Raw genomic sequence first — 57671 nt, 5'->3', positions numbered from 1 at the left:
AGACCTGGTTATCACTGTCTTCACGGGACCATTCCACAAGCTGACTGTAAATGTGTGCTTTCTTGTTTGTATGTAACCGTCCCAAAATAAACTGCAAACTCATATCAACACGCCTTTCTCTATCCTGATGGGTCTTTTTAATGGCAGATCGTCCGATTCATAAAAGCATAAAAGAAGAAAGGAAAGAAAGCATCTCGGCTTTCGATCCTTTCGATCCGTTATTAAGCTTATTCAGCTGCCAGACGTGCGATTTCAACAAGGACATCTGTCGCTCTTTCCATACTTTCAACAGCCACAAATTCGTAACGGCCATGGAAGTTTTCTCCACCGGCAAAAATATTCGGCGTCGGCAGACCCATAAATGAGATTTTAGAGCCGTCCGTCCCGCCTCTGATCGGTTTGACGTCGGGTTCGATATCCAGGTTCCTCATGGCTTTATCAGCCAGTTCGACGGGTCGCATGTCTTTTTCGATGACTTCACGCATATTGTAGTAAGAATCTTTCATGATCACTTTGACACGTTCTTCTTCAAACGGCGCATTCAAGCGGATCGCGATATCACGCATCAGCTGTTTGCGTTTGATGAACAATTCTCTGTCGTGATCACGGATGATATAGTTCATTGACGCCCCCTCCACTGTTCCTGTTATTCCCAGGAGATGGAAGAAACCTTCTCTGTCTTCTGTTTCTTCAGGGACATCCTGACTAGGCAAAGCTTCGTCGAAAGCAATAGCCAGTTTCAGTGCGTTGACCATCTTTCCTTTAGCTGTACCGGGGTGGACGTTCTTCCCTTGGATCAGGACATTGGCACCAGCGGCATTGAAGCTTTCGTACTCCAGCTCGCCGACCGGTCCGCCGTCGATCGTATAAGCAAAATCTGCGGCAAAGTGATCCACGTCAAATTTGTCTGCGCCGACACCGATCTCTTCGTCCGGCCCAAAGGCGATACGGATCTTGCCGTGCTTGATGTCCGGGTTATTGATCAGATGTTCCATGGCGGCAAAAATTTCCACGATACCTGACTTGTCGTCGGATCCAAGCAGCGTCGTTCCATCCGTGGTGATCAGTGTCTGACCAATGTAGTTGTTCATATTCGGAAAGTCCTTCGGTGACAGTTTCACGCCCATTTTTTTATTCAGGACGATCTCTCCGCCGTCGTAGTTCTCATGGATCTGAGGATTCACGTTCTCAGCATTGAAGTCGGCCGTATCCATATGGGCGATGTAGCCGATGACCGGGACATCATTGTCCGTGTTTGACGGCAGTGTGGCTGTTACAAACCCGTTTTCATCATTGTACTCGACTTCTTCCATACCGATCTCTTGTAAATCTTTCATCAGTTTCTTGGCAAATTCGACCTGTGACTGAGTTGAGGGAACCGTTGTTGATGAGCTGTCTGACTGTGTTTCGATTTTGACATATTCTAAAAAACGCTCGACTAAGTTCTTGTACATTTTATCCCGCCTCTATTTGATATAAGTAAATACGTCTTTCTGTGTTTCTGCTTTCAGTATTTCTATGTCCCACTGGTTTTCCTTTTTGCACTGATTCAGGTACTCATAAAGTTTCGGTACAGCGATGGCTTCCATGTAATGGCCGGCATCGATAAAGTCCAGACCGTCCCTCAGCATGTCCTGTGCACCATGATAGGAAATATCTCCCGTCACATAAAGTGTCGCCCCTTTGTTGAGCGCTTCTTTATAGTATTTTTCACCGGATCCTCCAAGGACCGCTATTTGGGTGTGTTTTCTGTCTGCATCCACCGATCCGTATCTCACGCCGTCAACGTCAAACTGCTCGTTCACTTTCTCAGCAAGGTCCGATGCGGAAAGAGGTTCATTCAGATCACCCACACGACCAAAGCCAAAGGGCTCCGACTGATACTCGAGCGTAAATATATCGTACACCGGTTCTTCGTAAGGATGAGCGGCTTTCAATGCCGCGATACTTTTCATGACATCAGCGTCTTTGATCATCATTTCTATGCGCTCTTCATGGATGCGTTCTTCTTTACCGATCTCGCCTTCTGTCGGGTCTGCGCCCTCCTGCGGCGTAAAACGGCCATAACCACTCAGCGTATAGGAAACGTCTGTGTACGCGCCGATTTTACCGGCTCCGACTGCATGGAGAGCTTTGCGGACGTTATCTGACGCGTAATCCGGAACATATACAGCCAGCTTCTTGAAACCGCGCTGCACACTCACCGACATGACGCGACGGCCCGTTTCTCTGATACCTAAGCTGTCCGCCAGCCAGTCGTTCATCCCGCCGGCTGCCGCATCCAGATTGGTATGGGCAGAATAGACGGCAATATCGGATTTGATCAAGTCGATGTACTGTTTTCTTCGTTCATCTTCCTGATTCAGTGTTTTCTGGGAAGTGAAAATAGCCGGATGATGGGTCACGATCAGATCAGCCTGTTTCTGCTTCGCCTCTTCGATCGTATCTTTATCCACGTCCAGAGCGATGAGCACACGTTTGACGCTCTGCTTTGTGCTTCCAAAGGATAAACCGATGGGGTCCCAGCTTTCAGCCAAGTCAGGTGGTGCTAAGCGATCGATTTCCGCGATGACATCTGAAACACTCACGTTACTCACTTGATCATCTCCTCGATTAAATTCAGCTTTTTATTCAGTTCTTCTAGTTTTTCTTCATCTTTTTGTTCAGCTTTTTCCATCTGCCCAATGACATAAGCCGTTTTTTTAGCTTCACTTTCCCATTTAGCTATGAAGACGGGCGATTTTTCCTGACGAAGGAATGGTCCGAACAACAAGTCTTTCTCGTTATAAGCCGTTTTTTCATCTGCCGGTTTCGCTTTAATGATCTCATAGCGCTTACCGTTTTCCTCTAAAATCGTTTCAGCTGTGATGGCATAAGACTCTCTCATCAGATACTCGCGGACTGTTTGTTCGTTCACATTCGGCTGAAGGATCAGCGTTTCCTGTCCCGTTCGTTTGCGCAGCTGCTTGCCTTCTTCAAGGATACGCACGATCAATGGTCCACCGACACCTGCGATCGTGATGGTGGTGATATTGTCAAAGTCATTTAAGACTTGGAGCCCATCGCCTAAACGTACACTCACGGTTTCTTCCAGGTTCAAACTGGACACTTCATTTACGGCATTCAAAAAAGGTCCTTCGACGACTTCACCTGCAACAGCACAGTCGATCTGTTTGTTCTGTGCCAGATAACACGGCAAGTAGGCGTGATCGGAACCGATATCGGCAAGTCTTGCCCCTTTGTCAACGCAGTCGGCTACGATTTGGAGCCGTTTGGATAAATTTACTGAATTCATAGGTCACCTCTTATATTCTACTCTCTTTATTTTACCAGTTTTTCTATAGAATTGAAAAGAGAGACGTATCTTTTTACAGTAAAGTTGTTTAAGTAAAAAAGTCTATTGCCTGTTTCTCTCATCAGGCAATAGACTCCAAACACTAGTTAGTGACTATTATTTTTTGTAGGCATCCATATCGTCATCTTCTCGTGAGAAGTCACGTCCATCGGTCAGCGGATCATTGATGTCTCCACTCGTATTGTGATCTGTTTTAGTCACATCACGTTTACCGCCACTTGGATTGACTTTCGTGTCAGGCTCTGTGTCTCTGACACCTTTGTAATTATCCAGATTATTTTTCTTTTTAGTCGTATCACTCGTATTCATGTTAGTGGTCTCGTTATCAAGATCATTGTCTCTCACTGAATCTTCAGTCGTCGTCACAGGTGTGGTTTCAGGTGTGCCATGGTCAAACTCTTTATCGCTGTCTCCGACATTTCTGGCAGCGTTGTATCTGTTCAAGTCCTCACCGTTGTAGCCGTCCAGCACAATGACGACTTTGCCATTCTTTATATCGTCTCTGTATGGATAAAGCAGATCGTCTTCCTGATTATAGGCTTCATTTCTTTTCCGTACATCGTGATCATAAGTGTCTGATGAAAACGCATCTTTGATCTGTTCCCATAAGGACTGATCATCTTTATTCGTTTCTCTGGTTTCCCTTGTTGGGGCCGTATCTGCTTCGATGTTAACTGCCTCATAATCACTCTGGGTTTGGGTCACGTCTTCATTTGCATAAAGAATAATATTTTCTTTCTGATAACCTGCATCTTTCAGCTTGTGGACAACATCCAAAGCCTCGTCACGTGTATCATATGTTCCGACAACTGTTTTATTTCTCTCTTGCATAACGATTCCTCCTATTGTGAATTTAAGTAAGGCCATCTCTTTTCCCACTTGACTTCATTATAAATCACGACTAATTATAATTCTAGAAATAGCACTCATAACAACGTTCAAAAAGGCTGACCCGTTAATATAGAGCAAAAAAAGTCTATTACCTGCTGATCTAAACAGCAGGTAATAGACAAGGGGGATCTAGTATTTATCTTTTGTAGCGGTCTCTGGTTTCATCAGCGCGATTGAATTCTCTGTTCTCTGTTGTTATATCTTTGTTCAGATCGGTCGACCGCCCTGTGTCGGAAGGCATGGCTGACGTGTTGCCCGGGTCATCGATATCGCCTGTATTAGAAGGCATGGCAGATGTGTTCCCGGCGTCGGCAGCTCTTTCTGTCGGCTGACCGCGATAGTTTTCGACCGCCACAACAAAATTCCCATTGGCAATGTCATCTCTGTACGGATAAAGGAAATTGTTATCCTGGTTATACGTGTCTCGTTTTTTCTCGGTTTCGTGATCGTAGGTCTCTGTCACAAACGCATCTTTGATCCTGTCCCATGTGGACTGGTCTTTTTCATCTTTATACTTTTTCGTTTCTGCGGTGTCATCCGGATCGACCACCACGTCATGGGCTTCGTAATGCGTCAGGGCATTAGACTGTTCTTCATTGGAATACAGGATGATATCGTTTTTTGGATAACCTTCATTTTTCAGTTTGCTGACAACATCCAGCGCTTCATCTTGAGTGGGATAGCTGCCTACCACTGTTTTGTTCGAATTTACCATCAATATGACCTCCTGTGAAATTTAGATTGTGCTTTGTGTCTCTATACTCATTATAGGAAGTTTATACATAAATTAACAGTTATACGCCTTTACCCTGCCGGAAATTTAGTCATAATAAGTCGCTGAGGTCCGTCCTTTCTGTTTGAAGTTGTTCTTAAGAATGTGTCTCATTCGTTTAGAGCCGATTCGTTCTCCGCACCATTCACTTGCCACCGCCGTTGTCAGTGTCTTGTCAGGAAACAAAACTTTTAAGTCACCGATATTCTTCAGACAGATTTTTTCTATCGTCGTTTTTGTCAGACACTGACGGCACTGACTGCTTCTTTGGGTCAACTTTATGTCCGGGCTCCCGCATGCCACACAGAACACGTTTTTCTTTAGTGAAGGAAAATCATAAGCCGGTAATTCTTTTTCATAAGCAGCTTCTGTCGTGTGCATTTTCATTAACTTCTCCGCCAGCAAGTGATGTTCTTTTGATATATGGGTCATCTTTTTGCTGATCTCTGATAGGTGATTTATCAGTTGTCCTGAATAGATAAACGCATCGTTTATGTCTGCGTTATAAAGAAAGAAGGATGGGTTCACAAATACCGCTTGTCCCATAAGGTTTATTTCCACATTAAGCGTATGGAATAACTGTTTCAATTTGATCAATGAGCGATCGAGCTGTGCCAGGGGGTTCAACACCTCCTGACCACTCAAAGTAAGTAATCGGCCTGACTGGATCTTATAGTTGCCTTTATAATTCTTCACTTCATATATCCTTACCCCTTCGGCAGTGATCATTAACGTATCGATCTGAATCGTTGTCCCGTTTATGACTAGAAGTAAGTCGTTAAGAACAATACACTCTCCATTAATTTGTGTTTTAACTAGTGCATCAAAAGACCTTTCCCCCTCCAGCCCCTTTTCAAGATTATACAGATAGCGCTTCTGGTCGATCGGCAGATCCATGCGTTTATCCAAGAGCTGCAGATGATGCAGCAGCTTTGACTTCTCGCGTTCTTTTAATATGTCCATTATATTCTCCTCCTTGTTTATATATATTTACCAAAGAGAAAAAAACTGATGAAATTTGTCGAATTTTTTTAAGAAGCGCAATAAGCATACGGATTTTTACGTTAGGATCGTCCATTTACAGTCTACTGAGTGAACGTTGTTGGGTCGGTTTGACTAATTGAAAAAGTTTTCGACCAGTCAAGTTTATTCCCCTCTAAGTTGGCTCTATATCCCTGTTGTTGTGCCCTTTCAACGCCTGAAAACGAGTGAGCGGGCAGTACCGGGACGATATAGTGACCAGTCAAGGCCTATTCATTTTTCGGTTGTCAATCGAATGGTGTTCTGTTTACCACCGAAATTACAATATCTGCTGACTGGGCACTATTGGCCTCATATAAGTCAACCCCAGTCTCTATAAAATCATGAGCAGATACAAGTGACCCCTTATAGTGACAAGTCTGCTAAAAAACAGTGTCGGGTAGGTAGAAGTTATTTTCTTTAAGCCATCTGATTATCCCTTCTAAGCTGAGTAGGCAGAAATTCACTCGCTATTTTCAAAAACGGTTGAGATAAGTACCTATCAGGTCCTGATCAGGCGCTCCACCTGATCATTCATCTTTGCTTCAAGCTTTCATGAGGGACATACGCGCTTCAAGGCGCGTATGGTCATATCAGATCTATGCAAGGCTGACGAAACGGGACGTTCAGCCCGTTTCAACAGACACAAAAAGACCGCATGATTTATGTAGATCACATAAACCACTCGGTCTTCTTTAAAGTATTGAGTTAAACGCTGACTAAAAGAAGCTTATTCTTCGTCAGAGTCGTCTTCGTCTTCACCGATAACTTCTGGTTCAGGCATTTCGTCGTCAGCAGTTGGTTCAGGCTCTTCTTCGATTTGAGGAGCTGAAACAGATACCACTGTTGAGTCTGTGTCTGAAAGCAATTCGATGCTGTCGTCGATTTCGATATCAGAAACGTGTTTCGTGTCGCCGATTTCCATTTCTGAAACGTCAACAGTAAATTCTGAAGGAGCTTCAGCAGGAGCAAGGCTTACTTCTAATTCAGAGATAGATTGTGATACGATACCTTCTGAAATGGCTTCTTCACCAGTAATATAAACTGGGATCGTCATGTTGACTTTCTGACCTTTAGTAAAGGCTAATAAGTCAACGTGATAGATTTCAGGTTTCAACGCAGCGTTGGTTTTTTCTTTAACGAATACGTGGTATGTGTCTCCGTCTACTTCAACGTCGAATACACCGTTTGATCCTACTTCACGTAGAGTCATTTCAAAGTCTTTTCTGTCTAATAAAACAGATACAGTGTCTACTTCTCTTCCGTAGATCGCTGCTGGGATCTTACCTTCTTCTCTTGCTCTTCTTGAAGCAGATGTTCCTGTTTCAGTACGTTTTGTCGCTGTTAATTTCATAAAATTTTCACCTTCCACGATTTTATTTTAAGTAAATAGCATATTTCATTAACTGAACAAGCCAGAAATTAGTATACCAAAATTGTGAACAGATTGCAAAGAAAAGCGACAAGAACTTTTACTTTACAGTCGATTTTCCGCTTTTCCTGCTTCTCTGTCGGCACATTTCTACTCTAAAAAGTCTTTCAATTGTTTAGAACGACTTGGGTGACGCAGTTTTCTCAGAGCTTTCGCTTCGATCTGACGGATACGCTCACGAGTAACGCCAAAGACCTTGCCCACATCTTCCAGTGTACGCTGACGGCCGTCGTCCAGACCGAATCTCAGGCGCAGGACATTTTCTTCACGGTCAGTCAAGGTGTCTAGAACGTCTTCCAGTTCATTCTTCAAGAGTTCGTAGGCCGCATTGTCTGCCGGACTTGTGGCGCCATCGTCTTCAATGAAGTCGCCCAAGTGTGAATCATCTTCTTCACCGATCGGCGTTTCAAGTGAGACAGGTTCCTGAGAGATCTTCAGGATATCTCTGACTTTTTCAGTCGGCAGGTCCATTTCTGCACCGATTTCTTCAGGTGTTGGTTCACGACCCAAGTCCTGAAGCAGTTGTCGCTGGATACGGACAAGCTTGTTGATCGTTTCGACCATATGCACTGGGATACGGATCGTACGGGCCTGGTCGGCGATCGCACGGGTAATGGCCTGTCTGATCCACCATGTCGCATAAGTGGAGAACTTGAAACCTTTCTCATAGTCGAATTTCTCAACGGCCTTCATCAGTCCCATGTTACCTTCCTGGATCAGGTCCAGAAAGCTCATTCCACGACCGACATAACGTTTGGCAATAGATACGACCAGACGCAAGTTGGCTTCTGCCAGTTCCTGTTTCGCCAAGGTGTCACCTGCTTCGATACGCTTAGCCAGAGAGACTTCTTCGTCCGCTGACAACAGATCGACGCGCCCGATTTCTTTCAGGTACATGCGGACAGGGTCATTGATTTTCACACCAGGAGGAGCGATCATTTCTTCTTTTTTCGCCTTTTCAGCTTCTTTTGCTTGTTTCTCGAGTTGTTTGGTTAACGGATTTCCCTCTTCGTCCACAACACCGATACCTTCATCTTCCAGTTTCTGAACCAGATCATCCATCTTTTCTTTTTCCAGTCCGAAAGGTTCCGCTAGTTCATCTGTGATCTTGACGTAGGAAACGGTCTGCTCTTTCTTCTTCTTCAGGTCTTTGATGAAACGGACGACCGCAAGTTCGTATTTCTCTTCAGGCTTTTTCTTGTTGTTCTTCGTTGTTTTTGCCATAAAATGACATGCCTCCTGATTTAGTCTATTTATTTTTTAATTGACGGTATAAGTTGATGATCTCGATACTTAAGGATTGCTGTCTTTGCTTGTCTCCACTGCGCTGGGCATCGACCAGTTCTTCCCGCTTGTTTTTGATGCGGTCTTCAAGTGGCTGACGGTTACAGATCAGATTCAGGTAATCTTCGATCTCACCCGGCGCGATGTCTTCAGATAAAGACAGCCACATGATTTCAGACGCCCTGCTCTTCAGTTTTTCATCCGGCAGAAAGTCGATAAAAGACTGCACATTCGGATGGTCATGCGAATGATAAAATTCCTCGTAGAGAATAAATAAGAGCTGATTTGATTCGATCGAGAATGCGAGTTCTTTATCCAGAGCATTCAGTTTCGGCCAGACGTCATTATTGGTGAACAAGCGATGCAGCAAGGCGTTCTCAGCTTTCATGACTGCTGTCTGCTTCGGTTTGTTCTGACGGAGCACAACAGTCGGATGCTCAGGAACAGGTGTCTTTGTCTGTTGCCTCTCACTGCGTTTTTTCTGCTGTTTGCGCCGCTCTTTCTGGTTTTCGACGATATGTCCGTGCATCTGCTCTTTCAAAGAGTCAGTGGACAATTCGAAGGTTTCGGCCAGCTGATTGAGATACATTTCCCGTTCAACAGCCGATGTGACCCGTGTCAGTTCATTTAAAACCGTATCGATATATTTCAACCGGTCACTTTCATTATTTAAGTTGACTTCTTTTTTGTGGTATTTCATCAGAAAGCTCATCAGTGTATCCCGGCCATGTGCCAGGAAATCCTTGAAGGCTTCTGCTCCTCTTTTCTGGATAAAATCATCAGGATCCATTTTTTCCGGGAAAGCTGCGATCTCGATAGAGAAATGCGTTTCATTGGCGATGAAATCAGTCGCTCGTTTGATTGCTTCAAGCCCTGCCGAATCACCGTCATAGGCGATCACGACATGATCCGTTACTTTATCGAGCGTGCGGACCTGTTCTTCTGTCAGGCTCGTCCCCATCGTTGCCAGACCGTTCCTCACACCTGCCTGCCAGGCTGAAATGACATCCATAAATCCTTCAAAAAGGAGGACTTCCCCTTCACGACGGATGACCGGCCGAGCTTTGTCATAGTTGAACAGGACGCGGCGCTTGTTGAACAATTCCGTTTCCGGACTGTTCATATACTTGGCCGTCCGCATCTGTCCGTCTTCATTATCCATAAAGGCACGTCCCGAAAAGGCAACGGTATGTCCTTTGGCATCTTTGATCGGGAAAAGGATACGGTTAGTGAAACGATCATAAAATTTATCATCGTCTCTATCTGAAAACAGGCCTGATTTCTTCAGGATCTCTGTTTCACTTAAGTCTTCGTTTTCCAGATACATCTTTAAAGATTCTCTCTGAGGGGGAGAAAATCCGATCTTGAACGTGTCAATACTTTCTTCAGTCATGCCTCGGTCCAGCAGATACTGGTAAGCCGCTTCTCCGGCTTTTGTATTCACAAGAACATGATGATAGAAGTGTTCCGCTTTTTCATAGACCGAAAGCAGTTTCCCTCTGGTCGAATCCGCATTCGGCCGGTTCTGTGCGGCCTGATCGAACAGTGTCTGGTCGACAGGAATATCCGCCAGGTCGGCAGTTTTTCCGACCGCTTCGACAAAGGAAATACCTTCGATCTCCTGAAGGAAACTGAAGACGTTCCCGCCTCTGCCGCAGCTGAAGCAATGGTAGATCTGTTTCTTTTCACTGACTGAAAAGGATGGTGTCTTATCATCATGGAAAGGACAGGATGCAAAGTGATTCTGTCCTGACTTTCTTAACTGAAGATATTGAGAAATGACTTGAACAATGTCTGTCTGTTCTCGAATAGAATTAATTGTTTCATCAGGTATTCTACTCATTCTTCATCCCCCTTCGTGGCCTGTTGCATTATAGGGGTCAAAGAATAGCATACTGACCCTATAATAATCAATCTTTAGTATACCAAAATATCTTTGTTATGTAAATCATTCGACTCGAAGGGTATGTGTAAAGTTAATCTCGGAAATTTATTCTAGAAATTTGAAACGCTGTTTTTATTTTTTCTCTTTCTCAATCGTTTTATCGCTCTTTGAGCTCCCAAAACGATTGAGAAAGAGGGTTCTAACTGAACATTTTTTGTAACTGTCCTATAGAACTTGATGAAGAGCTGTAATTAGCTATACTTCCAATTTTCACACCGATTGATGGTTTTGTCTTGCTTTTCTTCAAAGCTGCTCGTACAGCGCCTTTGAACTCCGGTCGGAGTTCCGTTAATAGTTCGGGAATCTTTTCGGTTAGCGCTCGGAGAAACGTTCCATTCTTTCGTGCAGAAATGATCGCTGCGACATTTCCAGCACCTTTAGCTGAAAACCCTCGGCCTTGCCGTTTCATGCGATAACTATAAGGGCGATGATTACTCTCACATACACCTAGTCCTCTGTTTACAGGTAAGTTTCTCATTTTTAACGGTTTAAGACTGTCCCAATTTCTATACAGGTAGGCTTTTAATCTCGTAAGTGCTTCTTTATATTCCGTAGCTTTTTCATCGTTGCCTTTGATACGACTCTCAGTCGTCGCTATAATCGCTTCAACCAGATCCAGATTGTATGTACGCACAGCTTTCCTCATTTTCTCTTCCATGTTTTTATCAAAATACATCCGTTGTTTGATTTTTTCATTGACATGATAGGCATCTCTAAAATGCTCATGACGCTGGCATTTTCCGATAATCTGATAGAATTTATCTTCATCGTAACCACTACCTCCATCACTGTTAGAGATGACAATCGTTTCCCGTAAGTCATAGATTGATTCCAACCATAGACTTGCGCGTTTAAATGCTTCTGAACTCGATATAGTGCTCTCGAACATTCTTGAATTAATTAAAACGGGCCTTTTCTGTTTTCCTTTATACTCAACACCTTCATGGAACTGAACACGGTGAATTTCAGGACGTTTCTTTTCTTTACCTTTAGCGAGCATTAAACCATCACCTTCGATAAACAGTACTGGCGTCTTAGTCTTGTTCTTTTGAGCCGTTTCGTCTTGAAGAGGGGCCGTATCCGTCCATTCTTGAATAGTTGTACCGATTTTTTGAGTCATCTTATGTATAGTCGTATGGCTCAATGAAAACGGCGTAAGCAGATCAATCGCTTCTTCGGCTTTGCGATAAGTTCCATCAGAAGCTATTTGGGCTGCTTTCATTTCGACAAGAGGAGAATGGCGTTTACGTGGCTCTAGGCCGATAGCTTGATCAAAAGGAATGACACTTTTTTCGCCTTCTTTTCGCATGCGATGTCTTGCAATCTCTACAGGACCAACGGTCATGTGAAGTGTACGCTTAGGTACACTATCAATTTCATATCCCAGCTCTTTATATTTCGGAAGCAGTTCTAAATCAATCTGTTTAAAGGCTGCGCTAAGCAATTGTTGATTCACTTGTTGTAAAAGTCTTTCCAGGGCTAATTCTCCTTCTAAAAATGTGGATGAATCCTTTATCGTTTCGATGATTTCTGTTATAATTTCATTCATAAGAAGACCTCTTTCTCTAGCGTTGTCGTTATCTCTAGATTAAGGGTCTTCTTTCTTTTTGTCTAGGTCGAGTTTTCCCTCTTCCGACATTTATTTTACACATAGACTCGAAGGTTGCAGGTGATCGGAGTGCACCATATCAAACTGATTTAACACGTGATTACTGAGTTAGTTCAGTTGAGAAATCAGATAAATCGTCTTTGAGACTACTTCCTCAGAAAATGTGTGACGAACTGGTCACTAAACATTCTTTGCGACCACTTCCTGAGAAAAAACTTGTTGAACTAGTCACTAAAACTTCTTTGAGACTACTTCTTGAACAAATGACCGATAAACTAGTCACTAAAGTCTCTTTGCGACCACTTCCTGAACGAATGACCGATAAACTAGTCACTAAAGTCTTTTTGAGACTACTTCCTAAGGAAACACTCAACGAACTGGTCACTAAGTCCTCTTTAGCACCACTTCCTAGACAAATGCGCAACGAACTTGTCGTTAAACCCTATTTAACCAACACCTCAACAAAGGAAAAAGGCTGGAAAATTTTCCAGCCTTTCCGATCAAAAATATTTTATCAAGCGGTGACTTTCCTTGCGATCTGATTCATGCGCTTACCTAAACTCTTCCAGATGATCTGGGTGATAAAGAAATCGACCATGCTGTGGACGAGTGTCCCTACCCCGACCAGCAGAAAGACGACATAGAAAAAGCCTTGGTCATAGTCGCCGCCTGAAAGGATACCGAGGAAAAACAGTGAAACGACAAAAACTTCAGCCAGAGCATGGACCAGTCCTATCCAGAAGGAAAAAATCTGACTCTTCAGTGGTGACGAGAGCACGTCTTCCTTTCTGTTCTGCAGATAAAACGCACCGATGAGCGCAAAAACCACGTGGCTCAGCGCACGGAGGGTAATGACGATCGGCAGACCGGCAAGTAAGAAGCCCGCAGCTGATCCCAGCGAGACCAGCACAGCGATTTTTGGCGAAAGGAACATGGCGAAAAAGATCGCGACATGACTCGCCAAAGTGAATGACATGGGTGGAATGACGACCCTTACCGGCATGACCATCGGAATCATGATCGCGATGGCCGTAAGCAAAGCTGTGATCGTCAGTTTTAATGTATTGGTCCTTTTGATAAAAAACATCTCCTTGTCTTATGTATATATAGGTGTCTTTACACCTATTAAGTATACGGAGGTTCAAGGAGATGTCAATAGTTTATTCGTAGAGAAAGCCTTTTTCTTTCATTTTGCCGATCAGTTTATCGCGTGTCGCTTCGTCTTTGGCCCGGATCGTATGCGTATGGATACCGTGCGTCAGTTTCGAAAGCAGGGACGTATCCGTTTCATCCAGCTTATCGAGGAACTCATCGGCTTCCAGTCGGCTGGAGATATTCAGGTCGCCCCGGATCATCCCATAAAACGGATGCTCCACGATCACATCCAGGACCTCACAGCCGGTATCCACGATCGTATAGAGTTCTTCTTTCGTTTCTTCACGGGTATGCATGCAGACCAGCTGCGTCGTTACCCCGGGAGCCGCTGCCTTTCTCATCATATACCCTTTAGGTGTAGAATAAATGTCCTGCCCGGCCGCGCGGATGAGAGCGATATCTCCGACGATGACCTGACGGCTGACATCGAACTGTTCTGCCAGTGCACGCGCGACGATCGGATCGGCACTGTTTTTTAAAAGGACAAGAATCTCTTCGCGTCTTTGTTCTGCTTCCATAGTGATCCTCCTAATCAAAATATCTTAAGAAAACTGAGCATCGTACAAGGCTTTATAAGCACCGTCATGGGCGATCAGTTCATCGTGACTTCCCTGTTCTACGATGCCTTTGTCAGCAACGACGACGATGCGGTCGGCATTTTTGATCGTCGCCAGTCTATGGGCAATGATCAGTGTCGTTCTACCTCTGGACAAGCTGTCTAAGGCTTCCTGGATCGCCTGCTCCGTTTCTGTATCCAAAGCTGAGGTCGCTTCATCTAAAATCAGTATCGGCGGGTTTTTCAAAAAGATACGGGCGATCGACAGGCGCTGCTTCTGACCGCCTGACAACTTCACTCCGCGTTCCCCGATGATCGTATCCAGTCCTCTCGGCAGCTGGTTTACGACGTCTTCTAAATTAGCCATTTTAACGGCTTCGGCGACTTCTGCTTCCGTTGCATCCAGTTTACCATACAAAATATTTTCTCTGATCGTTCCCGGGAACAGGAAGACATCCTGCTGGACCACGCCGATCTGTTCTCTTAAGGACTGCAGTTTGATCTCTTTGATCGAATAGCCGTCAATGGTGATCTGGCCGCTGTCGATGTCATAGAAACGAGGCAGCAGGTTACAGATGGTCGTCTTTCCGGCCCCGCTTGGACCCACGAAAGCGATCGTTTCACCGGCTTTTATGGATAAGTTAATATCTTCCAGTACGACCTGATTTTCTTCATAGCTGAACTGGACGTCTTTGTATTCGATATCCCCGTCAAGCTTATTGACCTCATAAGCGTATTCTGTATCCTTGACTTCAGGACTGCGCCCCATCTCTTCCAGGAGACGACGGAAACCGGCGATCCCTTTCGGATAACTTTCGATCATGTGATTCACTTTTTCGATCGGTCGCACGAATACATTCGCAAAGAGGATAAAGGCCACAAGATCCCCGTAGCCGATTTCGCCTTGTATAGTAAAGTAAGCGCCGAAGAACAGGGTGAACAGACTGATCAGTCGGATGAAAAAGTAGTTGTAGGAATGACTGACCGCCATCGTTTTATAAAACAGATATTTCGACTTCTTGTAAGCCTGGTTCAAACGATCGAAACGTCCCTGTTCGAATGCTTCATTGGAAAAAGCCTGAACGACGCGGATCCCACCGACAGAGGCTTCGATGCCGGCCGAGAAGTTTGCCAGATCATCATAGATCTGCGTATTGACCTGGGTCATGCGCTTGTTGAAAAATCCTAAAGCTACCGCTATAAAAGGCACCAGGAAGAAGGTCATTAAAGCCAGCTGGACATGCACATTCAGCATCAGGCCAAACGCCCCCAGTAGTGTAAAGATCGTAATGAACACATCTTCCGGTCCGTGATGTGCCACTTCGGCGATCTCGAACAAGTCGGATGTCAGCCGGGTAATGAGTGTCCCTGTTTCCCGGTCATCAAAATAAGAAAACGACTGCTTCTGGAGATGATCGTATAAGTCCTGACGCATGTCTGTTTCGATGTTCGTCCCCAGCTTATGCCCGTAATATGTAACCACATAATGGAGGGTCGTATTGACCATATACACCAAGAGCAGTCCTATGGATACCCAAATGATCAGAGGCCAGTCACCACTCGGCAGGATACGGTCCACGACCTGCTGGACCATGATCGGAAAGGCAAGTTCCAGCACAGCCACGATGGTCGCGGCGGAAAAGTCCAGTGTGAACAGTTTCCTGTAAGGCTGGTAATAGGAAAAGAATTTTTTTAGCATGAGATGAGGCTCCTTCATTTTATTTCCATTTAACCTTTATTATGAACCTCTCTTGACTTATGTCACGAGTCTCGGCTGTATTATAAACGAAAGAAGACAGAAAAACTGCCTTCTTTGTCTGCTTATTTGATAACGAGTGTGCTGAACTGGGCAAAGGGTCTTGCCAGTCTATCGATACGGTCCAGTAGAGCCAGACGATTGGCTTTGACTGCTTCGTCGTCTGCCATGACCATGTTTTCTTCGAAGAAAGCATCAATCAGTGGGTGAAGCAGAACGAACTGCTTCCACGTCTCACCGGCACTGATATCTTTTTCATTCAGCATCTGTATACCCGTCACCGCATCATAAAGTGCGCGCTCGGAGTCTGATTCAAACCGTTCAGCATCCACAGCTACATTCGGATCTGCTTTTTCAGCCAGATTGGCGACACGGGTCAGCGACTCGACCACCGGTTTGAACTGGTCGGTCTGCTTCTCTGCTTTCAGGACTTTAGCCTGATCGATCAAAGCCACGATGTTATCGTGTGACGCGTTCAGAACAGCTTCTCTCACATCATAGTCCTTATCCATACCGGCATATTTTGTGAGCCACACATCCAGACGGTCCTGAATGAACTGGCTGACATTTCCTTTGTTCTGTTCATATAAAGCTTTGGTTTCAATGTTCTGAACATCGTGAATGATCCCATCGATCCACTCGCTGATAGACAGCGGCAGGTCGAAGGCTTCGATCATGCGAACGATCCCCATTGCCTGTCTTCTTAAGGCGAACGGATCATTGGAACCGGTCGGGATCAATCCGATGGCGAAGAAGGACATCAGTGAATCCATCTTGTCCGCCAGTGAGATGATAGCCCCGACCTTGCTTTCAGGCAATGCCCCTTCCATGCTGTCCGGCAGGTACTGTTCAGCCAGTGCTTGAGAAACAGCGTCTGATTCCTTGCGTTCGCGGGCAAAGATTCCGGCGATCTGTCCTTGAAGTGATGTGAATTCTGTAACGGTCTGCGTGACCAGATCAAATTTACAGATGCGTGCGGCGCGTTTCACGTCTGTTTCTTTTTCCACTTTCAAATCGAAATAGGGAACAAGACTTTCAGCGATCCTTTCGATGCGTTCCTGTTTTTCGTATAGTGAACCGATTTTTTCGTGGAACGATACATGCTTCAGCTTTTCAACAAAATAGTCGATCGCGTGCTTGCTGTCTTCTTCATAGAAGAAAGCCGCATCAGCCAGTCGGGCACTCAAAACTTTTTCATTCCCTTTGCGTACAAAGTCGAGCCCTTGATCATTCCCGTTTCTCACGGCGATGAAGTACGGAAGGAACGAACCTTCTTCGCCTGCCTCACGGACAGGGAAGTAACGCTGGTGATCGGCCATAGCCGTTTCCAGTACGATCTCAGGGACTTTCAGGTAGTCTTCGTCAAAGGAACCGGAAAAGACGGTCGGATATTCCACTAAGTCAGTCACTTCATCAACTAAGGACACGTTATCAGTCGGATCCTGCCAGTTGTTTTCCTGACACAAGTCTCTGATCTGCGTGACGATAGCCTTTCTGCGTTCATCCCGGTCGACCAGGACGGATTCCTGTTTCAATGCTTCTTCATAGTCTTTTGCATGGTCCAGTGTCACTGAACTGCCTAAGAATCGGTGGCCTCTAGTTTCTCTGCCTGAAGCAACATCAAAGAGCTTCATGTCGACGACGTCTGCGTCCAAGAGAGCGACCAGCCAGTGGACCGGACGGATGAAACGGTGAGACGAATTTCCCCACTTCATCGATACCGGGAAAGTCATGGATGGCAGTCGGTCGGCGAGGGTTTTCAGAACCTCTTCTGCCGACTGGCCTTTGATTTCTTTCTCGATAAAGACATACTCTTCGCCTTTTACTTCTTTGAAGACAATATCGTCGACCGACGCTTTCTGACCTTTTGAAAAGCCGATGGCCGCTTTTGACCAGTTGCCTTCATCGTCCACGGCGATACGCTTGGCCGGTCCTTTGACTGTCTCCGTGCGGTCTTCCTGTTTTTCTTCCAGTTCACTGACACTGACGGCTAGACGTCTGGGTGTACTGTAGACATCGATCGTGCCATGTTTCAGGCCATTTTCTTTCAAGTGTGTGCTTACTATGTTTTTTAACTGACCGGCCGCCTTTGAGACGACTTTCGCCGGCATCTCTTCCAGTCCGATTTCAAGTAAAAATGTGTGTGTCATTATTTTTCCTCCTTAACGCCGTACTTTTCGACCCATTTGGCTGTCTCACTGTCTTTGATCAGCGGGAAGGAAAGTTTTGCGCGTTCTTCTAAAAAGGCTTTGGCGATCAGACGCGCCATATGACGGATGCGTTTCAGATAATCCGGACGATCCGTGGCAGACACAGCCCCTCTGGCATCCAAAAGATTAAAGGCATGGCTGCATTTCAATACATAGTCATAAGCCGGATGGACCAGGTTGTTGTCGATCTGCTTCAACGCTTCCTTTTCAAAAGATGAAAACTGGCTGAACAAAAAGGCCGTGTCGCTGTGGTCGAAAGAATACGCTGAGTGTTCATATTCAGGGTGCTTGAAGATCTCACCGTATTTCACGCCCGGTGCCCATTCGATATCATAGACACTGTTGACGTCCTGGATATAAGAAGCCAGACGTTCCAGTCCGTATGTCAGTTCGCTCGTCACGGAATCCACTTCAAGACCACCGACCTGCTGGAAGTAAGTGAACTGGGTGACTTCCATGCCGTCCAGCCAAACTTCCCAGCCCAGACCGGCACAGCCTAAAGACGGATTCTCCCAGTTATCTTCAACAAAGCGGATATCGTGTTTCAGAGGATCGATCCCCAGTGCTTTCAGACTTTCGATGTACAACTCCTGGATATTTTTTGGTGAAGGTTTCATCACGACCTGGAACTGATGATGCTGATAAAGACGGTTCGGGTTCTCACCGTAACGTCCGTCAGCTGGTCGGCGGCTCGGTTCAACGTAGGCAGCGTTCCATGGCTCAGGTCCGATGGCACGCAAAAACGTATAAGGGCTCATCGTTCCGGCCCCTTTTTCTGTGTCGTAGGCCTGCATCAGCATGCACCCTTGTTTGGACCAGAATTGCTGCAGCGTTAAAATGATATCTTGAAACGTTTTCTTTTCTTCCATTTTTCTCTCTCCTTTTAATAAAACAACAAAAAAAGACTCGTCTCTATACTGATACGCGTGTTCAGTATAGGGACGAGTCTTCTCGCGGTTCCACCCTACTTCTAGCTTCAGATTATGAAGCCAGCACTTTTAAATGGACACTCCGGATGCCTTTCAAAACAGTGATGTCCGTGGCTCCCACTCGCCCACAGTCGCTTAAACGATCCGCTGTTCCTACTCTTTCCTTCATTGTGTCTTCTGTTTTATTTACTTTTTCTTCTATAGTCTATCTTAACTGAATGACATGATTTGTCAATCTTAAACTTTCATACGTATGTGTAAAGTTATTCTCGGAAATTTATTCTAGAAATCTGAAACACTATTTATTTTTTCTCTTCGAACCATGTTTTTAGTATCTTTTAAAAGCTTAAAATCTCTCTCTAACTAAACAATTTCTGTAATTGCCCCATTGGGCTTGAAGAGGAGCCATAATTAGCTACTCTGCCAATTTTCACACCTATTGATGGTCTGGATTTACTTTTCTTCAAGGCTGCTCTTACAGCCCCTTGGAACTCCGGCTGGAGTTCCGCTAAAAGCTCAGGTGTTTTATCTGTTAAGGCTTTGAGAAACGTTCCGTTCTTACGTGCTGAAATAATCGCCGCTATATTCCCTGCACCCTTAGCTGAGAAACCGCGACCTTGTCGCTTCATGCGATAACTATATGGCCGATGGTTACTCTCGCATACGCCAATCCCTTTATTTATGGTCAGATCTCTCATTTTTAATGGTTTTAGACTAGCCCAATTTCTCTCTAGATAAGCTTTTAGTTTTGAAAGTTCTTCTTTATATTCATTGGCTTTTTCATCATTTCTTTTAATACGGCTTTCAGTTGTAGCTACAATCGTTTCAACCAGATTAAAGTCGTATGTACGCACTGCGTGCCTCATTTTCTTTTCCATTATTTTATCGAAATACATACGCTTTTTGATCTTTTCGTTCACATGATAAGCATCTCTGAAATGTTCATGTCGTTGACATTTTCCAATAATCTGATGAAATTTGTCTTTATCGTAACCACTTCCTCCATCGCTATTTGAAATAACAATCGTTTGACGGATATCATAAATATTTTCTAGCCATAGACTTGCACGTCTAAAAGCTTCTTTACTTGATACAGTACTCTCAAACATTTTTGAATTAATTAAGACAGGTCTTTTTTGTTTCCCTTTATACTCGACACCTTCATGAAATTGCACGCGATGAATCTCAGGGCGTTTTTTCTCTTTCCCTTTAGTAAGCATTAAACCGTCACCTTCGATAAATAAAACAGGTATTCTTTTCTTCTCCTTTAGAGGCCTCTCATCCTGAAGTGGGGCTGTTTCTGTCCATTCCTGAATCGTTTCTCCAACTTTTTGGGTAATGGTATGGATAGTTGTATGACTCAGTGAAAATGATGTAAGGAGATTAATAGCTTCTTCTGCTTTACGATAGGTCCCATCTGAGGCTATCTTTGCAGCTTTCATCTCGACAAGAGGAGACTGACGAATTCTTGGTTTTAAGCCGACGGCTTTATCAAATGGAATCACACTTTTTTCACCTTTTTTGCGCATACGGTGGCGTGCAAATTCAAGAGTTCCGAATGTGAATTGAAGCGTACGGTTGGGCACACTGTCAATCTCATATCCTTGTTCTTTATAATCATGAAGTAGTTCTAGATCAATTTGTTTAAAAGCAGTACTAAGCAATTCTTGAATGATACGCTGAAAAACCGTTTCTAAAGCTAATTCAGTTTCTAAAAGGGTAGAAGAACCCTTTATAGTGTTGATGATTTCTGATATAATTTCATTCATAAGAAGACCTCTTTCTCTAGCGTTGTCGTTATCTCTAGATTAAGGGTCTTCTTTCTTTTTGTCTAGGTCGACCTTTTTCACTTCCGACATTAATTTTACACATAGCTTTCATACCAGCTGAGTCGCCTTATCAGTCCGTTGCATCTTCCTGCGGCTTCATCAGATTTTCCCATTCTTTCATGCTGTCGATGAACTTCCGGCTCTTGAGCCGAATGCCGACCAGTTCGTCATAAAGCTGATCGATCACAGCCCGGATCTCTTTCTTCGTCTCGTCTTTGACTGAGATGGAATTGATCTTGTCAAAGGAGATCACAGAAAACAGCCGGATAAAGTGGATCGCCTTGGGACTGGCATGATAACGCCGTTCGTCTTCGTAGTAATGTTTCGGGCACAGCAGCCCATGATGCAGGCTTGAATAGTCGAAAGCCCCTTCTGTCACGCCGCAGATCACACAGCCGCGCAGTTCAGGCATGACCCCGAAGTATCTCAGAAAACGCATTTCAAAGATATTCATGATCACTTCAGCATCCAGACCTTCATCTATCGCCTCCAGCCCCAAAACGAGCTGGGCGAATAATCCCGGATCCATCTGTCTGTCTTCCAGAGCCGCATCAGCCAGCTGCAGGACATAGGTACCGTAGGCGTTCTTGAAGATGTCCTGCTGAATGGCAGAAAAAGGTGACACGAGTTTGGAATCCCGGAGGAAACTCAAACCCGTGTCTCGGATATCAGCGATATATGTCGCCTGAGTAAACGGCTGGATGGCCGGCTTCAGTTTATTGTTCGGGTTTTTCGTTCCGCGGACAAAAAACATCAGCTTTCCGTATTCCCGTGTAAACAGCTTGACCAGAAAGTCCCGCTCGCGGTGCTTTCTGACTGATAAAACGATGCCATGCACTTCTTCTAGCTGAGACACTCAGTCACCTTCTCACTTTCCCGTTAACCTTAATATTCTTCTTTATTGTAGCCGAAATCTTTCAGATTGGTCTGCTTGTCGCGCCAGTCGCTCTGTACTTTGACGAACAGTTCCAGATAGATCTTGTCTCCTAAAAGTTTTTCGATATCCCGGCGGGCATTGATGCCGATATCTTTGATCATTTTGCCTTGCTTACCGATAATGATCCCTTTTTGCGATTTACGCTCCACATTGATCACGGCTCTGACTTCCACTTTATCATCGGCATTGCGCTGCATGCTCTCGATGACCACAGCGATCGAATGGGGCACTTCTTCACGGGTACGTTCCAGTACTTTCTCACGGATCAGTTCAGACACGATAAAATACTCGGGGTGATCTGTCACCTGGTCTTCTGGATAGAACTGCGGGCCTTCAGGGAGATATTTGCGGATCGTATCCACTAAATGGTCGACATTGTTGCCTTCCATGGCTGAGATCGGCACGATTTCTGCAAATTCCATCTGTTTGTTGTAGTCTTCGATGATCGGAAGCAGTTCATCCGGGTGGACCTGATCGATTTTGTTCAGGACAAGAAACACCGGACTCTCCACATACTTCAGTTTATCAATGATGTAGTTATCACCGGCGCCGCGTTTTTCGGCCACATTGACCAGAAACAGAACAACATCCACTTCGTTGAATGTGCTGAGCGCTGTTTCGACCATGAAGTCGCCCAGACGATGTTTCGGTTTATGGATCCCCGGGGTATCGATAAAGACGATCTGTTCATCATCTGTCGTGTAAATACCCTGGATCTTATTGCGGGTCGTCTGTGCCTTGTCGCTCATAATGGCAATCTTCTGTCCGACAAGTCGGTTGAGCAAGGTCGATTTCCCTACATTGGGCCGGCCGACGATGGAGACGAATCCTGACTTATAAGCTGTTGTTTCTCTACTCAAACCATATCCTCCGCCTGAAAGGCGCCCGGCAGTAATTCTGCTACGGTCGTTTCTTTGATTTTGCCATCTTCGTTGGTCAGTAAAACTTTCATATCCGGTTCGAAGAATTCGACCATGACCTGGCGGCAGGCGCCACATGGAGAGATCGGTTCGTCCGTTCCACCTGTGATGACGAAATAATCAAAGTCCTTTTCACCTTCTGAAACAGCTTTGAAAATCGCTGTACGCTCTGCACAGTTCGATAAGCTGTATGATGCATTTTCAATATTACAGCCGGTATAGGTCTTGCCTTCCTTTGTCAGCAGAGCAGCTCCAACTGGAAAATGTGAATAAGGGACATAGGCTCGTTTCAGCATGCCGTCAGCTTGTTGCACTAAATCTTTTTTCTTTTGTTCATCCATTTATATCGCCTCTTTTTAGTAGTATTTTTTATATAAAAATTTGCAGTAACTTAGGTAATAGAATAATAACGCCGATCAGAGCGGCAAAGCTGGCCGTGACCAAAACGACAGCTGCTGCCATATCTTTAACTTTTTTGGCTATCGGATGGTATTCTTCCGTAACCAGATCGACCACGTTCTCAATGACTGTATTGATCAGTTCCATGACGAAAACGAGGTAGCTGACAAGGATCAGCCAGAGCCATTCATCGCGTGACAAATCAAGGAACAAAGACACGACCAGGACAATGACACCAGTCAGCACATGGGTACGCATATTGCGCTCTTCACGAAAGGCGGTCTTTACGCCCCAATACGCATAGCGGAAAGAGTCTCGATATCTTCTGTTTTTATATACCTCTTTCCTATCTTTTGAGTCCATACTCTCTTAAAATCTCCTCTTGTAGTGAAAACATCTCTTTCTCGTCCGCTTCAGTCATATGATCGTATCCATTAAGGTGCAGGAAGCCGTGAACGAGCAGAAAACCCAGTTCTCTATCCACGGAATGTCCATATTCTTCAGCTTGTTCGACGGCTTTATCGTAGGAAAGAAAAATGTCTCCCAAGTCTCTGGGTATGTCGCCTTCTTCGTTATCAAGCATCATGAAAATGTCTTCGTCATCTTCCAGAGCGAAACTGATGACATCCGTTACAGCATCTTTGCCCCGGTATTCTCGGTTGATGTCTCTTATCTTCTGATCATCGACCACGGTGATCGAAATTTCTGCATTCTCAGGAATGGCAAGTTTAGCTGCAGCAAACTGCAGCAGGTCCTCCATCCAGGTCATCTTTTTATCTGTAATATGGGTTGTTTCATCGTATATTACTATATCCATTAGTCTTCCCTGTCCGTTTCATTTACATACGCATTGATCACTTTAGCTACAAGCGGATGTCTGACCACATCTTCTGCTTCAAAGTGAACATGTGCGATACCATTGACATTGCTCAGTACACGTTCTGCATGGATCAGTCCGCTGCTCACCCGTTTAGGCAGGTCGATCTGGGTGATATCCCCGTTGATGACCATTTTAGAACCGAATCCCAGACGCGTTAAAAACATCTTCATCTGCTGGGTCGTGGTGTTCTGTGCTTCATCAAGAATGATAAAAGCATCGTCCAGTGTTCGTCCACGCATGTAGGCTAAAGGTGCGATCTCGATGGTCTCCCGCTCGATCAGCCGATTGGTATGTTCGGTTCCGAAAATCGTGTACAAAGCATCGTACAAAGGACGCAGATAGGGATCCACCTTTTCTTTCAAGTCCCCAGGCAGGAAGCCCAGATTCTCGCCGGCTTCGACGGCAGGCCGGGTCAAAATGATGCGTTTCACATCGCCTCTGCGCATCGCCGCGACCGCCATGGCCACAGCCACGAAGGTTTTACCCGTTCCGGCAGGGCCGATACCGAAGACGATATCATGATTTTTGATGGCCTCGATATAATCACGCTGACCGACATTGCGGGCACGCAGGATCTTCCCGTCTTTATCCCGTGTGATTTCTTCTTCGTACATGCGGACGAATTTGCCAAGTTTGTTCTGCTTCGCCATTCTGATCGCAGACACGATATCCGCTTTTTTTATTGTGATGCCTTTCTCTTCCAGGACTAACAGCTGCTGGAAAAGAGAGTCGATCAGATCGATGGTTTCACTGTCACCTTCGATCTCAAGATTGGTCCCGCGGCTGTTGATGACCACGTCCATTTCTTCTTCGATCAAGTTTAAATAACTGTTTTGAGGACCAAATAGCGCAAAAACGCGCTGCGAATCTTCTAAGTGAATCTGTCGCTTCTCATTTGATTCAGTCAAGCAGTTAACATCTCCTTCTTTGATAAGACTGACGCTATCATCAGCACTCATTCGATAGTCGTTTAAGTATATAAATAATAGCATAAATAGCTAAAAAACTCTATAAAGTTGCAGAAAATCACATGTTTACCTTCGTCGGACTCACCAGTCCATAAAAAGAACGCTGTTTAGAAAGTTCTAAACAGCGTTCTTTTATGATCAAAGGTTTATTTATTAAGTTCTTCTTTTACGATCGAGCTTACTAATGATCCATCAGCTTTGCCTTTTACTTTCGGCATCAACGCACCCATCACTTTACCCATGTCCTGCATGGATGACGCCTGCGTTTGAGCGATCGTTTCCTGAACAATGGTACGAACCTCATCTTCACTGAGTTGTTCCGGAAGATAATTATCGACAACGGAGAGCTCTTTTTCCAGTTTAAGGACCAGATCGTCACGACCGGCGGCCTTAAATTCATTCAAAGACTCCAGACGCTGTTTCTTCTCACGAGCAAGGATCGTTAATTCTTCTTCCTCGGAAAGTTCCTCACCTTTGTTGATTTGTTCAGTTTGAAGCGCAGATTTCAGCATACGAACAGTTGATAAGGTTTCTTTATCTTTCTGCTTCATAGCCGTTTTCATATCCTGATTCAGTTGATCAAGTTTACTCATCTCGTCCACCTTCTATCATGTCGAAACACATCGTAAAGCGAGAAATTACTTGCGTTTACGTGCTTCGATAGATTTCTTTTTACGTTTAACACTTGGTTTATCGTAGTACTCGCGTTTACGGGCTTCTTTCATAGTGCCGGATTTAGAAACGGAACGTTTAAAACGACGTAGAGCATCCTCAAGATCTTCACCTTTTTTGAGTTCTGTTTTAGTCAACGTTCTTCCCCTCCCCTCGTACATTCAGGGAGTTCCATTTTGCAAGAAATAAAATAGTCACAATTGGTCTTCCCTATCACTAAATGATGTAATTGCAGGGTATACGTAAAGTATAATACAATTCACTGTTTATTATATACAATAAAAGAGAGAGCGTCAACCTCATCATCAAATAAATCCTGACAAAATTATAAACACTCTCTCTTTTTTTAATTAGTCGACTGCAGCTGCAGGCAATTACTGCATTTTCCAAAAAGTTCAAACCGGTGTGAATCGACTTCATACCCGGGCAGCTGATCCTGAAACAGATCAAGCGGACAGTCCAGTTCTTTCGTCTTGCCGCAGACTGTACAGATAAAGTGATGATGATGCCCATGCACATCACAGGTGGCCCGGAAAAGTTTTTCTCCATTCAATTCGGTTTCTTCCACTACCTTCAATTCGACAAATGTATGCAGATTTCTGTAAATCGTATCAGGACTGATGCCCGGAAACATTTTTTTTAGCTTGTCCTGGACTTCTTTGGCGGACATATATTTATTAGAGTTATAGAGTAATTCGAGGATCCGCTGTCTTTTACCAGTCGTCTTGTACCCATTGCGCTTCAGCGTTTTAACAGCTTGTTCAAAAGCAGACACACTATCGCTTCCCTTATATAGTTTGTTATTCTTAAACTAGTATATCGCAAAAGTTGAAAAATTCAAGTTTCAAATTTGTTCTCATTCTAAACGACTTCCTATATACTAAAGGTATCACTTAATTTGAGAAAGGAGATTTCATTATGTCTCAACATTCATCTTTAACCATCATGGTCCTGTCGGATTCGGTCGGAGGGACAGCAAGTAATGTCGTGCATGCCGCTCTGGCTCAGTTTCCGGATGTCGACTATGAATTGAAGAATTTTCCCTTTATCCGGGAAGAAGATCAGCTGACCGTTGTCCTTGAGAAAGCGAAACGATTCAATGCTGTCGTCCTTCATACCTTTGTCGATCCGATCCTTGTCGAGACGATCGAGACCTTCTGTACCGAACATGATATCAAATGCATCGACGTCCTCAATCCACTACTGAGTGAAGTCACCGCCCGGACGAATACGATGCCCCAGCATAAACCGGGGGCCAAGCATAAACTGGACGATAAATATTTCAACCGGATCAGTGCCCTGGAGTTTGCCGTCCAGTATGATGACGGGAAAGATCCGCGTGGCTTCCTGGAAGCAGACATCGTTATTTTAGGCATTTCCCGCACATCCAAGACTCCTTTAAGCATCTATATGGCCAATCAGGGGTATAAAGTCGCAAACCTACCGCTGATGCCTGAATCACGCCTGCCTGATGAAATCTGGTCAGTGGACCCAAATCGAATGGTCGGCTTGACGAACGAGGAAGAAATGCTGTCGAATATCAGGCGCGAACGCATGATATCTTACGGCATGGATCCTGAAACGCCTTATTCCAGTAAAGAACGTATCCGCAAGGAGATCAAATACGCTGAAGAACTGTATAAAAAATTGAACTGCCAGATCATCAACGTATCCAGCAAGTCCATCGAAGAAACATCTGCCATTATTATTGATTCATTGAATAATCATTAAACGGCTTTTCTTATACGAATAGATGCGCCCAGGTCCTGCTCCTGTTCTGACCTGAACAGAGAGCGGGATCTGGGCGCATTTCAGCTTATTGAACATGTTTGATCAAACGCGTTTAATATCCTTTCTAAAAGCAAATGAACCAGAGATCAGTCAGGATACATCTGGTTTTTGAGTCGTCTCCATGCCGATCATTTTTTTAGTCATGATCGCATCGACCGCTACCCTGTCTGTTCCAGGTCTCTTTTTCAGCAGCTCCATGATGATCCGTGCGCCGTGATCCATTCCGTGTGCTCCTGTGATCAGCAGGATATCGCCCGGTTCGACCTGTGTGAGGCTGGCTGCGAGCGCATCATGCAGTTCTTCATGAAAATCTACTGCGATGCCTCTGGATTCCATGACATCCGTGAACGCCGCTGTTTCTTCTTTTTTAACCGTGTCCAGTTCCCCGACAAGTGAGCGACTGGCTGTCAGGGTCACGTTTTTGATATTCAAAGAAGGAAACCAGTCGGCCATTTTAGCTGCATTTTCCCGATTGACTTCAGCCCCTCTACTCCCGCGGACCGCATGCACAAAATGGATCGCCTTGTAATTCAAGTTTTTCAGCGCTTTTAAACTCGCCTCGATGTTGTCTTCGTTCAGGAGCAGATCGTCAATGACGGTAAATTCTTTATCGTAAAGGATCTGAAAGCGCCGTTCGACCCCTATAAAGCCTTCTATCCCCGATTTGACTATGTTTAACGGGATATCATTCACCAGTCCTGTGATGATGGCGGTCAGCGCATTATAGATAGAATAAAGTCCCGGCACCGCTAGATCGATCCGAAAAGGCTCTAAATTTATCGGTCTGCCGGTCAAACTTTTTACAGGCTTTTTCTGCGTGACAGTAAACGAATGGATCCCGTCTGACATATCGATATCAGAAACGTGGAAGTGTCCCGAGTCATTCTTTATGCCGAAAGAGATCACCTGTGCTTCCGTTTCATCTTTCAGCTTTTCTAAAAGCGATTCGTCGATATTCAGTAATGCCGCACTCGATTTTGGCGCCTGACGAATAAACGAGGCTTTGGCATTGTAATAAGCCTCAAAAGACCCATGCAGTTCGATATGATCACGGTGGATATTTGTAAAGGCGGCTACATCGAAGGCCAAATTCTCCGTGCGCTTCAGATCTAAAGCAGACGAAGAGACTTCCATTGAGACATGCGAGACGCCTTTATCCTCCATCTTTTTCAAGTACCGCTGCAGATCCAGAGATTCCGGGGTCGTCAGTACGGCTGGCACCGTGACGTCACTGAACTTGACCAGGATCGTTCCGATGAGTCCGGTCGCCAGATCATTGGCTCTGAATACAGCATCGGTCATATATGTAATCGTCGTTTTTCCGTTCGTTCCGGTCACGCCGAATATGCGCATGTTTTGGGAAGGTCGGCCATAAAAACAGTCCGACACCAACGCCAGCGCTCTGCGCCCGTCAGCGACTAGAAACTGCGGGACCGTGATATCAGGGAGGAAGCGTTCGACGATCAGAGCTGCCGCTCCATTTTTAACTGCCGCTTCAGCATAGTTATGGCCATCTGTTTTGAAACCGCGGATACACACGAACAGTGTCCCCGGTTTGACCTTACTCGAATGATAGGCCAGATTTTTGATTTCTATATCGTGCTTACTGTTCTTTTCAGACACAGTATCGATCGACTGAAGCAGTACTGATAAGTTCATGGTATAGGTCCTCCATTTTTGATTGTGTATAGCTTTAAGACGTGAGACGTTTTCGCTACTGATCACTTCTGCGCTATCAGGGATGTAAAAAGAAGCTGCAGATGTTTTAATCCGCACTGTTAAAGCATCCTTTGTATCCTTGTCATTCTAAAGTACCTTTTTAGTATATGGCAAACCATTGATCGAAGTAAATCATTTAGCTTGATAACAGTAACCGGCACGTTTTTTTTCACAGGTATTAGACTATCAGCTAAACCCTCCGAGCATCTATAATCGGCCATTCATTTTATTATGTATCGGTTTATAAGATCTGTTATCTCTAAAGTGTTCACTCAGGGTCAAACTCGTCTGCAGTACGACATTTTAGAGAAGTAGATGTTCACTCATATTCAAGCTGGCTGGCGAGCGCGACATTCGGGAGACAGAAATGTTCACTGAGCGTCTCATCATCCCGTCAGTGAACACTTTCACGGGCATACTGTTCACTCATCTCCGCCTCAGTGGGCGAGCGCGACATTTGGGTCACAAAAATGTTCACTGAGCGTCTCATCATCCCGTCAGTGAACACTTTCACGGGCAATACTGTTCACTCATCTCCGCCTCAGCTTGCGAGTGCGACATGCGGACCACAAAAATGCTTACTGAGCGTCTCATCATCCCGTCAGTGAACACTTTCACGGGCAATACTGTTCACTCATCTCCGCCTCAGTTTGCGAGTGCGACATGCGGACCACAAAAATGCTTACTGAGCGTCTCATCATCCCGTCAGTGAACTCTTTCACGGGCAATACTGTTCACTCATCTCCGCCTCAGCTTGCGAGTGCGACATGCGGACCACAAAAATGCTTACTGAGCGTCTCATGGCCTCCTGAGTGAACACTTTCTTGAACAATGCTGTTCACTCATTCCTTTCCTCCATGATGAACGGTAACTTATTGGACGAACGTGAAAAGGCACTAAGGTCAATGCTGTTGAAAAAGGCACACCTTTTTCTTCCCCTTTCAAGGTCTGGATAAAGGAAGCTTTAGCGCGCTAAAGCTTTTCATCATAAAAAGCCATGCGACGTCTATCGGTTAAACGAAAGAGCAGCATGGCTTCTTTTTAAGTGTCTTGTAGAAGGTCCTTAACAGGGGCATCTCTCAAGAAGAAGGTCAGGATAAAGGTGATGAAAGCCAGAATCGCAACAAGTGCAAAACCGCCTTTGATCCCTTCTATCGTGACGTCCGGTTCTCCTCCAGCTTCAAGCGCGGGAGAATGGACCAGTGATGAGACAATGGACATGGAGGCAAAGACTACAGTGATGGCGAAACTCGAACCGATCTGTCTGACGGTCTGTCTGGCAGGTGTCGCATGACTCATTTCTTCATCCGGCAGGGCATTCATCCCGGCTGTGGTGATCGGTATGTTGAAAATACCGAAGCCAAAAGACAAGAGGAGATAGACAGCGACTACATACCACATCGGTGTGGCTGCCGTCACAAAGACCATCAAAACTGTCCCGGCGAACATGATCCCTCCACCGACCGGCCCGATCAGCCTTACCCCGTACTTATCGAACAGCTTGCCTGTGACCGGTGCGATAAATGCTTTCAGCAGTCCCCCCGGCAGGATGACCAAGCCGGATAAGGTGGCTGAACGTCCTAAGACACTCTGGATATACATCGGCATAACGTTCGTTAAACCAGTGATCACCATCAGCCCCAGCATCGCAATAATGACAGCCAGTCTGAAGGTCCTGTTCTTGAACAGTGAGACGTTCAGCATGGGGTCGTCACTGTGCAGGTTCCTTCTGATAAAGAGTGTCACAAAAATCAGCCCGATAAGGATGCCGACCCAGGCAGTCAGCGACCGGAATCCTTCAGATCCCATAACCGACAAGCCAAAGAGCAGCAGACCAAAACCAATAAGGGAATGTCTGATGGACACCCAGTCCAGTTTCGGGTCACTCATAGGTAAAACGTCAGTCAAAGTCAACTGCGCTAAGGGAATGACGAGGATGGAACCGATAAATGCAAAGAGAAAAATGTACTCCCAGGATAGATTATCCACGATATATCCGCCGAGCGCCGGGCCAAGGGTGCCGCCAAACCCTAAAACCACACCCATCAATCCGAGCGCACTCCCCCGTTTCTCAATTGGAGATACAGTCAGGATAATGGTCTGCATCAGAGGAATGATCATACCGGCAGCGATCCCCTGCAGCAAAGTACCGAATAACACCACATAAAAATCGATGCCCGATGCCGCCACGATTGATCCTGCTCCGAATATCAACATCATCAGGATAAAAAGGTTGCGGGACCGGAATTTATTCATGGCAAAAGCAGTGATGGGTACCATGATCCCTTTAACTAACGTATAGCCCGATATGGTCCACTGTCCGATGGAAGGGGACACGCCCAGATCGATGATCATTCTCGGCAAAGCCGTTTTGATGGCATTCTGATTCATGATCACGACCAGCGAGCCCAAAAACAGTGCCGTATAGACCCAGGAAATGGGGACATCATTTCTGTCCCTCCGGTCAAGTTGTCTAGTGAGAACATCGATCCCTGCTCTCCCCAGTTTTGTTCGTTTAATGTTCACGTGTCTACTCCTTTGAATGATTTTATGATGGTCAAGACATGGATGGATTATGTATGAAGCATCTAATAAAAAAAGGAAATCTGGACGATTTCCTTTTCTGTCATATTAAATTATGTTAAAAATGGACGCATTAATCAAGTCATATGTTCGCAGCCGTCTATTTATTTCTTGCGTTTGATCTTGCCATCCCAGCCGGAATAACCTTCCTCCAGGACATAAAGATCGGTATAGCCTTTCTTCTGCAGCAGCATAGCCGCACGATAGCTTATTGTTTTCTTGTTATCGTATAAGTAAATAGGCTGATCTTTACGCAGCTCGCCGGCACGCTGTTTCAGCTGTGAATACGGGATATTTCTGGCCCCGAGGATATGTCCGGCGTTGAAATCATCTTTTTCTCTCACGTCGACGATCTGAGCCCGGCGCATGTCTTCTCTAAATGCATCATTATCCAAGGGTGTTGCAGCTTTCTTTCTCTTGAAGTACTGATAGATCTCCCATGCGGCGTACCCAATGATCAAAATCCATAAAATAATTGTAACGATTGTCCAGTTATCCAAAAGCAAACTTCCTCTCTAATCTATTCATCTAACAGTTTACAGTACTCTACTGCAATTTTCTAGTCTAATTTTAGTTTAAAATCTCAATAAGTTCGATCAGCTCTGGATTAGAAAGGTCGATGATATTCTCCAGCCGCCAGCCATATAACAGATACTCTTCTGTCGGACTTAGTGCGATGGGTGCATTTTCAGGGAGATCCATGATTTCTATGACAGCTTCGTCTTCAAAATGCAGATGGGCCAAACGATACTCCCCCAGCTCTTCTTCCAGTGAAAAAGAGTGATCAGGGATCACACCATATATTTTTCCGTTCCGTGTAGACTGAGTCATATGTGGTTTGACCGGCGACTCATTCATCGTGACTTTAGGGATGCGAATGACTTTATCCCCCACCAAAAAAGGATATTCATGAAAGAGCAGGACTTCATTATCTGAAATATCGGATTCGACGACCCCGACAAAGGTATCCTGATTCAGGAAAAAGTCAGTGATGTCCCGGTTGATCATCATATCTTCTTTATTTTCCCGTATATCTCCAATGAAAAGTGCATTCGTGTGCAGTTCGTCGATATACACGTAGACGTTTTCCGAATACCACTGGGGTGATAAGGACGGAATATCTCTCACTGAGAACGTATTTTTATCGATGGTCCAGATGTACACCAGGATCGTTTCCGCCTCAAGTTCGTGATCGAAATGGTAATGTGAAACGAAAACCGTGTTATCGTTTGTAGGATTCCAGTGAATATTCACATAGCTGGTGTATCCGAACGTTGTCGACTGAATCATTGTGCCGTCTAGTGTGATCACTTTGAAGGCAGACTGCCCGTTCTTTATTTCCTGCAGCAGGATCTTGTCACGGGACTGATTGATCTCCGTTGTCAAAATAGACGACTCATTGCTGTAGACCTCTTCCATTTCTCCTGAGAATATATTGAATGTCATGAGTTTATGATCGTCCGCACTGCCCAGATGAACGAGCAGCGTCTCGTCATCCAACCAGCCAATGACTTTCTGAAAGGTGCGGTAATCGATATCTAACCTGGCCAGAGAGAGTTCCTCGCTGTCAGTCGGCTGACTTTCTCCCTCTCCTGCCCCATCCGGATTCTTTGATGTACAGGCAAATAAAAAAAGGCAACAACACATCAAAAGAAGAGTCACACGAATATAGTGAGTTCTTTTTTCGATCAATGTCATCACCTCTTTTAAAGTTATCTTTATACAATCATATTAACATATAAAAGGTGTTGTCCGTTATTTATTTGATTGATGGATAGACTCCGTCAATACAAGGGAACTGGCTCCGATCACACCGGCATCGTTGCCTAATTCAGCGATTCTGATTTTTGTACTTTCTCGAATAGTCGGGAAGGCATAAACAGCCAGATGTTTTCTGATCCGTTCAGCCAGGAATTCACCGGCTCGAGACACACCGCCACCAATGACGATCGTCGACGGGTTAAGTAAGTTGGCGATATTTCCACATGCCAGCCCCAGATAGTCGCTGATTTCTTCCGTAACAGCCAGTCCATAAGCATCGCCGTCTTTCGCCGCATCGACGATTTTCTTGGCATTCATTTTTTCTCCATCTAAAATCGCTTTTTTCAATGGTGTCTCTTGTCCAAACGCTGCCGCACCGTCTTTCGCTACCCGGACGATCCCTGTTGCACTGGCGACTGTTTCCAGACACCCTTGTTTACCACAGGTGCATTTGTAGCCGTGTTTGTCGACCGTCATATGACCGATTTCACCGGCAGCACCGATCGCACCGTGAACAAGCTCGCCGTTGGTGATCACACCGCCGCCCACTCCGGTCCCTAATGTAATAAAGACGACGTCCGGTTCATTGTTGCCTGCCCCGATCCACTTTTCTCCTAACGCCGCCACATTGGCATCATTATCGATGAATAATGGGATCCCTGTCTGACCGGTGATCATCTCTTCGACCGGCTGTTCGGTTTTCCAGTTCAGGTTATAGGCACCGATAACTGTGCCTTTCTTTTTGTTGACCGTACCTGGAGAGCCCATCCCTATCCCAAGGAAATCTGTCGCTTTAAGATCGTTCTTTTCCATATAACCTTTGATGGAACGAATGATCGACGGAGTGATATGAGTCCCTTCGTCACTGATATCCGTCGGGATACTCCACTTCTCCAGTATTTCCCCGTCACGTGTGATGATCGCGAACTTGATGGTCGTTCCACCCAAGTCCACACCGATGATGTTCTTATTTTGCATGCCTTTTCCTCCATTATCCATTAATTAGTTATTAAGAAAACAAATTCATTACAGGTATAAAGCGGCTGTATCCAATGACGAGCAGCAGGATCAGTACACCGGCTAAAGCCAGGCCATAAGCCAACTGTTGTTTTTTCGTCGTCCGCCAGGCTCTTGGCGTAGAAAGCGCAAAAGCAGCCAGGTAACCACCGACGAGTCCGCCGATATGACCGGCCATGTCTATCCCCGGGCTGAAAAGCCCAAAGACCAGATTCAAAATGATCAGCAGTGTGAAATTCTTCGCCATGGCTTTGATCTGCGGATGTCCGGGAAACAGCTTGACAAGGACGAGGGTCGATCCGAACAGGCCAAAAATGGCCGTGCTGGCCCCAGCAGACACGCTAGGATTAAATGCAAAACTTGTCGCATTTCCAACGATCCCACTTAAAAAATAAAGCGCGAAGAAACGCCAGTGTCCAAAAACAGATTCCAGTTGTATACCGAGAAAATAAACGATCAGCGCATTAAAGAGGATATGGGTCAGACCAATATGCAGAAACATCGGTGTGATCAGGCGATACCAGTCACCTAAGACGATCAGTTCATTGACTTTTGCGCCCAGCTGGACCAGGACCCATTGATTCGTGCTCCCGCCTAATAGTTCCTGTATCAGGAACATCAAACCTGTCACAGCGAGAATCGTATAAGCCACGAATGGGCCCTTCTTCCATCTCTCTATTTTAAGCTTTGTTTTATAATTCACATTTTAATCTCCCTTACGGCATTCTTCAATAAGTATAGCATAATGAGTGACTCTGACCCAATCTTAAAATACCTTTTCACAAAAAACATCTAAGTCCCTTGCCAAAAAGTCACCTTTTAAAAGGCTGCTTCCTGGTGAAAAGAACTTAGATATGATTTTTGCTTACTCCATGTTTCCGTCAAGATCTTCTTTGAATTCTTTTGCCGCTTTCACATTCGCTTCGACTCTGTTTCTGTCTTCTGCGTTCTCGGTCATATCATCTCTAATGGTTTCCTCCCGGTTATGCGAGCGGACCTTTTCGATCGAAAGGATGTATGTTGCATTGATATACATCTCCGAACCGTTCTCCAGTGTGAAGAGGTGGATATGATTCTTAGGTTTGCCGTCGGAATGGGTGACTCGCTGATAAACGTCTTCCGGCGTATGGTTGACGATATAAGTCGCCCCGCTTGTTAAGGTAATTTTTGTAAGTTCCATCATGTCTCTCTCCTTTATTTATCTTATACTATTATTTTATAGGAAAGAGGCGAGAATACAAATCATAGCCTTTTAATCTTGTCTTACTTCAAAATTGCCTGTGCCAGTTCATCCGTTGTCATATTCGAAGTGACAACATAATTGCCCGGACGGATTTTTTTCGCTAGGCCATTAGTCTCAAGGTAGTCACTGAAGGCATAACGGTCCTCTATTACACCTAGATATTCAAGCTGTTCAGCCACAACGCTGCTTGGCTCGCCTTCTTTGACCGTCACTGTGAACTGACGGGCTTTTTTCGCCTCTTCGTCACTGCTTGTTGTGACTGCTTCCGTGCTTTCCAGATCGTCTTCTTCAAATACCTCGACATCCGACAGAGTCAGTGAGTTGGCATAACCTTCAGTCAAGCGATCGTGCTCATCTTTTATGCGGTTGTTTTCTTCTTCAAGTTCATCTATTTTATTTTCAAGCTCTGCTATCGTTTCTACTGACGCTTCTGACGACTGTGTTTTAGACCCGATCTCCAGCCCCATCACTACCATACTAGACAGTAATAACCCTACTGAGAGGATCTGACTTGTTTTTCTTGACATGTTACGATTCCACCTTTATATGTAATTTAAGCACGAATGCCCTCTTCGACATAGGCATCGATGATTTCCTGAACCGAGGTGGAAGCAATATTCAGTTGCTGTGAAATCGCCTCTGTCGGGTAGCCTTTAGTGAACATCGTGATGATATTGTCTTTGTTCAATTGTGTCACCCGCTGAGGAAGCATATGCTCCAGACTTTCTATACCAAGCTCCGATTCAAGTGCTTTGACACGTTTATTCAAGTCATACATCGATCGAGTGACAGTCAGCGAAAATTCTTCCAGTTCTTTATAGGCCTGTTCTTTCTCCTGCTTCTGTGTGAATGAATAAATAAACAAAAGCACAGATAAAGCTAAGAGTATACCGGCAGCCATCCATAATTCCATACTATCCCTACCTTCTTCTTATAATTTTAGTCGACTTTAAAATAATAGCACATTTTATCAGAAACAAAAAGATAAGTTTGGCAGACACCTGTGTACCATAGAGAAAAATTCATTATGCTTACAAAATATTTACATGTTATAAAAAAAAGATTGGCATTTTCCGTCAAAACATGGTATTCTAGTCAAGGCGTAAGGCTAGACACCCTAACATGTTTGATAGCCTTCAAAACAGGAATAATAGGAGGGACAATCATGCGAGTAAACGTAACCTTAGAATGTACAGAATGTAAAGAACGTAACTACCTAACATCTAAAAACAAACGTAACAATACTGAGCGTTTGGAAATGAAAAAGTATTGCCCACGCGAACGCAAAGCAACTTTGCACCGCGAAACAAAATAATTGGTTAAATATTAACTGATTTTAGGAAGATGGAAGCTGACGCTTTTGTCTTCCTTTTTTGTATAAAAAAGACAGGCTGCTAAGAATATCGGCAGCCTGTCTTTTTGATTCACTATCTATTCTTCTGTATTTTCTTCCTCATCTTCTTCAATTGCTTCCTCTGTTGCCATATCTTCTGCTTCTTCTGCCAGATCTTCCACTGTTTCCAATGGTTCGCTTGGCGAGTTTGACTCAAATTCTCCCACTTTGAAATAAGCATCAAATACCCGGCGTGCCGCTTTGGTGTTTTCGCGGTTGGTTCGTCCTGATGTCGGTAAATTGGGAACCACGACAGCTACAGCGATCTCTGGGTCATCATACGGTGCATAGCCGACATAGGTGATGTTGATGATATCGATATCCGTGATCCGATTATTATCATCATCCCACCACAAAGCTTCCGCTGTACCCGTCTTGCCGGCAGATGTATAAGGTGTGCCGGTAAAGTAACTTCTTGCACTGCCTCGGCTGCCGTTGACCACTTGATAAAATCCCTGCTGGACTCGGGCCATCGCTTCGTCTGACACATCCACTGTGTTCATAATCTTAGGTTGTATTTCTGTCTTCAATGCGCCGACATTCCCCGTTTCGACATTGGTATCCCGGATCTCAGACACGAGCCTTGGCGCATACCTCGTCCCACCGTTGGCGATCACAGACGCGTACTGCAGCAGCTGCAGAGGTGTATACGTATCATATTGGCCGAACGAGTAGAAAAGTCCCTGTGCGGCTGTATTTGCTTGGCCTTCTAAACCTGTAGCATCTGACGGGAAGTCCACTCCTGTAGGGACGCCCAGGCCGAACTGATTAAAGTAGCGACGCTGTTTCTCAAGCAGTTTAGCTCCGTCGATATCCAGGGTCATATCGCGGGTGTATTCCCATTCCCCACCCATACGCATAGCTAGTCGTGCCATATAGACGTTGGAAGAAACTTCAAGTGCTGTAATATCATTGACTGCCTCGGCACCGTATCGGTTGAACACGGATGAAATATCTTCTGACCCTCTAAGTTTGAGCGGCTGGTCGACGATTACATTATTGGTTTCGTCAAGGACCCCGTCCATGTAGGCAGAAAGAATCGTTGCCCCTTTAACTGCTGACCCAACGTTGAAAGCACTTTGGAAGATCCCGCTTGTCGCATCGATGACTTCGCCGTCATCATTCACTTTCTTGCCGGCTAGTCCTAGGATATCTCCATTGTTCGGATCCATTGCCGCAATATAGATACTTTTGTTCAGACCTTCCCGCTCGGCCAAGGAATCGACGGCGATCTGTTCAACCTTTTCCTGAAATTCGATATCCATTGAAAGAACGAGATTATCACCTTTGTGTCCGGAATATTGTTCTATCCGGTTAATGATATCCCCATTCGAATTTGTTTCTGTTTCTATTCTTGACTTTGTTCCGCTAAGAACAGTTTCATATTCGGCTTCTAGCTGAGTTCGTCCAACACGGTCATTCCTTGAATAGCCTCGAGCGAGGTAAGTTTTCAAGCCAGATTCAGGTACACCTGCTTCTTCTGATGTTACACTGCCTAAAATAGATCTAAGCATACCCTCTTTAGGATAATGCCTTACCCAGTCTGTCCCTGTGTCGATCCCCGGGAATTTTTCCAGATTTTCGCTGATACGTGCGATTTCTTCTTCAGTGACATCCTGATTTTTAATATTGACAGTACTTAATGAATAAGCCGAATTCATTTTCTTGAATACCGCGGCGGCGTCAAGTTCTCTGTCCCCAAAGGCAAGAATTTCAGACTCCTCCACTTTATCCAGCATCACGCTGTAAGATTCAGACCCCGAGAGACGCTGTTCATCATCGTTCAAGCGGTCTCTGACTTCTTCCTGATTGCGCGCTATGAAGAAATCTTTGAGATCACGTTCACTCAAATCGAATTTTCGATCCACTTCAAAAGAGGTTGTATGCGGCATGCTTATATAGTCAGCCAAATCATAGGCGACCGCAGCCATCTGTTTAGCTGGCACATTTTTCCCACGCGTGTAGGTGATCGCATGTCTGGCTTCATTGCCTACGAGTTTATTTAAATGGGAATCGAATATTTCTCCACGCGGTACACTACCGGTGATGGTCGTCCGTTCGGTACGTTCCACTTCTGCCTTGTAAGCGTCGGCCTGCACGATCTGCAGATAAGCCAGACGTAAAATCAGTGTTGAGAATAGTAAAAAGACAATAAAGAATAATAAATTTAACCGAAAAGGAATATGTGATTTCTTCTTCTCGTTTTTCTTTTGTTTTGGTGCCTTCACTTTGTTTCCTCCTCTTGCTATGTATGCGACGGATTCGCCGAGTCCCCAAATTGGTGGGTAACTTTTTTCATACTCGTCCTAGTTTACCAAATCGGTGAAAGAAATGCCATAATGCAAAAGGGATTAAGCCGGTGACACTGTGAACTTTTTATGACTAATCGGTGAAGATGTGACACGTGTTATCATTCGCTTAGACCTTTTGATCAGGAAGGCAATCGGTACACGTTTGCCTCCTTTTTTTGATAACGCTGATCGTTTATTTTGACTTCGTTCGACATGTAGGATCACGTAGAGCTATTCTAAGAGCTGAATGATACAAACTTCGGTAAGTAAGAGAGTACAACTGAGTTCTAACTGTCGAAGTTCGATGATGTTCGGTCGATAGATTTTTGAAACAGCAACCTACTTACCGAAGAAGCGTCAATTCGGTAATTAGGTTTCCTTCATTGATTCTAAAGTGCTGAATGTATGTCTTCTTCGGTAGTTAGATGATCGGTGCCGTCAGCTACTTACCGAAAAGCGTTAACTTCGACAGTTAGATCATTAAACATTAAACTAACTGACCGAACCGACTATAAAATTAGGCCAGACCAGCCCTAATGCTCTGAATGAGGTTTATACGCGCCTGTAAGTGCGTATATTCCACTTTAAAAGCCTTGAAATGTCGAAACTGGCCAGCCAGTTTCTTCCTCCTTGACATAAAAAAGGCCGGAAACTGAATCCCGGCCTTTCCTCATCGTTCTATTCTATTATTTAGCGCTGCTGTAACGTTTTGAGACTTCGTCCCAGTTTACAACGTTCCAGAATGCTTTGACATATTCAGGACGCTTGTTCTGATAGTTCAGATAGTAAGCATGTTCCCAGACATCAAGACCTAAGATAGGTGTTTTGCCTTCTGAGTAAGGTGAATCCTGGTTCAACGTGTTCATTACTTCCAGTTTCCCATCAGAAACCACTAACCAGGCCCAGCCTGAACCGAAACGGCCAGTTGCTGCAGCATTGAATTTTTCTTTGAATGACTCGAAGTCGCCGAAGGTTTCTTTTATAGCGTCTGCTAATTCGCCAGTTGGTTCTCCGCCACCGTTTGGTGAAAGGATTTCCCAGAATAATGAGTGGTTAGCATGTCCGCCGCCGTTATTTCTAACTGCTGTTTTAATGTCTTCAGGTACAGAGTCCAATTTTTTCATTAAGTCTTCGATACTTAATTCAGCGAGTTCTGGATTGTTCTCCAGTGCTTTATTTGTTTTAGTCACATAACCCGCGTGATGCTTGTCATGGTGCAGATGCATGGTCTCCTCATCGATCGTTGGTTCCAGTGCATCATATGCGTAGGGTAAATCTGGTAAAGTGTATGTCATAGTAAACATTCCTCCTATTGCTATTTATCGTACAGTATTAGTGTAACATTTCAGACATAATTATCAAATAATACGACTTATGAAAATTGAAGGCTGATATCATAGAGTTCAACCCCCCCTACTTAGCTCCTTCTAAAGGAGGATTGCAATTTGACATAAATAGAAGTAAACTTGTTTTATTACTTAAAAACAGAAAGGCGTTAAATAATGAAAGATTACTTGAAACTGGGGTTCACTTCTCCCCAACATCTATACAAAGCTATCAGAATGTCGAGAAAGCACTTAGTCTACTATTTTGCGCTGATTGCCCTTGTCCTTACCCTATCCATGGCATCCGTTCTGATGTCCGTTATGGGGGCTTTGAGAGAAGATGGTCAGGAGATCACAGAAACCCTGCCGGCGTTTGAAATCACAGAGAACGAGCTGGTCGTTGAAGAAGAAACAGAATCCTATGTCCACCAGACGGATTCCTTCCTGTTTTTCTTTGATCCCAATGATTCCATCCAGGAAGAAGAAATCGACAATAACGTTGAACGACTGAATGTACCGATCGGCATCGGTTTGATGGATGATCAGTTTTACCTCAACATCATGGGGCAGTCCCTTCCCGTATCATACGAACAGCTCGACGGCTTCACGGATGAGGATTTCAGAGACATCATGTCGGAAATGGGACGCTTTTCACCCATCGTCCTGTTCTTTCTCTTCATCATCACGTATCTGGCAAGCAGTTTCAGTCTCCTTTATGAGTGGCTGATCATTGCGTTGTTTGCGAATATACTGAAAACACTGTTCCGGATCGTGCTGCCATTCAGAAAAGTTGCGCGTATGGCACTGGTTGCATTGAGTGTCCCGACGATTATCTTTTCGGTTTTTGAGGCGTTCGGACTCTTCCTGCCCTTTACCTTTGAGATCACCATTGGCTTTTCCATCTATTTCCTTTATGCCTCGTTAAGGAATCTGAAGAAAAACCGGACCGTATAACAACAAAAAGACCTTCACTGCCGGACCAATTGGTCTCATGCAGTGAAGGTCTTTTTTTGGATTTATTTAAATCAGTCTTTGTTATTCTTATTCATTCGCAATGCGCGTTTGCGTTTGTCCTGTTTCTTGCGTTCGATCTTGCGTTTATATCCCGGTTTCACGTTCTTCTTGAGTTTCTTTCTCAAGCCGTGGATCTCGGGATCGAAGTCGGATTTATGGACGTTCTTCCCTTTACGCTGTTCTCTGCGGTTGCGGTCATGGGCATCGACCACTTCGCCGTTTTTGATTTCTTTCGGCTCGAACGTGATGCCGCGTTTTTCGATCGTAACGATATCCTGTTCATCATCCGGACCATAAAGCGTGATAGCAATCCCGCTGAGCTGATTACGTCCGGTACGGCCGACTCGGTGGACAAAGTAGTCCAGATCCTGTGGCACTTCCGCATTGATGACGTGGGAGATTCCTTCGATATCGATACCGCGGGCAGCCAGATCGGTCGCCACGATGTACTGATATTCAAGATTCTGGATCTGTCTCATCACTCGTCGACGTTCTCGTGAAGAAATCCCGCCGTGAATCACTGCGACTTTCAGCCCTTTTTTCTTCAGCTGATAAGCAATGTCATCCACATACTCTTTCGTGTTGGCGAAGACTAATGCCAGATACGGCTGTCCGATAGTCAACAGCTGATGGATCATATCGATCTTGTTCTTGCCTTTAGTCGAGATCAGCCAGTTCTGGATTGTATCTGCGATCACCTGTTTATTTTCCACTTCAATGACAAGCGGGTTGTTCATGTATTTTTTCAGGAAGGGCTGCAGTTTCTGCGGTACAGTCGCTGAGAAGACCAGCATCTGTCCGTTCTCAGGCAGACGCGTCGCGATCTTGTCGACATCTTCCAAAAAGCCCATGTCCAATGTCATGTCTGCTTCATCCACGACCATGTATTTGGACGTATGGATCAAGAGGTCATTGCTTTCGATCACGTCTAAGAGACGGCCAGGCGTCCCGATGACCACATGGGGCTGGGTATTCTGCAGTTTACTGATCTGTCTGTTCTTGTCAGTCCCGCCGATATATGACTGGACATTGATCGGTTCAGGCGAATGTTCGGCCAGCTGTGTAGCGGCATTGGCCAGTTGTTCAGCCAGTTCTCGGCTTGGCGCCGTGATCACGACTTGAACGTCTTGTTTTTTCGGATCGATTTGATTAAACAGCGGAAGTAAAAACGCATGGGTCTTTCCGGAACCTGTTTGTGATTGACCGATGATGTCTCGGCCTTTTTTCACTACAGGGATAACTTTCTCTTGGATTTCAGTCGGCTCGTCAAAACCGATTTCTTTGATTGCTTCAATAAGATAATCGTTCAAATTAAATCTATCGAATGGGTGTGTCATTTTGCATTCCTCATTTCTTTTCACTTACGTATTGTACCAAAACCAAGCCGTTCTGACCATAGTAAATAACGAATGGCGTAAAAACGACACCTTCTGTGAAGAAGATGCCGCCACATTTTCATCGTCTTTTAATCAAACGGATAGTCTCTCGGTTCTTTCTGGACTGAGATCCATTTCCAGGTCGTGAATTCATCCAGTGAATGTTCACGTCCAAAGCGGCCGATCCCTGACTGCTTTTCTCCACCAAAAGCAATATACGGTTCATCGTTGACACTTTGATCATTGATGTGTACCATGCCTGTTTCCATTTTTTCAGCAAAGGCGAAAGCCCGTTTCTCATCATTTGATGAAACTGCCCCACTGAGTCCGGCTTCAGTGTCGTTGGCCAGTTCCAGAGCATGAGCTTCATCTTTTGCCGGGATCAAGGTGACAACAGGCCCGAACATTTCGTTTTGTGCGGTCGTCATGTCGTTGGTCCCTTTCAGGATCGTCGGTGTCAGAACGTTCCCTTCTCGTTTGCCTTCAAGCAACACTTCAGCGCCCTCTGACTTGGCTTTTTCGATTTCATCGATCAGCCGTTCGACCTCGTCTCCGGAAATCAGTGGACCGATCAATGTCCCTTTTTGAGTCGGGTCGCCATGCTTGAGTGAACGAGCCGTCTCTACGAATTTTTCGGCAAATGCATCAAACAGCGATTCATCGACGATGATACGATTCGTCGACATACAAATCTGACCACTGTGCATGAAGCGTCCATAAATGGCTCCTTTGACTGCTCTGTCTATATCCGCATCATCCAGAATGACCATGGCGTTGTTCCCGCCGAGCTCGAGGATAGTCCGTTTTACTTCTCTCCCGGCGACTTCCCCGATATTCTTACCAACTCCTGTGGAACCGGTAAAAGAGATCATGTCAGGCACAGGATGGGAGTAAAAGGCATCACCGATCTCCGACGTTTTAGGGTGAACGACTTGAAGGACGCCTTTGGGAAGACCGGCTTCTTCAAAGACTTTACCAATAATATTTCCACCGCTGATTGGTGTCTGACTACTGGGTTTCAGCACGACAGCATTCCCGGTTGCCAATGCCGGTGCGACCGAGCGCATGGATAAGTTGAGCGGGAAGTTGAATGGGCCAATGACCCCGACGACACCGACCGGTTTTCTGATCAGGTGATTTTTCTTTCCGGGGATCATGGAATCATTCACGATCGTTTCCATCCTGAATGGAAATTCAGCCGCCAGACTCATGACAGACAGCGTGATGTCCAGTTCCAGTTCAGCCTTTGCCATAGTAGACCCCGCATCCTTGATCAGGATATCCACGATTTCATCTTTTCTGTCTTCCATGAGATGAATGGCTTTTTTTATGACAGCCGCACGCTGGAAAGGATTTGTTTCAGCCCATTCCTTCTGATGACTTCTGGCACTCTCATATGCTTTATCCAAATCCTCTAAAGAAGCCACCTGCAGCGTGATATAGGTTTCTTCTGTGTAGGGATCCACTGACTCGATCACTTTCTGACTCTTTCCTTTTCGCCACTGACCACCGATGTAGTTCAGATCCAATTGTTCATACTTGTTCATTCATACCCTTCCTTTCAAATTTTCTCTGCACTTCCACTTTACTTTATCCGCTTACATGAATGCAAAAAATAGCATTCAATTAGAAAGAAACGATACTTTACGACAATACAGTTGATTGATGCATCAATTAAAAGTAAAATAGTTTATAGAGTTAGAAACATGCCTGTCATGTAGAAAAGAGGGAAATAATGTCCACAGAAAAGAAAGCTTTATATATCATATTCGGAGCTACAGGAGATTTAGCTTCCAGGAAATTATATCCAGCCTTATATCGTTTGTATACAAAAGGATACTTGAAAGATCATTTCGCTGTCATCGGGACCGCACGCAGAGAGTGGTCGGATGAGTATTACCAGAACGTGGTCAAGGATGCCATCGAATCGATCAAAGAATCTGATCAAGATGCGGAAGAATTTTCAAGCCACTTTAGATACCAGTCGCATAACGTCAAAGATTCTGAACACTACCATACGCTGAAAGAACTAGCCGATTCTCTGGATAGTGAGTATGCCATCGACGGTAACCGTATCTTTTATCTGTCCATGTCTCCCACTTTCTTCGGGACGATCACTACGCATTTAAGAGATCAGGAACTGGTCACTCAAAACGGGTTCAATCGCGTCATTATCGAAAAACCATTCGGAACAGATCTGGAATCTTCCAAAGAACTCAACGATGAGATCAATGATTCGTTTGATGAGGATCAGCTGTACCGCATCGATCACTATTTAGGTAAAGAAATGGTCCAGGATATCCTCGCCCTGCGCTTTTCCAACCGCATCATCCAGGAAAGCTGGAACCCGGAGACCCTCTCTTCCATCCAGATCACCCTTACTGAAGATCTGGGCGTGGAAGAACGCGGCGAATACTATGACAAAAGCGGAGCATTGAGAGATATGGTCCAGAACCATGTCCTTCAGATCGTCAGCCTTCTGACCATGGATGAACCCGACTCTTTCTCTACGGATAATGTCCGCAAAGAGAAACTGGCCTTGCTTGAGTCTCTGAAACAGCCTGACGTTAAAGAAGAATTCGTCAGAGGTCAGTATCAGGCCTCCAAAGACGGTGCCTGCAAAGCTTACCGCGACGTAGAAAAAGTGGATCCGGAATCCATGACTGAAACCTTCGTTGCCGGAAAAATCGTGATCGATTCGGATAAATGGCGCAACGTCCCTATTTATATCCGTACCGGTAAACGTATGAAAGAAAAAACGTCACGCATCGATGTGCTCTGGAAGAAAACTGAAAAGCAGCTGTTTGATGAAAGTGATTCCCTGATGACGATCCATATCAGTCCCGAGGAAGGTTTTGAAATCCAGCTGAATGACAAGGCGATCGGCCCGGGCATGCATATGCATCCGGTCACCCTAAGTTCCATGCGCTCAGAAGAAACGATCAAGGAAAGTCCGGAAGCTTACGAAAAACTACTGCTGGATGTTCTGGATGGTGATGAAACGCATTTTGCTCACTGGGGAGAAGTAGCTGCCTCATGGAAATTTGTGGATCATATCAGGAACGCTTGGAATGAAGACACCGAAAGCATTCCTTTTTATCCAGCTCATTCGATGGGACCGCAAGAATCCGATGACCTGCTCTTAAAAGACGGACAGAAATGGATCTATAACCCGAAAAGCTAAAATTAATAAATACAAATAAATCAAGAGTCCGGTACAAGCAGCTATAAAGGCTGACTGTACCGGACTCTTTCTTGTCTTTTTCCATAGTGAGAGACATTTCCTGTCTTATTCGGTAAGTTGAAATAAAATGTGTGCTGTACAGACCGAACTTCGACAACTTAGGTAAGTAGGGGCCTTCTTCTTTAACCTAAGAACCGAACATGGTTCATATTCGACTTGTTCAGTTTCAGAAGCTTCTTGAACTTGCCGAACCCGGACGACTTCGACTCCTTCGAAGGGATTTCTCGAATGTTAGTACCGAAGAGCGCCCATCTTCGACAAGTTCGAAATAAACGGCACTACGAACAAGCCGAACTTTTCAAAGTTCGGCCCATACGTTTGATTTTTTCTTCTCAACACGTCGAAGTCGCCAAAACCATATAAAAAGAAAGAGTCGGGACGGCCCGACTCTTCATAACCCATTAAAAACCGCCAGATTTCGACTTGATCATCGAGGTCTGGCGGTTCCTTCTATAACTTGCTGTTGTCTAAATGTTTTTCATAATGGAAAAAGGATTTCAGTTTGTCTTTGATAGCCGGGATCGTTCCCGCTTGATCGTTTTCGATCTGCAGTACGAGTTTCGGCTCGTGAAGACTCATTCTAAGCAGCAGCCAGCCTCGGCCGTATGGATCGCTCAACTGTACACGCTTGCCTTCCAGATTATCCGGGACAAGAGTGAACCCCTCCGTATTGTTCACCCAGTCAGCAAAGCGCTCGAGCAGGTCCATGCCAAGCTCTTTGTAGTCCGGATTGGTGATGACAAAACGTACCTCTTCTGTTTCAGCCGGCTGGTCCAGATGCTTGATCAGATCCGTCACGCTTTTGCCTTTTTCTGCCAGCTCAGCTTCTTTGGCAACGATTTTCGCAGCCAGATAAGCGCCGTCATCCAAGAAGAAGTTTTCACGAAGAGCTGCATGTCCGCTGGTTTCAATAGCCAGTACACAGTCCACCCCTTCTTCGTTCAACTCGATCCCGCGGTTGATGACATTGCGGTAGCCTGAAATGTAACGATCGACTTTCCCGCCCATTTCTTCAACAAATTGAATCAGGTGATCAGAGACCGGAGAATTCGTGACGATCGTCGTCCCCGGATTCTCTTCCAAAATAATAGCGCCGATCAATCCGATCAGATTATTGCGGTTGATACTGTTGCCTTCACTGTCGACGATGGCCGAACGGTCCACATCTGTATCAAAAATGATCCCCAGGTCGGCCTTGTTCTTCAGTACGGCATCTGAAATGCTCTGCATCGCTTCTTTGTTATCCGGATTCGGTTCGTGATTCGGGAAAGCCCCGTCAGGGTTCAAAAACTGACTGCCGGTTGTATCGGCGCCCAAAACTTTCAGTACTTTATCGGCAAAGAAACCACCGGCACCATTCCCAGCATCCACAATGATTTTTCGGTCAGAAAGAGGTTTGGCGTCTTCATCCACATTCAGAGCTTCTCTGATTTTAGCAACCAGGTCTGCCGCATAAACGGACAAAAGGTCTTTTTCTGTCGGCTGTGAATCATACGCATCAGTGACTTTGACTTCTTGCTCAGCTAAAAACAGAATGGATTCGATATCTTCATGTTCAAGTCCGCCATTTTTAGTGAAGAATTTCAAGCCGTTGTACTCCATCGGCAGGTGGCTGGCAGTGATCATGATCCCGATATCGGAATTGAAATCCTCATATTGGGTAGACATGAACAGGGCCGGTGTTGTAGCCATTTGGGTATCGATGACGTTCATACCCAGTCCGGTAAAGACATCGATCAGCCAGTTTTTGATAGTGGGACCCGTCAGTCGGCTATCGTGTCCGATCGTGATCGTCGTTTCTGTCAAAGGCTGGTCTGTATTCTCGCTCCACCAGGCTGTCAGCCCGTTAGCGATCCGCTTGATGGTTTCTTCAGTCAGATTCTTTTTCTGTTTCTCAGTATCCAGAGCAAAGCCTCTGATGTCTGATCCATTCTGCAAGGTTTTCAAATCTATCTCTGTCATGATTCAGTCTCCTTTTCTCCATCTCATTATCTCGTTTTCCGTGATAGCTCATTCTTATTCCAGTTCCTGTAAGGCACCGTCAAAATGCTGGTACACGCCTTCCGCTTCTTCACTGGTTTTTGAAATCAGAATGATCGTGTCATTTCCCGCAACTGTTCCTACTATTTCAGGATAATGGATATCGTCGATCAATGCACCTATAACGTGCGCATTTCCGGGCAATGTTTTTACAACATTGAGGAACTGGACAAGGGTCACGTTTGTCACGACACTTTTTATCGTTGAATCCAGTTTTTCTTCCAGGGTCACCTGGTTGTTCTGATAGATGGTGTACTTTATCCCGCCATCCCCCGAAGGTGTTTTGACCAGGTTCAGTTCTTTGATGTCCCTGGATATCGTTGCCTGTGTGGCTGTGACGCCTTTCTCATGTAAAAACGCCAGCAGTTCATCCTGTGTAGATACTTCATTATTCAATATGATCTGTTTGATCAGCATCTGTCTTTCTGATTTTCGCATATCCTCCCTGCTTCCTATAAGTTAATATATATATGTATTAAACTATTATACCTTATTTCGCATAAACATTCATCACATATTCACAATATCTTCTACATTGGAATCATTAAAAATAAACCGTCTTTCAACATAAAATCTTGCTAGTCACCTGAAGCTTTGCTATAATACAAGTGCTTAATACTTATGTAATCAGAAACGGCGTGACTTTTGACTATTCAAAATAACTGCCCTTTTTTTATGCACGTATTAAATCGTTAAGGGTCAGAAATCAACTACTGGAGGTCTTTTATATGGACTATAAACAAATTATTGCTGAAGCTATACATGAACAACTGCACGAAAACCTGGAATTGAATGAAATCAAGAATCTGCTCGAAAAGCCTAAACATACGGATCACGGGGACGTCGCTTTCCCTACTTTCCAGCTGGCAAAATTATTCAGAAAGAATCCGGCCCAGATCGCTCAGGAAGTCGGCGAAAGTATCTCTTCCCCGCTTATCGACCGCAAACAGATCGTCGGACCTTACATCAACTTCTTCCTTAAAAAAGAGACGGTCTCAAGTGCTGTCCTGAAAGAAGTTGTTGCAGAGAAAAACAACTTTGGTAACCTGAAGATTGGTAACGGCGGAAACGTCCCGATCGACATGTCTTCACCCAATATCGCTAAACCGATGTCCATGGGCCACCTGCGTTCGACCGTAATCGGGAACTCTTTAGCCAATATTTTTGAAAAAGTGGACTACACCCCTATCCGCATCAACCACTTGGGTGACTGGGGCACACAGTTCGGTAAACTGATCACCGCTTATAAAAAATGGGGATCTGAAGAAGACGTCAGAAAAGACCCGATCAAAGAACTCTTGCGTTTGTACGTGAAATTCCATACCGTAGCTGAAGACGATCCATCACTTGAAGATGAAGGCCGCTTATGGTTCAGAAAACTGGAAGACGGCAATCCTGAGGCTGTTGAATTATGGACATGGTTCAGAGAAGAATCACTCAATGAATTCAACAAAGTCTATGACCGCTTGAATATTACGTTCGATTCCACGAATGGCGAAGCTTTCTACAATGACAAGATGGAAGAAGTTGTCAACATCCTGGACGACAAACACCTCTTATCTGCTGATCAAGGCGCTCACATTGTTGACCTTGAAAAGTATGACCTGAACCCGGCGTTGATCATGAAGTCAGACGGCGCGACCTTGTACATGACGCGTGACTTGGCTGCTGCCTTATACAGAAAGAATACCTACGACTTCGCACAGGCTCTCTACGTTGTCGGTCAGGAACAGTCCAACCACTTCAAACAGTTGAAAGCTGTATTGAAAGAAGCTGACTTTGAGTGGTCCGATGATATCCACCATATCCCGTTCGGTCTGATCACCAAAGACGGCAAGAAACTCTCTACCCGTAAAGGGAAAGTCGTCCTGCTTGAAGAAGTGCTGAATGAAGCGAGCTCTCTCGCCCTTAAGCAGATCGAAGAGAAAAATCCCGAGCTGCCGAACAAAGAAACTGTGGCGGAACAAGTCGGTGTCGGCGCTGTCGTTTTCCATGACTTGAAGAACGACCGTCTGAACAACTTTGACTTTACGATCGAAGAAGTGGTCCAATTCGAAGGCGAAACCGGTCCATACGTCCAGTATACCCGTGCACGTGCCATGAGTATTTTGAATAAAGCCGGAGTATCTGACTTCGATGCGTCTAATGATTTCGGACTCAGTGACGAATACAGCTGGGAAGTCATCAAATTGCTTCAGGAATATCCGCATACGGTGAAACGTGCATTCGATAACTACGAACCGTCGATCATCGCCAAGCATGCGATCCACTTAGCTCAGTCCTTCAACCGCTTCTATGCAAATGTCCGTGTTTTGGACGAGCATGAGGAAAAAGACGCCCGTCTGGCTCTTGTTTTTGCTGTAACAGAAGTATTAAAAGAAGATCTGCGTATCTTAGGCGTGGAAGCACCAAACGAAATGTAATATTAAATAGTATCCGGCATCTCTACTTTCTAAGTGGGATGCCGGTTTTTATGTGCGATCATTTAGAAGAGGGTCAGTGTTTTATGAACTCCGCTAATTTTTGTGTGGATATTTAGAAAGGATAATTTCTTATGTTAACTCATTCCTATTGTTTTTATGACTTGCTAAAAGATTGGGCGTGTTTTAGCAACTGATTTTTTTGAAGGAACCGAGCTGCTAGAAGATGCCTCTTCTTCTATTAACTATTTTGGGAATCCGGTGTGAGTTACTAAAAGAACCCCCTTCTTTTAGCAACCTGGCTCATATTGGAATTTCAGTTACAAGAAGAAAGCCCTTCTTTTAGTAACTCCCAGCCTTACAATAAGAAGAGTTGATAGAAGATACCCGATTTTCTATCAACTCTTCTATTATAAAAAACTGAGTTCATAGAACAACAAACAGATTTTATGAACTCAATCTCTATACATATCAAGTTCATTAAAGTTTCTCCTTCACCGAGCATAGATCGTTTTTAATTCGGTCCTGATCAGGCAAGACTGCCTGATCATTCATTCTTGAAAATCGGGTAGGAGGTAAATAAATCGATTTATTAACCGTCCGTTAACATCACCGTGTGTAAAGTTCCATATCGCACTATCTATATCTGGAACGGACCGCATTTGTATGCCGATCCTCGTACGCGGATTCTTCCCTATAAAAAAAGCACAGACAATTTTAGCCTGTGCTTGTTTCATAGCAAAATCATAACTTAGTCTAAGATTTTTATATCTATTTGACGACGGCCAAACTGTCTCATCTCTTCTAAGTCTTCCATGTGTAAGTCGATAATCTCTCCATTGATCGCACCACCGGTATCACCAGCAATGTACTCACCATATCCTGGGATGAATACTTCTGTTCCTAATGGGATAACGTCTGGATCGACGGCGATCACACGTGTATTTTCTCTTAAATCAATTCCTGTAAAGGTAAAGTTAGTTAGACCTGGCTCATGTCTAGAATAAGCTGTGGCTTCAACTGACATCCATGTACCTGATTCTGCTGCATCTTGGGCAGTGTCTTCTTTTTCAGCTGCTTGTTCAGCTGCGGCTTGAGTAGCAGCTTCTTCTTCGGCCTTCTGTTCAGCAGCGGCTTGGGCGGCAGCTTCTTCTTCGGCCTTCTGTTCAGCGGCGGCTTGCGCGGCAGCTTCTTCTTCGGCCTTCTGTTCAGCGGCGGCTTGGGCGGCAGCTTCTTCTTCGGCCTTCTGTCCAGCGGCGGCTTGGGCAGCAGCTTCTTCTTCGGCTTGCTGTTCAGCAGCAGCTTGGGAGGCAGCTTCTTCTTCGGCCTTCTGTTCAGCAGCAGCTTGGGCAGCGGCCTCTTCTTCAGCTTTTTGTTCGGCAGCGGCCTGAGCAGCGGCCTCTTCTTCGGCCTTCTGTTCAGCAGCGGCTTGGGCAGCGGCCTCTTCTTCGGCCTTCTGTTCAGCAGCAGCTTGCGCGGCAGCCTCTTCTTCAGCTTTCTGTTCAGCAGCAGCTTGCGCGGCAGCCTCTTCTTCAGCTTTTTTATTGTCTTGAGCTTTCGCTACATCTGCTGGCGTTTCAGTTTCCTTTACATCATCTGAAGAGACATCATAACTGACGACTTCCTCATCATTCTGCACGGAAACCACAGACAAGTCATCGGTGACATATACAGTCGAGCCGGCAATGATCAGGTTCGGGTTGTCGATGTCATTTACTTTTGCTAGTTTGTCGACAGAAATGTCCGTTGCTTGTGACACGCCCCAAAGAGTGTCTCCCCATTTGACCGTATACTTGAACGGCTCTTCGTTATAATTCGTTGTCTCTTTTGCCTTATTGATATCATTTTCGATTTCCAGAACAGTACGCGGGACCCATTTTTGGCTGGCGCTAACTTCTGAATCGGGGCTCAGTAAAAATAAACCTGCTGCTGATAAGGTCAGTCCTGCTTTAAACCATGTGTGCTTGTGGATAGTCATTCATTCGATCTCCTTTAAGTGTTATTTTTTTAATAAAAATATAGACGATGGTATTAATCATGTTACAGAAAGATTTTATAACCGTATGTATCTTACCACGTCCGACTCAAAATAAAACAGTTTGACTCGTTTTGTCATTCCCATTTAGTTGTTCTGTATTTCTTTTGTCTTATCTTTACATCAGTGTGTCATTTCGAGTGAAATATGTAATATTTTATCCTATGCTTTTCTAAATAAATAAAAGGTTAATGAACAAGAAGACATAGTAACTGCCTGCTGCTCATCATGAATCGTCAATCACTTTAAGCATTATAATTTTTAGATGTGCAATCGAAACACCCAGCTTATTCATTCTAATATTATTCAATAAAAAAAAGCGACAGCAGCTGAACGTGTCTCTCCCATTAGAGAGAAAAATTCAGCTGCTGCCGTTTTTAAACTTCTGATTTACTTCAGTTTATCATTCTCGTACGTATGGACTTTTTCGAGTCCGGCAAAATCCTGCTGACGCAGGGCTTCATAAATCAGGATGTTTGCTGTATTCGAGAGGTTGAGTGAGCGGACATGCTCGTCATTCATCGGGATACGCAGCGCTTTGTCGCGGTTCTCCTGCATGAATTCCTTCGGCAGTCCGGTCGTTTCCTTGCCAAACAGGAAGTAATGATCTTTTGATGTATCCGTAAAATCAACATCGGAGTAGACTCTGTCAGCAAATTTGGAAATCAGATAAAGCGGACTGTCCCCGACGATTTCCAGAAACGCCTCCAGATCCTTATGGTAGTGGATCCCCACTTTGTCCCAGTAATCCAGACCGGCACGCTTCAAGTGCTTATCGTCCGTTTTAAATCCCAGCGGCTCGATCAGATGGAGCTGGGTATTCGTTCCGGCACAGGTCCGTGAGATATTTCCTGTATTTGCCGGAATGAGTGGTTCAAATAAAGCGATATGATTCGTCACACTAACTCTCCTTCGCATTCAGTTTATTCAGCCGGGCTTTTATTTCACCTATGGCTTCTTTAAATTCGGTAATGGTTTCTTCGTCCGTCTCTTTTAAAAGGGCCTCTTCAAGGAAGGTCACGATCTCCTCGTTGGGGCGTTTTTTCGTGATCGTGGCAATTGCCCAGGCTGCGGTTCCTCTGATCATGGGTCTGACATCATTATCGATGACATTCAAAAGATCCGGTACCGCAGAATAGTCGCGGTAATTAGCCAGGGCGATGATCGCGTTCCGCTGAAGCGGCTTCTTTCCGCGCCATGACCCCGCCAGATCTCCGAAGGTCTCTTTGAACTCACGGTTGGAGATCGTCAGGAGCGGCTTGAGTTCAGGCATAGTATTGAAAGGCTCGGGTTCCATCTCTTCGTGGAAATGCGAATCGACGCCTTTGTTATACGGACAGACGATCTGACAGATATCACAGCCGTAGATCACGTGGCCCATCTTCCGGCGATATTCTTTAGGCATGTAGCCTTTAGTCTGAGTCTGATAGGACAGACAGCGGTTGGCATTCATCCGGCCGTCACCCAATAAGGCATCCGTCGGGCAGGCATCCACACAGCGTGTACAGTCCCCGCAGCCGAACGCGACTTCTTCATCCGGCTCAAAATCGATATTGGTCAGGATCTCGCCAAGGTAAACGTAGGAACCGAATTCTTCTGTTATCAGTAAGCCGTTACGTCCGATAAAGCCAAGGCCGGCACGCTGGGCAACAGCAACGTCGACCAGTTCCCCGGTATCGACCATCGGCTTGAAGGCGACTTCTCCGGGGGCGACCTCTTCGATATACGCGATCAACTTGTCCATACGGTCTTGGAGGACATAGTGGTAGTCCGTCCCCCAAGAGGCACGGGCAAACTCTCCCCTTCGTTCACCCTTCACACGCGGCGGCTTGTTGCGCATTTTTGACGGGTAAGCCAGTGCGATCGCGATGATCGACTTGGGTTCCGCAAAGATTTTTTCCGGGTAGATCCGCTCTTCGATGACCTTATGTTCAAAGCCAGAATGATGCCCCTTGGCGTGCTGCTTGATGAGTTTGTCTTCCAGAGAGTAAAAAGGCTCGGCATGGGTGAATCCGATTTTATCGATCCCGATTTCAGCTGCTTTGACTTTGATCAACTCTTTTAACTGCTGACTCATCGCACTGCTCCTTTCTCTTTTTCTAAAGTTGACAGGTTTCGGTATGTTCACTGGATACTTAAATAAGTATCCTATACTTGTTTAAACTATCGCCAGTCAGACCTTATTTGCGTTTATCTGCGGCAAGCTGGGCAAGGCGGTCACATAGTTCATTGTACGTGATGCCGGCTGCAGCGGCTTCCTGTGGGAAAAGACTCGTCGGGGTCATGCCCGGAAGCGTATTGGCTTCGATACAGTAAACATCTCCAGAATCAGACACCATAAAGTCAATACGTGCATAATATTCCAGCCTCAAGGCCTTGAACACGCGTTTAGCCATGTCCTGCATAGCTGTCGTCAGCTCCTCACTGATTTCAGCGGGGCAGATCTCAACTGTTGCCCCTTCCTGATACTTGTTCTCATAATCGTAAAAACCAGATTTGGGAATGATCTCGATCGGTGGCAAAGCCTGATCTTCCAGCACACCGATAGAAAATTCGCGCCCCTGGATCATTTCTTCGATCAAGACGTCTTTTGAATACTTTCTTGCGTCTGTGATCGCAGCATCCAGATCTTCTTCTTTTTCAACCAGATACACGCCGATGCTTGATCCGCTGGCATCCGGCTTGACGACACAGGGAACGGATGTCTCAGGTGTCTCATCTTTGCTGAGCACTTCCCATTTTGGCGTCGGGATACCATACTGGGTCATGACTTCCTTGGCCAGGATCTTGTTCATGGCAAGCGCACTGCCTATGTAGCCTGTACCTGTATAAGTGATGTCATATAAGTCGAAAACTGCCTGAAGTTGACCATTTTCCCCAAGTTCGCCATGCAGCGACAGGAAGACAAGATCAGCCGATTGTGCGATCGGGATCACGTTATGTCCGATCATTTCAGACGGTTTCTCTTTTAAAGCACGCAGCGCGTTCAAGTCAGGTATCTGTCTTTTCACTTTATAGTCGTATGTGTCTTTACTTAATTTTTTATAAGCCTCGTCAAAAGTCGTGGCTTCATCTGTTCCAAAATAGAGGTCGAGCAAAATAACGTGGTGACCATTTTTCATTAAAGCGTTAGCGATCAAACTGCCTGAGCTCATCGACACTTCACGCTCATGGCTATAGCCGCCTGCTAATACAACGATATCCATATTCATTCTCCTTTTATGTTCTACTCGTATTATACACTATTCACACCAGTTGAAAGAAGTCATGTTCACTGATTTCCATAATTTTACGCAAAAAAAACGTACCGCCTCGGTGTCTAGCACTGCGAAACGGTACGTTGATGAAGCCTTTTGGATTGTCACTGATTTTTATCAGCTTCTGATGGGATGACTGATAAAAACGAATGAACCAAATCAGCTTATGAAGTACATCTTAACATTTATGTTTATAAAACACAAGTTATTGTTATTCATTATCTGAAAGATTGTTCCACATTCCTTTTATTCTGATTTATTCCCGACCAGGATTTCCATATCCACTGTGATCTGCCTTAATGACACTGTATTTGTATCCGAAACATTGATATTCCAGCCCAAAGGAGTCATCTGGAGAAAGTCGCTGACTTCTGCTTCAGTCAGATTCACCGTATAGTTGACAGGATGAACGGCTGGATTTTTATAATGCTCCATAAATTTATCTTTAACGTTCTGATTCGAGTAGGACTGCTTCTCTTCCGGCTGAAAAGCTCGAAGTTCTTTGAGATAATCTGATCCGGGAATCACTTTGATGACCTGGCCGCCCGGTTTCAGGAGTCGATTGAATTCATCATAATTAGAAGGTGACAGAATATTCAACAGGGTATCGAACTGTCCGGCCTGAAAAGGCGAGTGAGCCAGATCGGCAACCAGGAAAAAGATATCTTCATATGTCGCGGCACCCAGATTGACGCCTTCTTTAGAAATATCAAAGGCAATCAGTGGTCCAGTAAGCCCTTTCCCCCTCAGATAGGCACTGTGCGCCCCTTCTCCACAGCCGACATCCAGGGTCACACCCTGTTTCGTTTCGATCAGAGGGTACAGGATATCCAGCATCGGCTGCCAGAAACCCATCTGGGCGATTCGCTGTCTTGCAAGCAGCATTTCCCTTGAATACTCGGACTTGGACGGCTTCAGTAAAAAGTGGAGCGTGCCTTTTTTCGACAGGTCAAAGGTATGCTTTTCTCTACAGACCAGCTGGTTCCCTTCCACATTTATAAAGTCACTTTCACATACCGGACACCTGAACAGCTCCAGATGATCCAGGAAAAAGACTTTGGCTTTATCTATTTTCTTCATTGGCTTAACCCTCATTCTTATAGCTTATATTAGACGTTTCTACCTATTCATGATATAACGAAAGTAACAAATATGAAAGGATGAAACGTTTATGCCATGGAATTTAGATGATTACCCTGCTTCAATGAAGAATCTGGATCAGGTGGTCCGGAAAAAGGCGATCGATATCGCGAATGCCTTAGTCGATGAAGGCTACGACGATGACCGGGCGATCCCGATCGCGACGAGTCAGGCAAAGGAATGGGCGGATGATGCTTCAAAAGAGGAACTGAAGTCCTATAAACATGCCGAACGGCCAAGCGAGAATGACGAGCATGACTCGAGTGCCCGGGCTGAACTGCTGGACAATGACGTGCTAGTCTATTTTGAAGATGACGAGTGGAAAGTGCGGACCAAAGAAGCCAAGCGACCGGACTCAACGCATGAGAAGAAAAATGACGCCGTCGACCGGGCCAAGGAAATAGCCGATAATAAAGACACGAACGTCATCCGCTTTACAAAAGACGGCGAACGTCAGGATTAAAGTAACACCAATCATGAAAGTCCCGTAACTCAGCAGACTA

General features: G+C 45.0%; 52 protein-coding genes (1 of these 52 running past the window's edge). 6 read left to right on the top strand and 46 right to left on the bottom strand.

The annotated features are described in order from the left end of the window. The 26 genes from AB4027_RS05685 to AB4027_RS05560 form a co-directional block, all read right to left on the bottom strand. Window positions 1–103: the start of a PD-(D/E)XK nuclease family protein gene (locus AB4027_RS05685; RefSeq protein WP_368646356.1), read on the bottom strand. 3542 nt of this gene lie to the left of the window's left edge; only the first 103 of its 3645 coding nucleotides appear in the window; its start codon is at window positions 101–103; its stop codon lies off the left edge, out of view. Window positions 104–227: 124 nt separating this feature from the next. Beyond that, window positions 228–1454, bottom strand: coding sequence for a peptidase T (gene pepT, locus AB4027_RS05680; RefSeq protein ID WP_368646355.1), 1227 nt, complete (start codon window positions 1452–1454; stop codon window positions 228–230). 12 nt (window positions 1455–1466) lie between these two features. Beyond that, window positions 1467–2597: a Nif3-like dinuclear metal center hexameric protein gene (locus AB4027_RS05675; RefSeq protein ID WP_368646354.1), complete on the bottom strand. Its 1131-nt coding sequence runs from the start codon at window positions 2595–2597 to the stop codon at window positions 1467–1469. Continuing rightward, window positions 2594–3295: a tRNA (adenine(22)-N(1))-methyltransferase TrmK gene (locus tag AB4027_RS05670; RefSeq protein WP_368646353.1), complete on the bottom strand. Its 702-nt coding sequence runs from the start codon at window positions 3293–3295 to the stop codon at window positions 2594–2596. Before AB4027_RS05670 ends, AB4027_RS05675 begins: the two co-directional genes overlap by 4 nt. A gap of 156 nt (window positions 3296–3451) precedes the next feature. Further along, window positions 3452–4186, bottom strand: a complete 735-nt coding sequence (locus tag AB4027_RS05665) for a general stress protein (RefSeq protein WP_368646352.1) — start codon at window positions 4184–4186, stop codon at window positions 3452–3454. Between the two features lie 196 nt (window positions 4187–4382). Beyond that, window positions 4383–4961, bottom strand: a complete 579-nt coding sequence (locus tag AB4027_RS05660; protein WP_368646351.1) for a general stress protein — start codon at window positions 4959–4961, stop codon at window positions 4383–4385. A gap of 105 nt (window positions 4962–5066) precedes the next feature. Beyond that, window positions 5067–5981: a nuclease-related domain-containing protein gene (locus AB4027_RS05655; RefSeq protein ID WP_368646350.1), complete on the bottom strand. Its 915-nt coding sequence runs from the start codon at window positions 5979–5981 to the stop codon at window positions 5067–5069. Window positions 5982–6768: 787 nt separating this feature from the next. Next, window positions 6769–7392, bottom strand: a complete 624-nt coding sequence (locus tag AB4027_RS05650; protein WP_368646349.1) for a 50S ribosomal protein L25 — start codon at window positions 7390–7392, stop codon at window positions 6769–6771. A 168-nt stretch (window positions 7393–7560) separates the two neighbouring features. Beyond that, a complete protein-coding gene (gene rpoD / locus AB4027_RS05645; protein ID WP_091487258.1) occupies window positions 7561–8694 on the bottom strand; it encodes an RNA polymerase sigma factor RpoD in 1134 nt (377 codons plus the stop codon). A gap of 25 nt (window positions 8695–8719) precedes the next feature. Beyond that, a complete protein-coding gene (gene dnaG / locus AB4027_RS05640; protein WP_091487256.1) occupies window positions 8720–10597 on the bottom strand; it encodes a DNA primase in 1878 nt (625 codons plus the stop codon). Between the two features lie 241 nt (window positions 10598–10838). Next, window positions 10839–12248: an ISLre2 family transposase gene (locus AB4027_RS05635; protein ID WP_368646348.1), complete on the bottom strand. Its 1410-nt coding sequence runs from the start codon at window positions 12246–12248 to the stop codon at window positions 10839–10841. 574 nt (window positions 12249–12822) lie between these two features. Continuing rightward, complete coding sequence (locus tag AB4027_RS05630) at window positions 12823–13395, bottom strand: hypothetical protein (protein ID WP_368646347.1); 573 nt, start codon at window positions 13393–13395, stop codon at window positions 12823–12825. A 73-nt stretch (window positions 13396–13468) separates the two neighbouring features. Beyond that, window positions 13469–13981: a transcription repressor NadR gene (locus AB4027_RS05625; RefSeq protein WP_368646346.1), complete on the bottom strand. Its 513-nt coding sequence runs from the start codon at window positions 13979–13981 to the stop codon at window positions 13469–13471. A gap of 24 nt (window positions 13982–14005) precedes the next feature. Further along, complete coding sequence (locus AB4027_RS05620) at window positions 14006–15718, bottom strand: ABC transporter ATP-binding protein (protein ID WP_368646345.1); 1713 nt, start codon at window positions 15716–15718, stop codon at window positions 14006–14008. Between the two features lie 122 nt (window positions 15719–15840). Continuing rightward, window positions 15841–17925, bottom strand: a complete 2085-nt coding sequence (gene glyS / locus AB4027_RS05615; RefSeq protein WP_368646344.1) for a glycine--tRNA ligase subunit beta — start codon at window positions 17923–17925, stop codon at window positions 15841–15843. After that, window positions 17925–18854 (bottom strand): glycine--tRNA ligase subunit alpha, encoded by a 930-nt coding sequence (glyQ, locus tag AB4027_RS05610; protein ID WP_091487248.1) that lies wholly within the window; start codon window positions 18852–18854, stop codon window positions 17925–17927. The genes glyS and glyQ overlap by 1 nt, the downstream gene beginning before the upstream one ends. 419 nt (window positions 18855–19273) lie before the next feature. Beyond that, window positions 19274–20683: an ISLre2 family transposase gene (locus AB4027_RS05605; protein ID WP_368646343.1), complete on the bottom strand. Its 1410-nt coding sequence runs from the start codon at window positions 20681–20683 to the stop codon at window positions 19274–19276. A gap of 130 nt (window positions 20684–20813) precedes the next feature. Then, complete coding sequence (gene recO, locus AB4027_RS05600) at window positions 20814–21599, bottom strand: DNA repair protein RecO (protein WP_091487246.1); 786 nt, start codon at window positions 21597–21599, stop codon at window positions 20814–20816. Window positions 21600–21628: 29 nt separating this feature from the next. Further along, window positions 21629–22540: a GTPase Era gene (gene era, locus AB4027_RS05595; protein ID WP_368646342.1), complete on the bottom strand. Its 912-nt coding sequence runs from the start codon at window positions 22538–22540 to the stop codon at window positions 21629–21631. Continuing rightward, on the bottom strand, window positions 22537–22941 hold the full coding sequence (locus tag AB4027_RS05590) for a cytidine deaminase (protein WP_091487243.1): 405 nt from the start codon (window positions 22939–22941) through the stop codon (window positions 22537–22539). Before AB4027_RS05590 ends, era begins: the two co-directional genes overlap by 4 nt. A gap of 28 nt (window positions 22942–22969) precedes the next feature. After that, the gene (locus AB4027_RS05585) at window positions 22970–23362 is read right to left on the bottom strand and encodes a diacylglycerol kinase family protein (RefSeq protein ID WP_368646341.1); all 393 of its coding nucleotides are present in this window, start codon (window positions 23360–23362) and stop codon (window positions 22970–22972) included. Continuing rightward, complete coding sequence (gene ybeY, locus AB4027_RS05580; protein WP_368646340.1) at window positions 23346–23816, bottom strand: rRNA maturation RNase YbeY; 471 nt, start codon at window positions 23814–23816, stop codon at window positions 23346–23348. Before ybeY ends, AB4027_RS05585 begins: the two co-directional genes overlap by 17 nt. After that, window positions 23816–24787 carry a PhoH family protein gene (locus tag AB4027_RS05575; protein WP_368646339.1) on the bottom strand — a complete coding sequence of 324 codons (972 nt, stop codon included), beginning with the start codon at window positions 24785–24787 and terminating at the stop codon, window positions 23816–23818. Before AB4027_RS05575 ends, ybeY begins: the two co-directional genes overlap by 1 nt. A gap of 206 nt (window positions 24788–24993) precedes the next feature. After that, entirely contained in the window at window positions 24994–25440 is a 447-nt protein-coding gene (locus AB4027_RS05570) for a GatB/YqeY domain-containing protein (protein WP_091487236.1), read from the bottom strand. 45 nt (window positions 25441–25485) lie between these two features. Continuing rightward, window positions 25486–25656 carry a 30S ribosomal protein S21 gene (gene rpsU, locus AB4027_RS05565; RefSeq protein WP_091487234.1) on the bottom strand — a complete coding sequence of 57 codons (171 nt, stop codon included), beginning with the start codon at window positions 25654–25656 and terminating at the stop codon, window positions 25486–25488. 209 nt (window positions 25657–25865) lie between these two features. Further along, window positions 25866–26294: a Fur family transcriptional regulator gene (locus tag AB4027_RS05560; protein WP_091487232.1), complete on the bottom strand. Its 429-nt coding sequence runs from the start codon at window positions 26292–26294 to the stop codon at window positions 25866–25868. A 143-nt stretch (window positions 26295–26437) separates the two neighbouring features. On the opposite strand from AB4027_RS05560, the gene AB4027_RS05555 reads away from it, so the two are divergent. Further along, window positions 26438–27250: a pyruvate, water dikinase regulatory protein gene (locus AB4027_RS05555; RefSeq protein ID WP_091487230.1), complete on the top strand. Its 813-nt coding sequence runs from the start codon at window positions 26438–26440 to the stop codon at window positions 27248–27250. A 150-nt stretch (window positions 27251–27400) separates the two neighbouring features. On the opposite strand, the gene AB4027_RS05550 is transcribed toward AB4027_RS05555, so the two are convergent. The 9 genes from AB4027_RS05550 to AB4027_RS05510 all read right to left on the bottom strand — a co-directional run bounded on the left by AB4027_RS05550 (window position 27401) and on the right by AB4027_RS05510 (window position 36546). Next, window positions 27401–28969: a Mur ligase family protein gene (locus AB4027_RS05550; RefSeq protein WP_368646338.1), complete on the bottom strand. Its 1569-nt coding sequence runs from the start codon at window positions 28967–28969 to the stop codon at window positions 27401–27403. A 1101-nt stretch (window positions 28970–30070) separates the two neighbouring features. Then, the gene (locus AB4027_RS05545) at window positions 30071–31555 is read right to left on the bottom strand and encodes an MDR family MFS transporter (RefSeq protein ID WP_368646337.1); all 1485 of its coding nucleotides are present in this window, start codon (window positions 31553–31555) and stop codon (window positions 30071–30073) included. 161 nt (window positions 31556–31716) lie between these two features. Further along, entirely contained in the window at window positions 31717–32112 is a 396-nt protein-coding gene (locus AB4027_RS05540; protein WP_091487841.1) for a rhodanese-like domain-containing protein, read from the bottom strand. A 70-nt stretch (window positions 32113–32182) separates the two neighbouring features. Further along, a complete protein-coding gene (locus AB4027_RS05535; RefSeq protein WP_368646336.1) occupies window positions 32183–33304 on the bottom strand; it encodes a hypothetical protein in 1122 nt (373 codons plus the stop codon). Between the two features lie 63 nt (window positions 33305–33367). Further along, window positions 33368–34351, bottom strand: coding sequence for an ROK family glucokinase (locus AB4027_RS05530; protein ID WP_368646335.1), 984 nt, complete (start codon window positions 34349–34351; stop codon window positions 33368–33370). A gap of 31 nt (window positions 34352–34382) precedes the next feature. Continuing rightward, the gene (locus AB4027_RS05525) at window positions 34383–35093 is read right to left on the bottom strand and encodes a rhomboid family intramembrane serine protease (protein WP_368646334.1); all 711 of its coding nucleotides are present in this window, start codon (window positions 35091–35093) and stop codon (window positions 34383–34385) included. A gap of 162 nt (window positions 35094–35255) precedes the next feature. Next, window positions 35256–35570 carry a hypothetical protein gene (locus AB4027_RS05520; RefSeq protein WP_091487837.1) on the bottom strand — a complete coding sequence of 105 codons (315 nt, stop codon included), beginning with the start codon at window positions 35568–35570 and terminating at the stop codon, window positions 35256–35258. Window positions 35571–35653: 83 nt separating this feature from the next. Beyond that, window positions 35654–36160, bottom strand: coding sequence for an endolytic transglycosylase MltG (locus tag AB4027_RS05515; protein WP_091487835.1), 507 nt, complete (start codon window positions 36158–36160; stop codon window positions 35654–35656). Between the two features lie 26 nt (window positions 36161–36186). Continuing rightward, window positions 36187–36546: a helix-turn-helix domain-containing protein gene (locus AB4027_RS05510; RefSeq protein WP_368646333.1), complete on the bottom strand. Its 360-nt coding sequence runs from the start codon at window positions 36544–36546 to the stop codon at window positions 36187–36189. Between the two features lie 252 nt (window positions 36547–36798). Between AB4027_RS05510 and rpmG the strand changes: the two genes are divergently transcribed. Continuing rightward, complete coding sequence (gene rpmG / locus AB4027_RS05505) at window positions 36799–36948, top strand: 50S ribosomal protein L33 (RefSeq protein ID WP_091487831.1); 150 nt, start codon at window positions 36799–36801, stop codon at window positions 36946–36948. A gap of 116 nt (window positions 36949–37064) precedes the next feature. Here the strand turns inward: rpmG and AB4027_RS05500 are convergent, their stop codons facing one another. Both AB4027_RS05500 and AB4027_RS05495 read right to left on the bottom strand, forming a co-directional pair. Next, window positions 37065–39254, bottom strand: a complete 2190-nt coding sequence (locus AB4027_RS05500) for a peptidoglycan D,D-transpeptidase FtsI family protein (RefSeq protein WP_368646332.1) — start codon at window positions 39252–39254, stop codon at window positions 37065–37067. Window positions 39255–40003: 749 nt separating this feature from the next. After that, the gene (locus AB4027_RS05495; protein WP_091487828.1) at window positions 40004–40612 is read right to left on the bottom strand and encodes a superoxide dismutase; all 609 of its coding nucleotides are present in this window, start codon (window positions 40610–40612) and stop codon (window positions 40004–40006) included. Between the two features lie 207 nt (window positions 40613–40819). Between AB4027_RS05495 and AB4027_RS05490 the strand changes: the two genes are divergently transcribed. Further along, window positions 40820–41596 (top strand): DUF1189 domain-containing protein, encoded by a 777-nt coding sequence (locus AB4027_RS05490; RefSeq protein WP_368646331.1) that lies wholly within the window; start codon window positions 40820–40822, stop codon window positions 41594–41596. Between the two features lie 71 nt (window positions 41597–41667). Here AB4027_RS05490 and AB4027_RS05485 read toward each other — a convergent pair whose 3' ends face one another. Both AB4027_RS05485 and AB4027_RS05480 read right to left on the bottom strand, forming a co-directional pair. Continuing rightward, a complete protein-coding gene (locus AB4027_RS05485; protein ID WP_368646330.1) occupies window positions 41668–42993 on the bottom strand; it encodes a DEAD/DEAH box helicase in 1326 nt (441 codons plus the stop codon). Window positions 42994–43121: 128 nt separating this feature from the next. Further along, window positions 43122–44579, bottom strand: a complete 1458-nt coding sequence (locus AB4027_RS05480) for an aldehyde dehydrogenase family protein (protein ID WP_368646329.1) — start codon at window positions 44577–44579, stop codon at window positions 43122–43124. A gap of 188 nt (window positions 44580–44767) precedes the next feature. On the opposite strand from AB4027_RS05480, the gene zwf reads away from it, so the two are divergent. Continuing rightward, window positions 44768–46216 carry a glucose-6-phosphate dehydrogenase gene (zwf, locus tag AB4027_RS05475; RefSeq protein ID WP_368646328.1) on the top strand — a complete coding sequence of 483 codons (1449 nt, stop codon included), beginning with the start codon at window positions 44768–44770 and terminating at the stop codon, window positions 46214–46216. A gap of 510 nt (window positions 46217–46726) precedes the next feature. On the opposite strand, the gene AB4027_RS05470 is transcribed toward zwf, so the two are convergent. Both AB4027_RS05470 and argR read right to left on the bottom strand, forming a co-directional pair. Next, window positions 46727–48238 carry a phosphomannomutase/phosphoglucomutase gene (locus tag AB4027_RS05470; protein WP_368646327.1) on the bottom strand — a complete coding sequence of 504 codons (1512 nt, stop codon included), beginning with the start codon at window positions 48236–48238 and terminating at the stop codon, window positions 46727–46729. Between the two features lie 54 nt (window positions 48239–48292). Next, window positions 48293–48754, bottom strand: a complete 462-nt coding sequence (gene argR, locus AB4027_RS05465) for an arginine repressor (RefSeq protein ID WP_368646326.1) — start codon at window positions 48752–48754, stop codon at window positions 48293–48295. Between the two features lie 290 nt (window positions 48755–49044). On the opposite strand from argR, the gene argS reads away from it, so the two are divergent. Next, window positions 49045–50739 (top strand): arginine--tRNA ligase, encoded by a 1695-nt coding sequence (gene argS, locus AB4027_RS05460; protein WP_368646325.1) that lies wholly within the window; start codon window positions 49045–49047, stop codon window positions 50737–50739. A 748-nt stretch (window positions 50740–51487) separates the two neighbouring features. Here the strand turns inward: argS and AB4027_RS05455 are convergent. From AB4027_RS05455 to AB4027_RS05435, 5 genes are all read right to left on the bottom strand, one after another. Next, complete coding sequence (locus tag AB4027_RS05455; RefSeq protein WP_368646324.1) at window positions 51488–52714, bottom strand: 3D domain-containing protein; 1227 nt, start codon at window positions 52712–52714, stop codon at window positions 51488–51490. A 447-nt stretch (window positions 52715–53161) separates the two neighbouring features. Further along, a complete protein-coding gene (gene trmL / locus AB4027_RS05450; protein WP_368646323.1) occupies window positions 53162–53671 on the bottom strand; it encodes a tRNA (uridine(34)/cytosine(34)/5-carboxymethylaminomethyluridine(34)-2'-O)-methyltransferase TrmL in 510 nt (169 codons plus the stop codon). A 1-nt stretch (window position 53672) separates the two neighbouring features. Continuing rightward, on the bottom strand, window positions 53673–54848 hold the full coding sequence (queG, locus tag AB4027_RS05445) for a tRNA epoxyqueuosine(34) reductase QueG (protein WP_091487811.1): 1176 nt from the start codon (window positions 54846–54848) through the stop codon (window positions 53673–53675). A gap of 103 nt (window positions 54849–54951) precedes the next feature. Next, window positions 54952–55977 (bottom strand): D-alanine--D-alanine ligase, encoded by a 1026-nt coding sequence (locus AB4027_RS05440; RefSeq protein ID WP_368646322.1) that lies wholly within the window; start codon window positions 55975–55977, stop codon window positions 54952–54954. Window positions 55978–56274: 297 nt separating this feature from the next. Continuing rightward, window positions 56275–57108 (bottom strand): methyltransferase domain-containing protein, encoded by an 834-nt coding sequence (locus AB4027_RS05435; RefSeq protein WP_368646321.1) that lies wholly within the window; start codon window positions 57106–57108, stop codon window positions 56275–56277. A 91-nt stretch (window positions 57109–57199) separates the two neighbouring features. On the opposite strand from AB4027_RS05435, the gene AB4027_RS05430 reads away from it, so the two are divergent. Next, window positions 57200–57631, top strand: a complete 432-nt coding sequence (locus tag AB4027_RS05430) for a DUF2188 domain-containing protein (protein ID WP_368646320.1) — start codon at window positions 57200–57202, stop codon at window positions 57629–57631. Window positions 57632–57671: the final 40 nt, after the last annotated feature.

It is taken from the genome of Alkalibacterium putridalgicola, from assembly GCF_040959045.1.
Classification (GTDB): Bacteria; Bacillota; Bacilli; order Lactobacillales; family Carnobacteriaceae_A; genus Alkalibacterium; species Alkalibacterium putridalgicola.
The sequence above is the reverse complement of the archived record's forward strand: the minus strand, read 5'-3'. Positions and strand labels throughout refer to the sequence as shown.

Excerpts from the sequence above, each read along its gene's own strand:
- pepT (WP_368646355.1), bottom strand. The coding sequence starts at position 1,454 with ATGTACAAGAACTTAGTCGAGCGTTTTTTAGAATATGTCAAAATCGAA.
- AB4027_RS05670 (WP_368646353.1), bottom strand. The coding sequence starts at position 3,295 with ATGAATTCAGTAAATTTATCCAAACGGCTCCAAATCGTAGCCGACTGC.
- AB4027_RS05665 (WP_368646352.1), bottom strand. The coding sequence starts at position 4,186 with ATGCAAGAGAGAAATAAAACAGTTGTCGGAACATATGATACACGTGAC.
- AB4027_RS05660 (WP_368646351.1), bottom strand. The coding sequence starts at position 4,961 with ATGGTAAATTCGAACAAAACAGTGGTAGGCAGCTATCCCACTCAAGAT.
- AB4027_RS05655 (WP_368646350.1), bottom strand. The coding sequence starts at position 5,981 with ATGGACATATTAAAAGAACGCGAGAAGTCAAAGCTGCTGCATCATCTG.
- AB4027_RS05650 (WP_368646349.1), bottom strand. The coding sequence starts at position 7,392 with ATGAAATTAACAGCGACAAAACGTACTGAAACAGGAACATCTGCTTCA.
- rpoD (WP_091487258.1), bottom strand. The coding sequence starts at position 8,694 with ATGGCAAAAACAACGAAGAACAACAAGAAAAAGCCTGAAGAGAAATAC.
- dnaG (WP_091487256.1), bottom strand. The coding sequence starts at position 10,597 with ATGAGTAGAATACCTGATGAAACAATTAATTCTATTCGAGAACAGACA.
- AB4027_RS05635 (WP_368646348.1), bottom strand. The coding sequence starts at position 12,248 with ATGAATGAAATTATAACAGAAATCATCGAAACGATAAAGGATTCATCC.
- AB4027_RS05630 (WP_368646347.1), bottom strand. The coding sequence starts at position 13,395 with ATGTTTTTTATCAAAAGGACCAATACATTAAAACTGACGATCACAGCT.
- AB4027_RS05625 (WP_368646346.1), bottom strand. The coding sequence starts at position 13,981 with ATGGAAGCAGAACAAAGACGCGAAGAGATTCTTGTCCTTTTAAAAAAC.
- AB4027_RS05620 (WP_368646345.1), bottom strand. The coding sequence starts at position 15,718 with ATGCTAAAAAAATTCTTTTCCTATTACCAGCCTTACAGGAAACTGTTC.
- glyS (WP_368646344.1), bottom strand. The coding sequence starts at position 17,925 with ATGACACACACATTTTTACTTGAAATCGGACTGGAAGAGATGCCGGCG.
- glyQ (WP_091487248.1), bottom strand. The coding sequence starts at position 18,854 with ATGGAAGAAAAGAAAACGTTTCAAGATATCATTTTAACGCTGCAGCAA.
- AB4027_RS05605 (WP_368646343.1), bottom strand. The coding sequence starts at position 20,683 with ATGAATGAAATTATATCAGAAATCATCAACACTATAAAGGGTTCTTCT.
- AB4027_RS05590 (WP_091487243.1), bottom strand. The coding sequence starts at position 22,941 with ATGGATGAACAAAAGAAAAAAGATTTAGTGCAACAAGCTGACGGCATG.
- AB4027_RS05585 (WP_368646341.1), bottom strand. The coding sequence starts at position 23,362 with ATGGACTCAAAAGATAGGAAAGAGGTATATAAAAACAGAAGATATCGA.
- ybeY (WP_368646340.1), bottom strand. The coding sequence starts at position 23,816 with ATGGATATAGTAATATACGATGAAACAACCCATATTACAGATAAAAAG.
- AB4027_RS05570 (WP_091487236.1), bottom strand. The coding sequence starts at position 25,440 with ATGAGTAAACTTGATCAACTGAATCAGGATATGAAAACGGCTATGAAG.
- AB4027_RS05555 (WP_091487230.1), top strand. The coding sequence starts at position 26,438 with ATGTCTCAACATTCATCTTTAACCATCATGGTCCTGTCGGATTCGGTC.
- AB4027_RS05550 (WP_368646338.1), bottom strand. The coding sequence starts at position 28,969 with ATGAACTTATCAGTACTGCTTCAGTCGATCGATACTGTGTCTGAAAAG.
- AB4027_RS05530 (WP_368646335.1), bottom strand. The coding sequence starts at position 34,351 with ATGCAAAATAAGAACATCATCGGTGTGGACTTGGGTGGAACGACCATC.
- AB4027_RS05520 (WP_091487837.1), bottom strand. The coding sequence starts at position 35,570 with ATGGAACTTACAAAAATTACCTTAACAAGCGGGGCGACTTATATCGTC.
- AB4027_RS05515 (WP_091487835.1), bottom strand. The coding sequence starts at position 36,160 with ATGTCAAGAAAAACAAGTCAGATCCTCTCAGTAGGGTTATTACTGTCT.
- AB4027_RS05510 (WP_368646333.1), bottom strand. The coding sequence starts at position 36,546 with ATGGAATTATGGATGGCTGCCGGTATACTCTTAGCTTTATCTGTGCTT.
- rpmG (WP_091487831.1), top strand. The coding sequence starts at position 36,799 with ATGCGAGTAAACGTAACCTTAGAATGTACAGAATGTAAAGAACGTAAC.
- AB4027_RS05495 (WP_091487828.1), bottom strand. The coding sequence starts at position 40,612 with ATGACATACACTTTACCAGATTTACCCTACGCATATGATGCACTGGAA.
- AB4027_RS05490 (WP_368646331.1), top strand. The coding sequence starts at position 40,820 with ATGAAAGATTACTTGAAACTGGGGTTCACTTCTCCCCAACATCTATAC.
- AB4027_RS05485 (WP_368646330.1), bottom strand. The coding sequence starts at position 42,993 with ATGACACACCCATTCGATAGATTTAATTTGAACGATTATCTTATTGAA.
- AB4027_RS05480 (WP_368646329.1), bottom strand. The coding sequence starts at position 44,579 with ATGAACAAGTATGAACAATTGGATCTGAACTACATCGGTGGTCAGTGG.
- zwf (WP_368646328.1), top strand. The coding sequence starts at position 44,768 with ATGTCCACAGAAAAGAAAGCTTTATATATCATATTCGGAGCTACAGGA.
- AB4027_RS05470 (WP_368646327.1), bottom strand. The coding sequence starts at position 48,238 with ATGACAGAGATAGATTTGAAAACCTTGCAGAATGGATCAGACATCAGA.
- argR (WP_368646326.1), bottom strand. The coding sequence starts at position 48,754 with ATGCGAAAATCAGAAAGACAGATGCTGATCAAACAGATCATATTGAAT.
- argS (WP_368646325.1), top strand. The coding sequence starts at position 49,045 with ATGGACTATAAACAAATTATTGCTGAAGCTATACATGAACAACTGCAC.
- AB4027_RS05455 (WP_368646324.1), bottom strand. The coding sequence starts at position 52,714 with ATGACTATCCACAAGCACACATGGTTTAAAGCAGGACTGACCTTATCA.
- queG (WP_091487811.1), bottom strand. The coding sequence starts at position 54,848 with ATGAGTCAGCAGTTAAAAGAGTTGATCAAAGTCAAAGCAGCTGAAATC.
- AB4027_RS05440 (WP_368646322.1), bottom strand. The coding sequence starts at position 55,977 with ATGGATATCGTTGTATTAGCAGGCGGCTATAGCCATGAGCGTGAAGTG.
- AB4027_RS05435 (WP_368646321.1), bottom strand. The coding sequence starts at position 57,108 with ATGAAGAAAATAGATAAAGCCAAAGTCTTTTTCCTGGATCATCTGGAG.
- AB4027_RS05430 (WP_368646320.1), top strand. The coding sequence starts at position 57,200 with ATGCCATGGAATTTAGATGATTACCCTGCTTCAATGAAGAATCTGGAT.